Annotated in this window: 52 protein-coding genes and 1 riboswitch (2 of these 53 cut by a window edge); of the genes, 18 read left to right on the top strand and 34 right to left on the bottom strand. The window is 69.2% G+C overall.

Annotated elements, in window-relative coordinates; all coding sequences use genetic code 11:
• The 4 genes in view from CIK81_RS10870 to CIK81_RS10855 are tightly spaced (at most 44 nt apart) and all read right to left on the bottom strand, a layout consistent with a single transcriptional unit that may run on beyond the window.
• Positions 1-324, bottom strand: partial view of a glycerophosphodiester phosphodiesterase family protein gene (locus CIK81_RS10870; protein ID WP_096166047.1) — the 5' portion only. It extends 615 nt beyond the left edge of the window; 324 of the gene's 939 nt are visible here — the first part of the coding sequence; the start codon lies at positions 322-324; the stop codon falls past the left edge of the window.
• Positions 321-2057, bottom strand: a complete 1737-nt coding sequence (locus CIK81_RS10865; protein WP_338022877.1) for an iron ABC transporter permease — start codon at positions 2055-2057, stop codon at positions 321-323. Before CIK81_RS10865 ends, CIK81_RS10870 begins: the two co-directional genes overlap by 4 nt.
• Positions 2058-2080: 23 nt before the next feature.
• On the bottom strand, positions 2081-3166 hold the full coding sequence (locus tag CIK81_RS10860; protein ID WP_096166045.1) for an ABC transporter ATP-binding protein: 1086 nt from the start codon (positions 3164-3166) through the stop codon (positions 2081-2083).
• 44 nt (positions 3167-3210) lie between these two features.
• Positions 3211-4263: an extracellular solute-binding protein gene (locus CIK81_RS10855; RefSeq protein WP_096166044.1), complete on the bottom strand. Its 1053-nt coding sequence runs from the start codon at positions 4261-4263 to the stop codon at positions 3211-3213.
• Between the two features lie 472 nt (positions 4264-4735).
• On the opposite strand from CIK81_RS10855, the gene CIK81_RS10850 reads away from it, so the two are divergent.
• The 5 genes from CIK81_RS10850 (at position 4736) to CIK81_RS10830 (ending at position 10004) form a co-directional block, all read left to right on the top strand.
• Entirely contained in the window at positions 4736-5770 is a 1035-nt protein-coding gene (locus CIK81_RS10850) for a LacI family DNA-binding transcriptional regulator (protein ID WP_114355689.1), read from the top strand.
• 29 nt (positions 5771-5799) lie between these two features.
• Positions 5800-7107 (top strand): extracellular solute-binding protein, encoded by a 1308-nt coding sequence (locus CIK81_RS10845; protein WP_096166042.1) that lies wholly within the window; start codon positions 5800-5802, stop codon positions 7105-7107.
• Positions 7104-8027 carry a carbohydrate ABC transporter permease gene (locus tag CIK81_RS10840; RefSeq protein WP_096166041.1) on the top strand — a complete coding sequence of 308 codons (924 nt, stop codon included), beginning with the start codon at positions 7104-7106 and terminating at the stop codon, positions 8025-8027. Before CIK81_RS10845 ends, CIK81_RS10840 begins: the two co-directional genes overlap by 4 nt.
• A 1-nt stretch (position 8028) precedes the next feature.
• Positions 8029-8865 (top strand): carbohydrate ABC transporter permease, encoded by an 837-nt coding sequence (locus tag CIK81_RS10835; protein ID WP_096166040.1) that lies wholly within the window; start codon positions 8029-8031, stop codon positions 8863-8865.
• A gap of 146 nt (positions 8866-9011) precedes the next feature.
• Positions 9012-10004, top strand: coding sequence for a glycoside hydrolase family 130 protein (locus tag CIK81_RS10830; protein ID WP_096166039.1), 993 nt, complete (start codon positions 9012-9014; stop codon positions 10002-10004).
• Positions 10005-10086: 82 nt separating this feature from the next.
• Here the strand turns inward: CIK81_RS10830 and CIK81_RS10825 are convergent, their stop codons facing one another.
• Positions 10087-11040, bottom strand: coding sequence for an endonuclease/exonuclease/phosphatase family protein (locus CIK81_RS10825; protein ID WP_096166220.1), 954 nt, complete (start codon positions 11038-11040; stop codon positions 10087-10089).
• 259 nt (positions 11041-11299) lie between these two features.
• Here CIK81_RS10825 and CIK81_RS10820 point away from each other — a divergent pair, with 259 nt between their 5' ends.
• Positions 11300-12040, top strand: coding sequence for a sulfite exporter TauE/SafE family protein (locus tag CIK81_RS10820; RefSeq protein ID WP_158541993.1), 741 nt, complete (start codon positions 11300-11302; stop codon positions 12038-12040).
• A gap of 166 nt (positions 12041-12206) precedes the next feature.
• On the opposite strand, the gene CIK81_RS10815 is transcribed toward CIK81_RS10820, so the two are convergent.
• Positions 12207-13340 carry a Gfo/Idh/MocA family protein gene (locus tag CIK81_RS10815; RefSeq protein WP_096166038.1) on the bottom strand — a complete coding sequence of 378 codons (1134 nt, stop codon included), beginning with the start codon at positions 13338-13340 and terminating at the stop codon, positions 12207-12209.
• The gene (locus CIK81_RS10810; protein WP_096166037.1) at positions 13337-14161 is read right to left on the bottom strand and encodes a sugar phosphate isomerase/epimerase; all 825 of its coding nucleotides are present in this window, start codon (positions 14159-14161) and stop codon (positions 13337-13339) included. The genes CIK81_RS10815 and CIK81_RS10810 overlap by 4 nt, the downstream gene beginning before the upstream one ends.
• A 119-nt stretch (positions 14162-14280) precedes the next feature.
• Between CIK81_RS10810 and CIK81_RS10805 the strand changes: the two genes are divergently transcribed.
• Complete coding sequence (locus CIK81_RS10805) at positions 14281-14907, top strand: TetR/AcrR family transcriptional regulator (protein WP_096197622.1); 627 nt, start codon at positions 14281-14283, stop codon at positions 14905-14907.
• Positions 14908-14913: 6 nt separating this feature from the next.
• On the opposite strand, the gene CIK81_RS10800 is transcribed toward CIK81_RS10805, so the two are convergent.
• The 5 genes from CIK81_RS10800 to CIK81_RS10780 are packed head-to-tail and all read right to left on the bottom strand — an operon-like array spanning position 14914 to position 20564.
• Positions 14914-15744, bottom strand: coding sequence for an ABC transporter ATP-binding protein (locus tag CIK81_RS10800; protein WP_096166035.1), 831 nt, complete (start codon positions 15742-15744; stop codon positions 14914-14916).
• Entirely contained in the window at positions 15741-16649 is a 909-nt protein-coding gene (locus CIK81_RS10795; protein ID WP_096166034.1) for an ABC transporter ATP-binding protein, read from the bottom strand. The genes CIK81_RS10800 and CIK81_RS10795 overlap by 4 nt, the downstream gene beginning before the upstream one ends.
• Positions 16646-17725: an ABC transporter permease gene (locus CIK81_RS10790; protein ID WP_096166033.1), complete on the bottom strand. Its 1080-nt coding sequence runs from the start codon at positions 17723-17725 to the stop codon at positions 16646-16648. Before CIK81_RS10790 ends, CIK81_RS10795 begins: the two co-directional genes overlap by 4 nt.
• Position 17726: 1 nt before the next feature.
• Positions 17727-18737, bottom strand: coding sequence for an ABC transporter permease (locus CIK81_RS10785; protein ID WP_096197621.1), 1011 nt, complete (start codon positions 18735-18737; stop codon positions 17727-17729).
• A 9-nt stretch (positions 18738-18746) separates the two neighbouring features.
• The gene (locus CIK81_RS10780; protein WP_096197620.1) at positions 18747-20564 is read right to left on the bottom strand and encodes an ABC transporter substrate-binding protein; all 1818 of its coding nucleotides are present in this window, start codon (positions 20562-20564) and stop codon (positions 18747-18749) included.
• Positions 20565-20881: 317 nt separating this feature from the next.
• Here CIK81_RS10780 and CIK81_RS10775 point away from each other — a divergent pair, with 317 nt between their 5' ends.
• Complete coding sequence (locus CIK81_RS10775; protein ID WP_096166030.1) at positions 20882-21610, top strand: MgtC/SapB family protein; 729 nt, start codon at positions 20882-20884, stop codon at positions 21608-21610.
• Between the two features lie 72 nt (positions 21611-21682).
• Here CIK81_RS10775 and CIK81_RS10770 read toward each other — a convergent pair whose 3' ends face one another.
• The 11 genes from CIK81_RS10770 to CIK81_RS10720 all read right to left on the bottom strand — a co-directional run bounded on the left by CIK81_RS10770 (position 21683) and on the right by CIK81_RS10720 (position 34220).
• Positions 21683-23605: an FAD/NAD(P)-binding domain-containing protein gene (locus CIK81_RS10770; RefSeq protein ID WP_114311907.1), complete on the bottom strand. Its 1923-nt coding sequence runs from the start codon at positions 23603-23605 to the stop codon at positions 21683-21685.
• Positions 23602-24531: an ABC transporter ATP-binding protein gene (locus CIK81_RS10765; RefSeq protein WP_096166028.1), complete on the bottom strand. Its 930-nt coding sequence runs from the start codon at positions 24529-24531 to the stop codon at positions 23602-23604. The genes CIK81_RS10770 and CIK81_RS10765 overlap by 4 nt, the downstream gene beginning before the upstream one ends.
• Positions 24528-25616 carry an iron ABC transporter permease gene (locus CIK81_RS10760; RefSeq protein ID WP_114355688.1) on the bottom strand — a complete coding sequence of 363 codons (1089 nt, stop codon included), beginning with the start codon at positions 25614-25616 and terminating at the stop codon, positions 24528-24530. Before CIK81_RS10760 ends, CIK81_RS10765 begins: the two co-directional genes overlap by 4 nt.
• A complete protein-coding gene (locus CIK81_RS10755) occupies positions 25613-26683 on the bottom strand; it encodes an ABC transporter substrate-binding protein (protein WP_096197617.1) in 1071 nt (356 codons plus the stop codon). Before CIK81_RS10755 ends, CIK81_RS10760 begins: the two co-directional genes overlap by 4 nt.
• A gap of 54 nt (positions 26684-26737) precedes the next feature.
• The gene (locus CIK81_RS10750; protein WP_096166025.1) at positions 26738-27949 is read right to left on the bottom strand and encodes a peroxidase-related enzyme; all 1212 of its coding nucleotides are present in this window, start codon (positions 27947-27949) and stop codon (positions 26738-26740) included.
• Positions 27950-28070: 121 nt separating this feature from the next.
• A complete protein-coding gene (locus CIK81_RS10745) occupies positions 28071-29057 on the bottom strand; it encodes a LacI family DNA-binding transcriptional regulator (protein ID WP_158541992.1) in 987 nt (328 codons plus the stop codon).
• A gap of 20 nt (positions 29058-29077) precedes the next feature.
• A complete protein-coding gene (locus tag CIK81_RS10740) occupies positions 29078-30259 on the bottom strand; it encodes a Gfo/Idh/MocA family protein (protein WP_096197615.1) in 1182 nt (393 codons plus the stop codon).
• Positions 30256-31062: a ThuA domain-containing protein gene (locus CIK81_RS10735; protein ID WP_096166022.1), complete on the bottom strand. Its 807-nt coding sequence runs from the start codon at positions 31060-31062 to the stop codon at positions 30256-30258. Before CIK81_RS10735 ends, CIK81_RS10740 begins: the two co-directional genes overlap by 4 nt.
• A gap of 35 nt (positions 31063-31097) precedes the next feature.
• Positions 31098-31958: a carbohydrate ABC transporter permease gene (locus CIK81_RS10730; protein ID WP_176485642.1), complete on the bottom strand. Its 861-nt coding sequence runs from the start codon at positions 31956-31958 to the stop codon at positions 31098-31100.
• 5 nt (positions 31959-31963) lie between these two features.
• Positions 31964-32881, bottom strand: coding sequence for a carbohydrate ABC transporter permease (locus CIK81_RS10725; protein WP_096166020.1), 918 nt, complete (start codon positions 32879-32881; stop codon positions 31964-31966).
• Between the two features lie 13 nt (positions 32882-32894).
• On the bottom strand, positions 32895-34220 hold the full coding sequence (locus CIK81_RS10720; RefSeq protein ID WP_114355687.1) for an extracellular solute-binding protein: 1326 nt from the start codon (positions 34218-34220) through the stop codon (positions 32895-32897).
• A gap of 453 nt (positions 34221-34673) precedes the next feature.
• Here CIK81_RS10720 and CIK81_RS10715 point away from each other — a divergent pair, with 453 nt between their 5' ends.
• A complete protein-coding gene (locus CIK81_RS10715; RefSeq protein ID WP_255411068.1) occupies positions 34674-36179 on the top strand; it encodes a DUF1846 domain-containing protein in 1506 nt (501 codons plus the stop codon).
• Between the two features lie 432 nt (positions 36180-36611).
• On the opposite strand, the gene CIK81_RS10710 is transcribed toward CIK81_RS10715, so the two are convergent.
• Positions 36612-37364, bottom strand: coding sequence for a ZIP family metal transporter (locus tag CIK81_RS10710; RefSeq protein ID WP_096197613.1), 753 nt, complete (start codon positions 37362-37364; stop codon positions 36612-36614).
• Between the two features lie 75 nt (positions 37365-37439).
• Positions 37440-38828, bottom strand: coding sequence for an alpha-galactosidase (melA, locus tag CIK81_RS10705; RefSeq protein WP_096166016.1), 1389 nt, complete (start codon positions 38826-38828; stop codon positions 37440-37442).
• Positions 38829-38919: 91 nt separating this feature from the next.
• On the opposite strand from melA, the gene CIK81_RS10700 reads away from it, so the two are divergent.
• Positions 38920-39882, top strand: coding sequence for a helix-turn-helix domain-containing protein (locus CIK81_RS10700; protein ID WP_114355694.1), 963 nt, complete (start codon positions 38920-38922; stop codon positions 39880-39882).
• Here the strand turns inward: CIK81_RS10700 and CIK81_RS10695 are convergent.
• Positions 39854-40879, bottom strand: coding sequence for a Gfo/Idh/MocA family protein (locus CIK81_RS10695; RefSeq protein ID WP_096166015.1), 1026 nt, complete (start codon positions 40877-40879; stop codon positions 39854-39856). The two genes, CIK81_RS10700 and CIK81_RS10695, sit on opposite strands and share 29 nt — an antisense overlap.
• Before the next feature lie 79 nt (positions 40880-40958).
• The gene (locus CIK81_RS10690) at positions 40959-41528 is read right to left on the bottom strand and encodes a DapH/DapD/GlmU-related protein (RefSeq protein ID WP_096166014.1); all 570 of its coding nucleotides are present in this window, start codon (positions 41526-41528) and stop codon (positions 40959-40961) included.
• A 120-nt stretch (positions 41529-41648) separates the two neighbouring features.
• Positions 41649-41759, top strand: a riboswitch (TPP riboswitch).
• Between the two features lies 1 nt (position 41760).
• On the opposite strand from CIK81_RS10690, the gene thiC reads away from it, so the two are divergent.
• Both thiC and CIK81_RS10680 read left to right on the top strand, forming a co-directional pair.
• Complete coding sequence (gene thiC, locus CIK81_RS10685; protein WP_096166013.1) at positions 41761-43539, top strand: phosphomethylpyrimidine synthase ThiC; 1779 nt, start codon at positions 41761-41763, stop codon at positions 43537-43539.
• A 73-nt stretch (positions 43540-43612) separates the two neighbouring features.
• A complete protein-coding gene (locus tag CIK81_RS10680) occupies positions 43613-44365 on the top strand; it encodes an alpha/beta hydrolase (RefSeq protein WP_096197611.1) in 753 nt (250 codons plus the stop codon).
• Between the two features lie 77 nt (positions 44366-44442).
• Here the strand turns inward: CIK81_RS10680 and CIK81_RS10675 are convergent, their stop codons facing one another.
• Complete coding sequence (locus tag CIK81_RS10675; protein WP_096197610.1) at positions 44443-45345, bottom strand: Ltp family lipoprotein; 903 nt, start codon at positions 45343-45345, stop codon at positions 44443-44445.
• Positions 45346-46346: 1001 nt separating this feature from the next.
• On the opposite strand from CIK81_RS10675, the gene CIK81_RS10670 reads away from it, so the two are divergent.
• Both CIK81_RS10670 and CIK81_RS10665 read left to right on the top strand, forming a co-directional pair.
• A complete protein-coding gene (locus CIK81_RS10670) occupies positions 46347-46733 on the top strand; it encodes a hypothetical protein (protein ID WP_096166010.1) in 387 nt (128 codons plus the stop codon).
• Positions 46734-46898: 165 nt separating this feature from the next.
• Positions 46899-47396: a hypothetical protein gene (locus CIK81_RS10665; RefSeq protein ID WP_096166009.1), complete on the top strand. Its 498-nt coding sequence runs from the start codon at positions 46899-46901 to the stop codon at positions 47394-47396.
• Between the two features lie 63 nt (positions 47397-47459).
• Here CIK81_RS10665 and CIK81_RS10660 read toward each other — a convergent pair whose 3' ends face one another.
• The 3 genes from CIK81_RS10660 to CIK81_RS10650 are packed head-to-tail and all read right to left on the bottom strand — an operon-like array spanning position 47460 to position 50040.
• On the bottom strand, positions 47460-47966 hold the full coding sequence (locus CIK81_RS10660) for a hypothetical protein (protein ID WP_141393726.1): 507 nt from the start codon (positions 47964-47966) through the stop codon (positions 47460-47462).
• A complete protein-coding gene (locus CIK81_RS10655; protein WP_114355685.1) occupies positions 47966-48712 on the bottom strand; it encodes a hypothetical protein in 747 nt (248 codons plus the stop codon). Before CIK81_RS10655 ends, CIK81_RS10660 begins: the two co-directional genes overlap by 1 nt.
• Before the next feature lie 35 nt (positions 48713-48747).
• On the bottom strand, positions 48748-50040 hold the full coding sequence (locus CIK81_RS10650) for an MFS transporter (RefSeq protein WP_096166006.1): 1293 nt from the start codon (positions 50038-50040) through the stop codon (positions 48748-48750).
• 442 nt (positions 50041-50482) lie between these two features.
• On the opposite strand from CIK81_RS10650, the gene CIK81_RS10645 reads away from it, so the two are divergent.
• Positions 50483-51880 (top strand): MFS transporter, encoded by a 1398-nt coding sequence (locus tag CIK81_RS10645; protein ID WP_096166005.1) that lies wholly within the window; start codon positions 50483-50485, stop codon positions 51878-51880.
• 66 nt (positions 51881-51946) lie between these two features.
• Here CIK81_RS10645 and CIK81_RS10640 read toward each other — a convergent pair whose 3' ends face one another.
• A complete protein-coding gene (locus CIK81_RS10640) occupies positions 51947-53113 on the bottom strand; it encodes a hypothetical protein (RefSeq protein WP_114307320.1) in 1167 nt (388 codons plus the stop codon).
• 258 nt (positions 53114-53371) lie between these two features.
• Between CIK81_RS10640 and CIK81_RS18175 the strand changes: the two genes are divergently transcribed.
• A complete protein-coding gene (locus CIK81_RS18175) occupies positions 53372-54055 on the top strand; it encodes an FAD-binding protein (protein ID WP_158541991.1) in 684 nt (227 codons plus the stop codon).
• 167 nt (positions 54056-54222) lie between these two features.
• On the opposite strand, the gene CIK81_RS10630 is transcribed toward CIK81_RS18175, so the two are convergent.
• Complete coding sequence (locus CIK81_RS10630) at positions 54223-55587, bottom strand: PepSY domain-containing protein (protein ID WP_114355684.1); 1365 nt, start codon at positions 55585-55587, stop codon at positions 54223-54225.
• Positions 55588-55632: 45 nt separating this feature from the next.
• Complete coding sequence (locus CIK81_RS10625) at positions 55633-56241, bottom strand: DUF5134 domain-containing protein (RefSeq protein ID WP_158541990.1); 609 nt, start codon at positions 56239-56241, stop codon at positions 55633-55635.
• A gap of 60 nt (positions 56242-56301) precedes the next feature.
• On the opposite strand from CIK81_RS10625, the gene CIK81_RS10620 reads away from it, so the two are divergent.
• Both CIK81_RS10620 and CIK81_RS10615 read left to right on the top strand, forming a co-directional pair.
• On the top strand, positions 56302-56757 hold the full coding sequence (locus CIK81_RS10620; RefSeq protein WP_346218057.1) for a BlaI/MecI/CopY family transcriptional regulator: 456 nt from the start codon (positions 56302-56304) through the stop codon (positions 56755-56757).
• Positions 56757-56876, top strand: the 5' end (the start) of a protein-coding gene (locus CIK81_RS10615) for a M56 family metallopeptidase (protein WP_158541989.1). 726 nt of this gene lie beyond the right edge of the window; the window shows 120 of its 846 coding nt (coding positions 1-120); its start codon is at positions 56757-56759; its stop codon lies beyond the right edge, outside the window. Before CIK81_RS10620 ends, CIK81_RS10615 begins: the two co-directional genes overlap by 1 nt.

The following is a 56876-nucleotide window of genomic DNA, read 5'->3' as shown; positions in this document are numbered from 1 at the left end:
GCCCGGGCGGTCCACGTGCACGTATCGCAGCTCGTCGATCTGCCGCGCCGTGAGCGTGGTGAGGTTCGCGCCGATCCCGAGCAGCCGCTGCTCGGTCCCGTCGTGGAAGGCGTAGAATTCTCCGTCCGCGGAGGTCGAGACGTCGATCTCGACCACATCGGCCCCGGAGACGAGAGCGGCCATCGCCGCCACGCGGGTGTTCTCGGCGATGCTGCCGACGGCCGTGCCGCGATGCGCCACCACGAGGGTCCCCAGCTCGGCGAGGCGCCGGTGCAGGAGCCGGTCGGTGCCGCCCCGCTGCGGGTGCCGGAAGGCGGCGCTCATCGCTCGGCCCCGACGCGATCGCGCTGACGGCGTGCTCGGGCGCGCCGGCCGCTGCGATCCCGGGCACCCCGCCCGTAGACCAGGTACATCGTCGCGCCGGTGATGATCATGAGCAGCACCGTATAGACGAAGGTGTTCGCGCGCGCATCGAGGTTGGCATCACCCTCGGTGCTCGCCTTGATGACCAGGCCCAGCGGTTGGAACAGCGGGTGCGCGAGAAATACGGAGGTGTCGTAGTCGTCCAGCAGGCTGTTGAAGTTCAGCGCCCCGATCGCCAGAACCGTCGGCAGCACCGCGGGCAGCAGGATCCTGCGGAAGACGTACAGTGTCCTCGCGCCCATCAGCGAGGCGGCTTCCTCGAGGTTGTCATTGATCCCCGAGAAGGCAGCCTTCAGCAGGCGCAGGGTGAAGGGGATCTTGCCGATCACGTAGGCGATCAGCAGGATCACGGTGGTCCCGGTGAGTACGCGGCCACCCACCAGAGGGCTCGGATGGTCGTAGCTGATGATCAGGCCCAGCGCGATCAAGGTGGTCGGCAGGATCCACGGGATGTGGAGCAGGTATTCGGCGGCGAGCGTGATCGCGTTGCGGTGCTTCGCGATGATGCGGGCGACGAACAGCAGCCCGAGCACGCTGATCAGGGAGGCGAGGCCCGCGTAGACGATGCTGATGACGAAGGGCCGCAGGCTCGCGGACTCCCCGAGCACGCGCACATAGTTGTCCAGGGACATGGTCGAGAAGCGGAACTGCCCGGACTCGATCGCGCGGGAGTCCTGGAAGGAGTACAGGACGATGAGGATGACGGGCAGCAGATAGGCCGCGAACAGTGCGTAGGCGACCACGTGCACCGCGACGTTCAGCACCGGATTGCGGATCTTCTGCTTGACCAACTGCGAGGAGACCTTGGCGATCGAGAAATAGGTGCCGCCCTTCTCGATCCGGGTCAGAACGATCAGGAGGAGCACCGTGGCGATGCCGAGCACCAGCGCGAGGAGCGCGGCGATGTCCCGCGAGCTGGGAGTCGCGGCGAACGTCAGGATCATCGGGGTGATGGTCTGGAAGTCGCGCCCGCCGAGCACCTGCGGGGCCGACAGCGCCCCGAGCCCGCCCAGGAACGTGAGGATCGTGACGGCGAAGAGCACCGGCTTCAGCATCGGCAGGACCACTCGGCGCAGGATCGTCCACTCCGAAGCACCCATGCTCCGTGCCGCCTCGATGGTCTGATGGTCCACCTTGGACAGGGCGCTGGAGACGAACAGCAGGTGGTTCGTCGTGGTGGCCAGGGTCATCACGACGACGACGGCGAAGAAGCCGCTGAACCAGTCGGCGTCCATCTCGGGGAACAGTCGCAGCAGGAACCCGGTGATGATCCCGTCGGCGCCATAGACGAACTTGTACCCGGCGGCCAGCACGATACCGCCGTAGATCAGGGTGGTGGCGTATCCCAGCCACAGGATCCTGCCGCCCCTGATGTCGTAGTACCGCGTGACCAGCACGACGAAGATGCCGACGACGTTCACGGTGACCGAGAGGACGAACGCCAGCAGGAACGAGTTGCTGAGGGACGTCATGGCCCGTTCCGACGAGGCGAGCTTCTCGACCGCCCGCAGGGTGGGCTCGCCGTCCGGGACGAAGGTCTGCACCAGCAGATTCGCATTGGGCCAGATCAGGAACGCGACGATGAACCAGCCCACGATCACGCCGGTGACGATCACGAACGGCGAGCGGATCATCCTCGAGATGCTGCTCGCGCCGTTCATCGCGCGGCCACGGACGTCACGGCGGTCGCGGGCGCCCCGTCCTCGTCGGCGCCAGAGGCGGCCCTGCCCTCGTACTGGAGGATCGTGGCGGGGTCGATGTGCACGGTGACCGCGTCGCCGGCCTGGGGGCGGGCGGAGCCGTCCTCGGGCTGCATGACCTTGACGATCGCGCCGTGCGTGCTGATCTCGTAGCTCGAGCGCACTCCGTGGTACCGACGGCGCACCACGGTGCCGGGAAGCGCGACCGATCCGCCGCTGGCCGTCCCGGGGCCGAGCCGCACCTTCTCCTCGCGCACGTACGAGGCGCGCGTGGGGTCGAGGGCCGTGCCCGACCGGGCCGCGACCTCGGTGACGAGAGCGGGCGACAGGCGACTCGCATCGCCGATGAAGTGGCACACGAACTCGGTGGCGGAGGCGTCGTAGATCTCTTCGGGGGTGCCGATCTGCTCCACCCGGCCGTCGTGGAAGACGGCGATGCGATCGCTCATGCTCAGCGCCTCGTCCTGATCGTGGGTGACGTAGACGGTGGTGATGCCGAACTGCTCCTGGAGGTCCTTGAGCTGCACTCGCAGCTGGGCGCGGAGCTTCGCGTCGAGGTTCGACAACGGTTCGTCCAGCAGCAGGATCTTGGGGCGCAGCACCAGCGCGCGCGCGATCGCCACGCGCTGCTGCTGCCCCCCGGAGAGATCGGCAAGGTTCTTCTCGAGCTGGGTGGGGGACAGATCGACCTGTTCGGCGATCTCCCGGACCTTGCGCTCCACCTCGGCTCGGGACTCCTTGCGGACCTTGAGCCCGAAAGCGATGTTCTCCCGCACGTTCAACGACGGGAACAGGGCGTAGTTCTGGAACACCATGCCGATCTGGCGCTTGTCGCTGGGCAGGCGCGTGACGCGCCGGCCTGCGACGTGGACGTCCCCGGCCGAGGGGCTCACGAAGCCTGCCAGCGTGCGCAGAGCAGTGGTCTTGCCGCAGCCCGAGGGGCCCAGCAAGGTGAAGAATTCGCCTTCGCGCACGTGCAGGTCGAGGTCGTGGATCGCCGTGAAATCGCCGTAGTCCACGCGGATCCCGTCGTAGCGGATCATCTCGGTGCCTTCCGGAAGAGGGTGCGGTGGTGGTGCGAGGCCGGTCAGACGACGTATTCGAGCTCGATCTTCTCGACCCAGCCGTTGAGGTTCTCGGTGACGAACTCCCAGTCGATGTCCTGCCGCACGAGACCTTCGTGGAACTCGACGATCGACGGCTCGGCCTGGTCGATCGCGCCCTGGTTCACAGGCATGGAGTCGAACTCCGCGGACCAGGCGGCCTGCAGATTGGCGCCGCCGAACCAGTCGATGAACTCCTGGGACTCCTCGAGCTGGTCGGTGCCCTTGATGATCGCGGCCTGCTCGACCACGAATGGCACGCCCACCTCGGGCTCCACCACACCGGCTGTGATGTCGTAGCTCGCCTCACGGCCGGGCAGGCCGGAGGACGGCAGCTGCCCGTAGTCGACCTCCCCGTCCACGATCCGCTGGAAGATGTCGACGTCCTCGACGGCGGGGCTGCCGGTGCTGAAGTACTTCCCGACCTCGGCCCAGCCCTCCTCGGAGATGCCCATCTCGCCCTCAGGATCGGCATAGCGGGTGAGGATGCCGGACATGACGATCTGGATGGTGGCGTTGCCCATGCTGGTCTCGGACTGGTAGCGGCCCTCGAAGGCGGGGTCGTTCCAGAGGTCGAGCCAGTCGCTCGGGGCGTCGGCCGCATCGATCCTGTCGGCGTCGTAGGCGAGCAGGACCGCCTGCTGCACGACGGGCCAGTAGTTCCCGTCCCCGGAGGCGTCGCCCAGCTCGGCGTCGACCTCGTCGGCCCACACCGGGGTGTACGGCTCGATCGTCTCGGCGTCCACGAGCTGGTTGAAGTAGACGTTGTTGAGCCCGAACACGACGTCGGCGACGGGATTGCCCGCCTCGGCGAGGATCTTGTTGGTGGTGTCCCCGCCACCCTGGCCGACGACCTCGATGTCGAAGCCGGCCTCGGCAGCCTGCTCGGTGAGCCAGTCCCCACGGCCATCGCCGTTGGAGTTCGTGTAGACGATGAGCGTGTCGCCGGAGTCGGCGCCGCTGTCGGCGCTTCCGCAGGCGGTCAGGGCAAGGGCTGCGGTCGCGAGGACTGCGGAGGCTTTCAGGAGCTGTCGCATGGGAACGCTTTCTGTGCACGAAGGGGTGAGGCCCTCCGGAGGGCGGAGGTGCGGACGACTGCGGACGGGCGTCACGTCGAGGCCGCGCCAGGGGGAGCGCTCCCCCACCGGTAGGAACTCTCGTCATCGAAAGTGGATCCGACGCAACGCCGAAGGCATCGCCATGTGAACTCTGACCGAACAGTGGGGGAGCGCTCCCCCTGTACGTGATCAGCAACACTAAACGATGCTCGCAAGAATGCACAAGTGGCCACGAGTGGCGGCGCGATCGCGTGCCACACACGGAGACCCCTCATTCCCGAACGACTTGACACGTCACAGCAAACCGGTTTGACTGCTCACTGTTCAAACCGGTTTGCGCATCGAATCAGGCGTCAGCGCCAGCACCTCTGCTGAGGATGCCCGACCCGGCGGGACCGACCGCCGACAGGACCGATCCGACCGCTCTCACCCCGCACGGAGGAGGAAGCCCATGCACGGTGCACGACCCACCATCGGGGACGTCGCGCGGGCTGCCGGCGTCTCCAAGGGCACCGTCTCCCTCGCCTACTCCGGCAAGCGCCCGGTGGCGGAGGAGACTCGTCGCCGTGTCTTCGCAGCGGCTGAATCGCTGCGGTGGACCGCGAGCTCGAGCGCCCAGGCGCTCGCGACCTCTCGCACCAGCACGATCGGTCTCGTCATCGCACGGCGGCCGGAGATCATCGCCACCGACACCTTCTTCCCACGCTTCATCGCCGGCTGCGAGGCCGTCCTCGCCGAGGCCGGGATGGGCCTGATGCTCAACGTCGTCACTGATGAAGACGCCGAGACGGCGGCTTACGAGCGATACGCCGCGGGACGCGTCGATGGCGTGATCCTGCTCGATGTGAAGCAGGGCGACCGCCGTCCTGACCTCGTCCGCGAGCTGGGACTGACCGCTGTGATGCTCACGGCCGAAGCGCCGCACGAGGATGATCCCGTCGACACCCCCGTGGTCTACACCGAGGACGCCGCCGCCGTCGGCGAGCTCGTGGACCTGCTCGTGGGTGCCGGCCACACCTCCATCGCGCACGTCTCCGGGCCCCTGCGCTACGTCCACGCCGCGGCGCGCCGGGACGCCTTCGTGGACGCGATGACCCATCACGGCCTCCGTCCGGATCGCATCGTCGAGGGCGACTTCACCGCCGCGTCCGGTCGCGATGCGACCGCTGCCCTGGTCGACCGCGCGGATCGTCCGTCGGCCATCGTCTACGCGAACGACGTGATGGCGATCGCCGGGCTCTCCTACGCGCGCAGCTCCGGACTGCGCGTCCCGGAGGACCTCTCCGTCACGGGCTTCGACGACAGCGAGCTCTCCGCGCACCTCTCCCCCGGGCTGACCAGCGTCTCCACCGGGGCCGACGTACGCGGCGCCGTCGCGGCCCGCACGCTGCTGGCGGCGCTCGGCGGCCATGCCCGCCGCCCCGTCCTCGTCGACGGCACCGTCGTCGTGCGCCGAGGCAGCATCGCCCCGCCCTCTCGACACTGACCATCCACCCACCACCGAGGAGATCGACGATGACCCTCACCCGGCGCGCTCTCGGCGCCACAGCACTCGCAGTTCCTCTGACCCTCGCCGCAGGAGCCTGCTCACGCAGCGCGGTCGACGCTGCGCAGGCGGCGACAACTCGCGGCCCCATCCGGGTCTGGGTCTCCAACAACGAGCAGGAGCTCGCCTGGGGCGAGGCAGTCACCGCCGCCTGGAACGCCGAACATCCCGATGAGCAGGTCACACTTCAGGAGGTCCCTGCCGGGGCCAGCTCGGAGGAGGCCATCTCCGCCGCGATCGTGGCCGGCACCACCGCAGACCTCGTCTTCAACGCGTCCCCGGCGGCGCTGCCCGATTGGGTGCGCGCCGGCGGCCTGGTCGATCTGACCACGTTCGAGGGCGGCCGGGAGCACATCGAGAGCCGCACCGGACAGCGCGCCCGCGACTACGCCGAGGACGGCGGCCAGGGCGGCTATTACCAGCTGCCCTGGAAGTCCAACCCGGTGATGGTCATGTTCAACAAGGAGATCTTCGCGGCCGCCGGGATCGACCCGGAGTCCCCGGAAATGGACACCTTCGGGACCTTCCTCGAGGGCTCACGGCAGATCGTCAGCTCAGGTGCCTCGGCATCAGCCGTCTGGCCTGCGCCCACCAGCGACTTCTACCAGCCGTGGTTCGACTTCTACCCGATGTACCTCGCCCAGACCCACGGCACGCTCCTCGTGGAGGATGAGGCGACCACGTTCGACTCCCCCGACGGCCTAGCGGTCGCCGAGCTGTGGCGCGCGATGTACGAGGAAGGGCTCGCCCCACGGGAGGAGTCCACGGACGACGCGATGACGATGGGCACCACCGCGATGCAGCTGGCAGGGCCCTGGGCGATCGCCACCTACAAGGATCAGCTCGACTACGGATTCATGCCGGTTCCCAGTGCGGACGGCATCGCCCCCGAGGAGACCATTACCTTCGCGGACTCCAAGAACGTCGCGATGTTCAGCTCGAGCCGAAATCGGCTCACGGCCTGGGAGTTCCTGTCCTTCGCCACCAGCGAGGAGTGGGACGGCAAGCTGCTCGAGCTCTCCGGTCAGATGCCCCTGCGCACCGACCTGCTCGCCACCTACCCGGACTACTTCGCCGAGCATCCCGACTACACGAGCTTCGCCGATCAGGCCGATCGAGTGGCCGATGTGCCCTACCTGTCCGGTGCCATCGAGATCTGGCAGCGATTCCGCGACGAGTTCTCCGCCTCCGCGATCTTCGGGAAGAAGTCGGTCGCGGACGGCCTGCACGATGCCGCCGAGCAGATCGACCAACTGGTGCAGAAGGGAGCACGATGATCACCCCCGATACCGCCCCGCCCCTACGCCCTCCGACGAGCCCGCTGCGTCGGCTGCTCGGGAAGCAGCCCCTCGGTCTGGGACTCTCGTTGCCGTACATCGTGTTCCTCGCCGCGGTGATGGCATATCCCCTGGCCTACGCCGTGTACATCTCGTTCTTCGACTACGTCTTCACCGCCCCCGGCATGGACATGGACCATCCGTTCGTGGGGCTGGAGAACTACCGCACCGCCCTGACCGATCCCCGCGTGCTGCAGTCCTTCGGCAACATCGCGGTGTTCCTCGTGATCAATGTGCCTCTCACGGTCATCCTGTCGATGGGGTTCGCCTCGGCCCTGAACGCGGTCACCCGCTGGGCCGGTGCTTTCCGCGTGGCGTTCTACGTCCCGTACGTGACGGCGAGCGTGTCGCTGATCGGCGTGTGGATGCTGCTGTTCTCGCAGGATGGCCTGGTCAACACGATCCTCGGGCCGCTCGCCCCGGATCCTTCGTGGCTGGTCAACGACGCCCTCGCGATGCCGTCGATCGCCCTGTACGTGACGTGGAAGCAGCTGGGGTTCTACATCCTGCTGTATCTCGCCGCGCTGCAGAACGTGCCGAAAGAGCTGTACGAATCCGCCTCGACCGACGGGGCCGGGATCCTGCAGCGCTTCCGACACATCACGGTGCCGGGCCTGCGCGCCACCACGATGCTCGTGCTGATCCTCTCGATCATCACCGGCGCGAACCTGTTCACCGAGCCATATCTGCTGACCAGCGGCGGCGGACCGGATGGCGCCTCCACCTCACCGGTGCTGATGATCTACCAGAAGGGCATCCAGCAGGGGAACCCGGATGTCGCCTCTGCGATCGGCGTGCTGCTCGTGATCGGCGTCGGCCTGCTGTCCCTGGCCTCCACCCGCCTGACGAAGGAGAGCTGACATGAGGTCCCGCACCCCCACCCGGATCGCGCTGTACGTGATCCTCGCGCTCGCGGCGCTGGTGTTCATCTTCCCCTTCTACTTCATGATCGTCGGTGCCCTGCAGGAAAACCCGACCACCACCCCGGCGGGCATGTTCCCCACCGGGGGCTGGACCCTGGAGAACTTCGCCAGCATCAACGAGCGGCTCCCGCTGCTGCGTGCGCTGCTGAACTCGGTGGTGTTCACCGCCGGTGTCCTGCTGGGCACCCTGACCTTCGGCCTCAGCGCCGGCTACGCCATGTCCCGGCTGCATTGGCGTGGCCGCGGAGTACTGTTCGTGGTCATGCTCGGGGTGCAGATGGTCCCCTTCCAGCTGCTCATGATCCCCCTGTACGTGCAGGTCGCCGGCTCGTACGGGCTCGGGGACACCTACGCCGGGATGATCCTGCCGTTCTTCATCAACACCACCGCGGTGTTCATCTTCCGGCAGTTCTTCCTGGCCCTGCCCGAGGAGATGTTCGAGGCGGCGAGGATCGACGGGGCGAGCGAGCTGAGGGTGCTGTGGGCCATCGCGATCCCGCTGGTGCGCCCGGCGATCGCGACGGTCGTGCTGATCACCTTCATCGGCCCGTGGAACGAATTCCTCTGGCCGTTCCTCATCACGAAGGACGCCTCGATGCAGCCCCTCGCGGTGGCGCTGGCGAACTACATCGCCAACATCGCCCAGACCGTCGCGAACCCCAATGGCGCGATCCTCGCCGGAGCCTGCGCCCTCGCGCTGCCCGTCGTGATCCTGTTCTGCCTGTTCCAGAAGTACTTCACGGCCTCCGACATCGGCGCCGGGGTGAAGGGGTGATCGGCCGACACGACCGACGCATCTGACGCCACCGATACGACTGATACGGCCGCAGCTGAAGCGACCGCAGCAGCGGAGGCGATCGGCGCCACCGCGCCGAGCCGCCGCTGCTCTCCTCCTCGACCCCCACTGCAAAGGACCTCCCCATGACCACCACCAGCCTCTTCGGCGACGCCCGCTTCCCGCTGGGCCCCTTCACCCCCTACGAGAACAACCCGATCCTGCGGCCCAAGGGCGACTCCTGGGAGTCCTCGAACCTCTACAACCCGGCGGCGCTGGTCGTCGATGACCAGGTGGTGCTGCTGTATCGGGCCCACGCGGAGGACATCGTCTCCCACGTCGGCATCGCGTTCAGCGACGACGGCTACCACTTCGAGCGGGAGAACGCTCCGATCCTCTCGCCCGAGCACGACTACGAGCGCTTCGGCTGCGAGGACCCGCGCATCGCATACATCGAGGGCACCTACTACCTCACCTACACGGGCTGGGACCGACGCTCCGCGCAGCTGTGCCTGGCGACCTCTCCCGACCTGCGCACGTGGACCAAGCACGGCCCGCTCTTCGAGGACTTCGACACCTTCAAGACCATGGACCCGCGCGGCTTCAACTGGTCCAAGGCTGGCGTGATCGTCCCTCAGCAGATCGACGGGAAGTGGTGGATGTACTTCGGAGAGGGCGGGATCTACTGGGCGACCAGCGACGACCTCATCCACTGGACCCCCGGCACGAGCGACGAGGAGCCGATGTACTCCCCCACCCCGGGCACCTGGGACGAGGCCCTCGTGGAGATCGGCACCTCTCCGGTGCTGACGGACGACGGGCTCCTGCTGATGCTCACCAACGGCGCCACCCGGCGCTACCTGAAGGACGGCACGCGGGAGGTCGACTACCGCTGCGGCCAGATCGTCATCGACCCCGCGAACCCGACGACGGTCCTCGCCCGCCTCCAGGAGCCGTGGCTGCGCCCGCAGACCTTCGAGGACACGCACGGGCTGGTCTCGAACGTGACCTTCGTGGAGGGGCTCGTGAAGTTCCGCGGGACGTGGTTCGCCTACTACGGCCAGTCCGACACCACGCTCGCCGTCGCGGTCGCCGATCCGGGCGCGACGTACGGGACCGATCTGCGCGCCGACGGCTGAGCTCACTCGGTCGGACCCCGGCACGGCACGGCCCGCCTCCCCGGTTCCCCCGGGGCGGCGGGCCGTGCCTGCGCGAGGACTCTCAGGGCAGGGAGAGCAACGCCTGCATCGGCAGATGATCGGACGCGAAGGCACCGCTGGGATCGCGGTAGTCGTTGATCGCGGCCTGATGCGTGGTGATGTCTTCCGTGGTCAGCACCCAGTCGATCCGGTCGCCGCCCTCGACTGCCTCTGCATATCCGGGGCAGGTCTCCCAGGCCGGGGTGAGCTGCTCGGCCGCGGCATCCCAGGAATCCACGGTGGGGCCGTCCGTGACGAGGGTCGTGTAGGCGCCGGAGTCGTGGGCGGGTGAGTTGTAGTCGCCGGTGACGATGGTGGGGAGCTGGTCGAGCTCACCACCGTCGAAGAGGTCGATCATCGCCTGGCCGCTCTTGATCCGTGCCTGCTCGGACTCGTGGTCGAAATGGGTGTTGATCATCGCGAACTCGGCCCCGCTGGCGAGGTCCCGCAGCCGCGCCCACACCACGATGCGGGTGATGCGGTTCCCCCAGGTCGCGGAGCCGATGACCTCCGGGGTGTCCGAGAGCCAGAACTGGTCCCAGGCCAGGACCTCGAGGCGGGTCGTGTCGTAGAAGATCGCCGAGTGCTCGTCCTTGCTGCCGCCCTTGCGCCCGTAGCCGATCATCCGATGCCGGGGCAGGGCGGAGTCGATCGCGCTCATCTGGGTGTACTGCGCCTCCTGCACGCCCAGAAGGGTCGGCTCCTCACGGGCCAGCAGATCGATCAGCACCGGTTCACGGTCCGGCCAATGATCCGGGTCCCCTGGTTCTGTCTCGGGGGTGGTGTCCTGGCGGATGTTGAACGACATTACATGCAGGCGGTCGCGGCCTGCCCTGCCGATCAGCGGTCGAGCACTGTCGCCGTCGGCTCTCACGGGTGCAGCCGAGGCGGGAGCGGCAATCGCTGCGGCAGCTCCTCCGAGGGCGGCTGCCCCGATTCCGGTCGCGAAGGTGCGGCGGGCGATCGACATGTCCATGGTCTTCTCCTGAAGGTTGTCGTCATGGGAGATCCACACTAGGGGGAGCGCTCCCCCTAGGTGCGGAGTTCTCCGAATGGACCATCGATCGGTCTCGGAATTCGTGCGCTGGGAACCGTCCGGCCATCCGGTACGCGGCACCCGCCCGACAGCGGGCAGTCCCGCGAGCCGCCGTGCAGAGCGATGCGCGGTGTGCGAGCCTGGTCGGCGGTGCCGCCGACCAGCGACGCATCCGTGACATCGGAGAGCGAGGTGCGGAGTGGACGACCCCGGCCTGCTCCTCACTCTCGGCATGGCGCTGAGCGTATGCATCGGTGCTGTCTCCCAGCGCGCCACCGGGATGGGCTTCGCGCTGCTGTCCGCCCCGTTCCTCGTGCTCGTGCTGGGTCCGCTGCAGGGCATCCTCGCGGTCAACGCCGCCTCGGTCCTCGCCAATTCGCTGATCCTGGTGCAGGTGTGGAGGGACGTGGACTGGCCGCGCGCGAAGCTGCTGGTCCCGATGGGGGTGGTGGGCGTCCTGCCCGGCGCCGTCGCCGTCGAGCTGCTGCCGGAGGCGCCGCTGACCATCGTGGTCAGCCTCCTGGTCGTGCTCGGGCTCGGCGTCACGATCCTGCTGCGGGGCCGCACGGTGCCTCCGTCGGCCGCGCTGGGAGCGTCGGGCGGCTTCGCCTCGGGCTTCATGGGCGTCACCGCGGGTGTGGCCGGGCCCGGCGTGGTGGTCTATGCCCGCGCCACGGGTTGGGAGCATCGCCATTTCGCCGCCACCGCGCAGCTGCACGGGTTGGTGCTCGGCATCGTCTCGCTCGCCGCCAAGCGTGCTCTGCCGTCCTTCGAGCCCTCGGGCTGGATCGCACTGCTGGTCGCGCTGCTCGTCGGCCTCCTGGTGGGAGATCGTCTCTCGCGTCGCATCGACGGCGCCTCCGCGATGCGCGTCGTCGTCTTCATCGCGATGGCTGGAGCCCTCCTCGCTCTGGGGCGCGGCGTTCTCGCCGTCCTCTGAGGGCGCTCCGCCGTATCGCCGCATGGCCGTCAGCACTGTCCGCTGTGCACAGTCCGCAGTCCGCAGTCCGCAGTCCGCAGACGACGAGGCCCCTGCCTCCTCCCGCCGACGACGGGGGTGACAGGGGCCTGTCCACGGCGAGGTCGAGTGCACCTCGCCGGTCAGCTCACAGGGTGCTGGCGAAGGGGTCGAAGTCCTCGGCCACCAGGGGCACCTCGGAGACCGAGCTGTTGACGGCGACGAACTCGCCGGAGGCCGCGGACTCCTCGGCCGAGAGCATCACGTCGAGCACGTGATAGCCCACCTCGCCGCTGGCGACATGGGGACGGTCCTCGGCGATCGCGCGGACCATGTCCAGCAGGCCCGTGCCGCGACCGGCGACGACGCCCTGCTGCGGCACCTCGATCCACTCCTGCTCCGGCGGAGCCTCTCCGAAGGACTCGAACGGCTTCACGTACGCGATGCGCCCCTCGAACATGTTCGGATCGGGCACCACCAGCGAGCCCTCGGTGCCGTGGATCTCCACGATGCCCTGACGGGCGAGCGGCGAGTCGAAGCTGACCAGCGAGTTGCCCTGCTGGCCGCCCTCGAACTGCGTGAGCACGGAGATGGTGGAGGGCACCTCGACGGGGAAGGTGTCCCCCGCCTTCGGGCCCACCTGGATGGCGCGCTCGGTCTGGGCGCGCAGGCCCATCGCAGCGACCTTCTCGACCGTGCCGAACAGGCTCACGAGCGTGGTGAAGTAGTACGGGCCGATGTCCAGCAGCGGCCCCGCACCCTTGGCGAACAGGAAGCCGGGGTTCGGGTGGAACACCTCGGGGCCCTGCCACTGCATGGAGGTCTGCGCGAACAGCGGGCGGCCGATGGTGCCCTTGGCGATCTCGCGCTTGGCGGTCTGCACGCCCGGGCCGAGCACGGTGTCGGGCGCGCAGCCCACCCGCAGGCCGGCCTCGTCGGCCGCCGACAGCAGCGCCGACGTGGACTCGCGGTCCAGGCCCAGCGGCTTCTCGGTCCACACGTGCTTGCCGGCCGCGATCGCGGCGGAGGAGATCTCCGCGTGGACGGCGGGGACGGTCAGGTTCACGACGACCTGGATCTCCGGGTGGTCCAGCACGACCTGTGCGTCGCCCCAGGTGGGGACGTCGTACTTCTCGGCCTGCGTGCGGGCGCGCTCGAGGTCGAGGTCGCCGACGGCCAGCACCGTGACATCCGGGAAGGAGTTCAGGTGCTCCAGATAGGTGTCGGAGATGACGCCGACGCCGATGAGGCCGACGCCGACGGGACCGGTGGGGGCGCTCATGCTGCGAGGCCCTTCTCGATGAGGAAGCGGTAGCTGTCCGCGATGTCCTCGAAGACGTCGCCGGGAGCGTTGTCGTACTCGATGACGGCGTACTGGAGGGCGCTCGCGGCCTGGAGCGCCTCGATGGTGGGCACGTCGCCGTCGCCGGCGTGACGCTGGTCCAGGCTCGAGGAGTCGAACTTGGGGGCATCGGGCGCGAAGGGGTTCGAGGCCGGGGCGACGCCGTCCTTGACGTGGATCGCGACGAGGCGGTCGCCGAGCTTCTTCACGAGGCCCACGGCGTCCTGCTGGCCGGCCAGCGCCCAGAACAGGTCCAGCTCGATCACGACGGAGGGGTCGACGAGGTCCAGGAAGCGCTCGTAGGCGGTCTGCCCGTCGAACGAGGCCACGAATTCCTGGGCGTGGTTGTGATAGCCGACGCTCAGGCCGAACTCCGCGGCCTTCTCGGAGGCGGCGTTGAGTCGATCGGCGATGTCCTTCACGCCGTCCTCGGTGAGCCAGCGGTCTGCGGCGACCATCGGCTCGATGACGGTCTTCATGCCGATCTCGGCGGCGGCCTCGAACACGACCTCGTTGGCCGGGGTGGGGATCGAGCCGTCCGGGGTCCACAGCTCGTCGGAGAGCAGCGGGGCGTGACCGGTCGGCGAGGTCAGGCCGGCCTTGTCGAGAGCGGAGCGGATCTCCTTCGGGCGGCGCACGAAGTCGAACGCCTCGACGGTGCGCAGTCCGATGGCGGCGAGCTTGTCGAGGGATCCGTTCATGTCCGCCGAGAACTCGGCGGCCAGCGAATACAGCTGGATGGAAGCGATGGGCAGGGCCACGGCGAACCTTCTTTCTGGCGTCTATCGCCCGCCATGCCGCACGTCACGGTGGGGGCGTCGTGGGAAACGCTAGCACGCAAATCCTCCACCCGGAGGTTTTGTCCCGGTAGCATTCGGACATGTCCCCCGAGGAATCCCCCGCCCCCGCCGCACCACCCGTCATCGGCCGTGCCGGCTCCTACTCCAAGGGCGTGGCCCGCCGTCAGGAGATCCTCGAGCGCGCGATCGAGGTGTTCCGCGATCGCGGCGCCGACGGCACCTCGCTGCGGCGCATCGCCACCGCGATCGGCGTCTCCCATGCCGCTCTCCTGCACTACTTCGATTCTCGTGAGCAGCTCCTGGTCGCGGTCTACGAATACGCGGAATCCAAACGGGACACCGCCAAGACGTACGGCGATTCGATCTCCGCGCTCGAGGTGCTGGTCAAGGCCGCGATGATCAACGTCGGCGTCCCGGGGATGGTGGAGCTCTACACGACGCTGGTCGCCTCGTCGCTGGCGACGGAGGGCTCCCCCGCCAACGAGTTCTTCAGCGCGCGCTTCGCCCGCATCCGCGCGGAGCTCACCGAGCGTCTCCAGAGCGAGCAGGCCGAAGGACGGATCCGCGACGACGTGGACGCCTCCGACATGGCGGCCCTCATCATCGCGGCCTCCGACGGTCTCCAGATCCAGTGGCTGCTCGAGCCGTCGATCGAGCTCGAGCGCACCTTGGAGACCTTCGCGGTGCTGTTCGCCCCGCGGCCCTGATGGTTCTCAGGGCTTGAGGCTGCCCCGCAGGTCCGGGACGTCGGAGAGCAGGCGCCGCGTGTAATCGCCCTGCGGGGAGAAGATGACCTCCTCGGTGGTGCCCCGCTCGACGACCCTGCCGTGCTCCATCACCGCGACCCGGTCCGCGAGGTAGCAGGCCTGCCCGATGTCGTGGGTGATGAACAGGACCGTCAGCCCGAGCTCGTTGCGCAGATCGTGCAGCACGTTGAGCACGTTCACCCGCAGTGTCGCGTCCAGCATGCTGGTGGCCTCATCGGCGAGGAGCACCTTGGGCCGCATCATGAGCGCCCGGGCGACCATCACCCGCTGGCGCTGCCCGCCGGACATCTGGTGGGGGAACTTGTGCAGCACCTCCTTCGGACGCAGGTCGACATAGCCGAGGCACTCCTCGATGAGGGAATCCGCCTCGTCCTTCGAGATCTTGGCCAGGGCCAGGCTGCGACGGAGCAGCGACCCCACCGTGAAGAACTGGTTGAACGAGGCGAAGGGGTCCTGGAAGACCGCCTGCACCTCGGTCCAGTACTCCCTCAGGTCGCGCCCTTTCAGATGGGTCACGTCCTGGTCGCGGAAGGTGATCGTGCCGGAGGTGACCGGCATCAGCCGCAGCAGCATCCGGGCCAGGGTCGATTTCCCGGAGCCGGACTCCCCCACCACGGCCAGCACGCTGGCTTCGGGGAACTCGAGGCTGACGTCGTCCACCGCCGTGATCGTGCTCCCGGCGACGGAGAACTCCTTGGTGACGTTCTGGCAGGACAGCAGGATCTCTCCGGACGTCGCACTGCGGGTGATCATGTCGTCGGCGCGGGACTCGCTCATCGCTCGCCCACCTCCTCGGGAGTGACGGGTGCGGACCGGCGGGCGATGCCGCGCGCCCTGGTCTCCTGGCTGGGGTCGAGCACGGAGCCGAGCAGCTTGCGGGTATAGGGATGCTGGGCGTCCTCGACGAGCTGACGGGTGGGCCCGGATTCGACGATCCGGCCCGCGTGCATGATCGCGAGCCGGTCCGAGACCTGCGACAGCACCGGGAGGTCATGCGTCACGAAGACGACCCCGGACATGATCCGCTGCTCGACCATCTCCAGCAGCATCTCCACCAGCATGCGCTGGCTGGAGACGTCGAGCGCGGAGGTGGGTTCATCGGCGATGAGCAGGCGGGGGTTCTGCAGCGTGGAGATCACGGTGATCATGCGCTGCTTCATCCCGCCGGAGAGCTGGTGGGCGTAGGAGTCCAGCACTCGCACCGGCATCTCGAGCATCTTCAGCCGCTCGCGCGCCAGGTCCAGCGCCTCGTCCTTGGTGATCCTCGGGTCATGAGCACGCATCACGTCCTTGATCAGGCTGCTGATGCGCAGTGTCGGGCTGATGGAGTTCATCGCGCCCTGCGGGAGCATCGACACGGTCCGACCCCGATAGGGGCGGTGACGCTTGACGTCGTCGTGCGAGAGGGTCGACAGGTCGATCGTCCCGTCGTCGATCTCGAGGGTGCCGGACAGGACGTACAGCGGAGGCGCGGCGATCATCGCGAGCGCGTTGCCCAGCGTGGTCTTCCCGCAGCCGGATTCCCCGGCGAGGCCCAGGACCTCGCCCTCGCCGAGTGCGATCGAGACCCCGTCGACGGCGGTGAAGTCCTCCTCGCCACCGCCGTAGACGCAGCGGATGTTCTGGGCACGGGCAAGGACTCCCGTGGACGACGGCGCGTGCTGCGGACGCTCGGTGCTCATGACGGCTCACCTGCTCTCGATCGTTCGGAATGGTCGGGGGCAGGCCCTGCCTCGTCGCTCGCCTCGTCGGCGGCACCGGTCTCGTCGCTCGCCTCGTCGGCGGCACCGGTCTCGTCGCTCGCCTCGTCGTTCCGCTCGAGCAGCTGACGGGCTTCCGCGGCGCGGCGCGCCGCGGCCTGCTTCATCTGCTTGCGCTTGCCGCGGCGCAGGCGCGGATTGAACACCTCGTCGAGGCTGGCCTGCAGGAGCAGGAAGCCGAAAGAGACCAGGGTCAGCACGATCGTCGGCGGCAGGAACGCCCACCAGGCGCCGCTGGCCACGGCCTGGAACGCGAGCGACCAGTGCAGCTGGGAGCCCAGGGAATCGGCCCCGGAGGGACCCAGGCCCAGCATCGACAGCGCCGCTTCTGCCAGGATCGCGCCGGAGACCTGCAACACGAACGCCATGACGGTGTACGACAGGATGTACGGCAGGACGTCCTTGAGCAGGATCCCGGGCAGCCTCGCCCCGGAGAGCCGGGCCACGTCGATGTGCTCCCGGGTGGCGACCGACGAGGCCTGGGCGCGCACGGCCCTGGCCGTCCAGGGCCAGGAGGTGATGCCGATGACCAGCGCGAGCGACCAGATGGTGCTGTTGGGCAGGGACATCGAGATGAGGATCAGCACGACGATGGCGGGGATGGCCAGCACCACGTTGGTGACGCCCATCAGGAGCTCCTCGAACCAGCCTCCGACGTAGCCGGCCAGCAGTCCGACCGTCACGCCGATGGTGGTGGCGACGACCCCGGCGACCAGCCCGATGATCAGGGAGGTGCGGGTGCCGGCCATGAGCACGGCGAGCACGTCGTGACCGAAGTTGTCCGTGCCCAGCGGCAGACCGCCGCCCGGCGCGTCGTAGAGCGAGCCGACCTTCTCCCCGGGACCCGTCGGATAGACCAGCCCCGCCAGACCCAGGACGATCACGAAGACCACCAGGACCAGGGAGACCCAGAACCGGCCGGAGAAGTTGAAGGAGCGCAGCGTATTGGCCCGGGGAGCGGCGGTCTCCTCCGCCATGGGCGTGTTCACCGTGGACATGTCACTTCTCCCCGGACTTGGCCGCGCGGATGCGCGGGTCGATGATGCCGTAGGCGATCTCCACCGCGAAGTTCGCCAGCAGGACGGCCACGGTGATGATCAGGGTGACGGCCTGGATGACGGGATAGTCGTTCGCGGCGATGGCGTTGAACAGCAGCGTCCCCACCCCCGGATAGCTGAAGACGAGTTCGGTGATCAGTGCGCCCCCGACCAGCGTGCCGATGGCCAGCGCGAGCCCGGTGATCTGGGGGAGCATCGCATTGCGGAAGATGTACTGGGTGATCTTGTTGTCCCGGATGCCCATCGCTCGCGCGTAGCTGACGTAGTCGCCGCCGAGCTCGTAGATGGCCATGGAGCGCATGCCCACGGCCTGCCCTCCGATGAAGACGACCACCAGGGACAGGAAGGGCAGCCAGTAGTAGCTCAGCGCATCCCAGAGGAAGGCGACGCTGAACTCCGGGGACAGGCCCAGCGAGTACGCCCCGCCCACCGGGAAGACCCCGGCGACCACGGCCAGCACGTACAGCAGCAGGATCGACAGGCAGTAGTAGGGCATTGCGGAGAGGAACAGCGAGGTGGTGAAGACCGAGCGGTCCCAGTTGCCGCCGCGGAACGCGGCGATGGCCCCGATGACGTTGCCGAGGATCCATCCGATGAGGATCGCCGGCAGCTGTACGGCGATCGACCAGGGAAGCGCCTGGCCGACGAGATCGTTGACCGCGGCCGGGTAGTACGCGAAGGACGTGCCGAGGTCTCCGGTGAAGACCTTGCCGAGGTAGGTGAGGAACTGCTGCCCCAGGGACTGGTCCAGGCCGAATTCCTGGACATAGCTCTCGTACACCTGCTTCTGCTGCTCGCTGGTGACGCTCCCTCCGCGGGAGAGATTCGAGACGATGACGTCGACGGGGTTGCCCGGGACGAGCCGGGGCAGCAGGAAGTTCAGGCTCACTGCTGCCACCAGCGCGACCAGGTACCACACCGTCTTCTGAGCGATGTAGCGGCCGAGTTTCACGAAGGTGCCTCAGTCGCCGATCTTCTTGAGCTGGAAGATCCACTCGTTGCCGGCGCCGCGGAACATCGGCGGCGCATAGTCGTTGTCCTCGGTGGGCCAGTTGGACCAGTTCGATGCGTTGAACTCGAAGAACTCGTCGGGCCGGTACATCAACGGGAAGGCGGGCACCTCGGACCGGTACAGATCATCCAGCGCCGCGATCGCCTCCTTCTTGCTCTCGTCATCCGGTGCCGCGGCGGCGGTCTCCAGCAGATCGTTGATCTCGCCGTTCTCCCAGCGGGAGAAGTTGCGGTACGCCGTCTCGCCGAGCGGGGCCATGTCGACGTTGCTCATCACATCGCTGAAGCGCTGCCACGGCGCCGCGGGGTTGGTCCCGGCGACGTACCAGCAGGCCATGTCGAAGTCGCCGTTCTGGATGGCGGACGTCGTCTGGGCCTCCTGCGGGAAGTTCGTGGTGGCGTCGACACCGATGTCCTGGAAGTTCTTCGCCACGATCTCGAGGGCGGCGTTCCAGTCGGTCCACCCCTGCGGGGTGATCAGCTTCCACGGGCCGAGCTTCTCGCCGTCCTTGGCGTAGAAGCCGTCGGACCCCTTCTCGTAGCCGGCCTCCTCCAGGAGCTCGGCGGCCTTGTCGGCGTCGAAGGCCCAGCCGTCGGCCTCGGCCTTGTCACGATCCAGCCACTGGTCCTCGGCGCCGTCCGGGATCACCAGCGAGGCGAGCACCTGGGAGGAGTAGCCCGACATGGCGGTCTCGGCGATGGACGCATAGTCCACGGCGTAGGCCAGCGCCTTGCGCACCGCGGGATCGTCCAGACCCGGCTTGGTGGTATTCATCAGGAACATCGGCATCGAACTGGGCACGAAGTAGGGCTCCTCCCGCAGGTAGGTGCCCACCGGTTTGCCCGCTTCCCACATCTTCGAGATCTGGGGGACGAACTGCTGCATGACGTCGAGCTCGCCGTTCTGGAACTTGATGTTCCCGTCCTCGTTGGACTTGAAGATCGGGTGGATGATCTTCGACATCGCCGGCAGGCCGCCGTAGAAGTCCTTGCCCCAGTAGTCGTCATGACGGGCGAGGATGATCTGCGTCTGATCCGCGAGCTCCAGCGTGAAGGGACCGGTGCCCATGGCCTCGTCGGTCTCCCAGCTCGCGACCTTGTTGCCGGTCTCCTCGGCGGCCTTCTCGAACACGGCCTTGGGCACGATGTACTGCTGGGCGAGGGTCGCGAGCACGGCGCCGACGTTCTTGCGCTCCGCATTGATCGCGACGTTGAGGGTGTTGCCCTCGGCGGTCATCTCGTCGACCTCGGTCCAGAAGGATGCGATGCCCAGTCCGGGGTCGATCTTGCCGAGCTCGAAGGTGTAGAGCACATCGTCGACCGTGAGCTCGGACCCGTCGTGCCAGGTGATGCCGTCCTGGAGCGTGAGGGAGATGGACTCGTTCCCGTTCACCTCGTGCGAGGCCGCCAGTCCGGGCAGCAGCTCGCCGGAGACGATGTGGAAGCGCAGGAGGGTCTCGTAGATGTACTGGGCCACGTTGCCGGAGGCCGGCCACGCCGGCGATCCCGCGAAGGTGTTGAAGTTGGTGGGCGGGCTCCACTGGAACCCGGCGATGAAGAGCTGATCGGCGCCATCGCCGGAGCGACCGCTTCCCGCCTTTCCGTTGTTGCCGACGCCGACGAGTTCCTCGCCACCCCCTCCACTGCCGCCGCCGGTGGCTCCGCCGCACGCTGCGAGCGCTGCGACGGACCCGAGTGCTCCGGTGGTCGCCAGGAAGCGACGTCGTGATGTGCCTCCGAGGTGCCGGGGTGAATCCTGTGCGGTCATGAGGGGCCTGCCTCTCCGTGTGCGCCCCGCCATCGGGGCTCGGGTCACCGTTGATCCGTGAGACAGATTCAACCCGTCCCGGACCGGAAACCTCCACTGGTAGGCGTTACGTTCCGATAACGATATGCTCCACGTCACAGCGTGAATCGTTTGGGCTCGGGCGGTGTCGCCGTGGCATCCCTCAGGGCGCGGCGTCCCCCTTGCGGGACGGGACGCGGAAAGGCCTCTGCTACGTTGGCGAGGGCGCAGCCGAGGGTGCTGGATCCGCTTCCCGCGCACTATCCGGCCGCGCCGGGACGTGAGGAGGTCCTGTCCGCATGGAGCCACTGGTCGGTCTCATCACCGACACCACCGCCGTGGAGTTCGAGCTGCTCCTGGTCGCGTTCGTGCTGTGCTCGCTCATCGGTCTGGAGCGCCAGCTGCGGCAGAAGGCCGCTGGGTTCCGCACCCATGTGCTGGTGGGGATGGGCTCGTGCGCCTTCACCCTGGTGTCCGTCTTCGGATTCTCCGCGGTCCTCGGGGACGACGTCGTCCTGGACCCCTCGCGCATCGCCGCGCAGATCGTCTCCGGGATCGGGTTCCTCGGCGCCGGCGTCATCTTCAAGGGGCGCAACGTCGTGCGCGGCCTGACCACCGCGGCCACCATCTGGGTCGCCGCGGCGGTGGGCATGGCCTGCGGCGCCGGCATGCTGTCGCTCGGCGTGCTGCTGACCGGCCTGCATCTGGTGACCCTGTTCCTGGTCGCCCCGCTGGTGCGCCGGCTCCCCTCCCCCGACTCCAAGCGGCTGCTGCGGATCACCTACGCCGACGGCGCCGGGGTGCTGCGCGACGTCCTGGAGGTCGCGACGGCGATGGGCTTCACCAGCTCGATCGAGCATTCACGCCGCACCACCGAACAGGGGCGGCGGTTCGTGATCATGGACATCCGCTTCCACGGCCGGCCCCCGATGCGTGACCTGATCCCCCAGTTCATCGAGCTCGAGGGCGTCGAACGGGTCGCGCTGCGCGCCAGCGGCGAGGACTCCTACGACGACGAGCAGGATTGAGACGCGCAGGCTCGAGCCGAGCAGGATCGAGCCGGCGCCCCCGACCGTTCCGAAGCGCACGGAGACCGGGGCTCACGCGTCGAGCGTCGCCATCCTGCCCGCCATGATCTGCTTCGCGGCGATATCGGCGCCGGCCAGCAGCGGCGAGGGCACTGTCGGGCTCGCGCCGATCGCGCTGCCGGGCTGCGTGCTCGAGGCCGGGATGCCGAGCACCACGACGGAGCGATCCACCGTGCCGTCGGCCGCGACGAGATGATGGCCGCCGGGCACGCTCTCGGAGATCTCGGCACCGGTCGCCTCGAGGCTGTGGGTGGCGATGCCGTCGACGCAGTGGATGCGGGCGCGGCCGCTGTCCAGCAGGGAGCGCAGCAGGGGGTCGTCGGTGTCCGGGATCTTCCCCTTGGACATCCGCGTCTCCAGCAGCACACGGGCGGTCGCGACCTTCCCGGTGAGCGGCGACGCGGCACGGAACCGCCCCTCGTGCTCGTCCGCCTCGAGCACCATGCCCGGGCCGAGCAGCTCGATCACGCCCGCCTCGATCAGGCTCAGCACCAGGCGCACCCGGTCCGCAGGCGGGCCGGAGGCCAGGGCGAGCGAGTCGCCGTCGAACCATCCCAGGACGTCCCGCGCCAGGGAGACGCCGCTGAAGGCGCCCTTCCGGGTGAGGCGTCCGATCTGCCGGCGCAGGGCGCCCATCGCGCCGTTGACCGCGGCGCGCGGATGGCGGGCAGGATCGGACATCGACCCGAGCTCGTCCTCGATCAGGCGCGAGACCAGGGCACGCCATTCCTCGGCGTCGACCTGCTCGCCGGCGGTGGGACGGTGCAGCTCGTCGATCGTCCACGTCCAGCGGGCATCGCCGATCGCGGCCTCGAGCACCCCGTCGACCTCCTCCTGCGAGGTGGCCTCGTCCAGCGCCGACATCCACAGCCCGGTCACCGTGCCGGGCGCGTAGGCGGTGAGAGCCTCGAGATAGACGCGGGCGAACTCGCGAGCGACCGCGGGCCACACCTCGGCGGCGAGGTCGACGTCGGTGCGGGCTGCGAGCTGCTCGAACCAGTCGGCCGTGGCCCAGCGCGGGGTGAAGGGACGCACGGGCCGTCCGCCGTCCGGCTTGGAGCGATAGGGCACTCCACGGCGGGAGCCCACCACGAGACGGGGCTCGCGCCCCGAGGGCGCATAGTGCAGGCGTCCGCCCGGATCACCGGCGACGGGTTCGACCCGGCCGCCCCACTCCGCGACGAGCTCGCCGATCACGTCGAAGAAGTTCGCGCCCAGACCGCGCACCAGCACGGTCTCGCCATGGGGAAGGCCGGTGTACTCCCGCTCGGCGGGCATCCCGGGCTCCGCATAGCGCAGGCCGAAGCGCTCGGCGACGTCGACGAGGTGGTCCACCTCGACCGAGCGGCGCGCCTGGACCATGCCCTGCGCGAGCACGACGGTGGGCGCGCCGAACCGGCGGCCATCGGCGAGCACGACCCCGGTGAGCGACCGCTCACCGGGGTCGTCGACGCTCGAAGCGAGGTCGACGACGATGCCCCGGACCTCCTCGACCTCGACATGGCCGGAGCTGATCGCCGCGTCGAGCTGGTCCCGGAAGTAGACGCCCTGCAGGCGACGGCTGGGGAAGCTCGCGCCGACGAGGTCGCGGGCCTCCTCGAGCACCCACGGGGCGTGGTGATGCACGCCGCGGTCCGCGACGCTCCGCGCCCACTGCACGAGGTCCGGCCCGGGGGCTGCTGGCCCGCTCATCGGCGTGGACTCATCGGGGTGCACGGTCGTGGCGTCGGCCTGCGTGTTGTTGAGGTACTGGGCGGGCTGGCCGGTCAGCCAGGTGGCACCGGCGCCCACCTCGAGGGCGTCGATCACCACCAGTCGCGCCGCAGGGCCCCCGTCGGCGGCGACGCGTGCGGCGGTGCGCAGCACGGTGGCCACACCGCGGGGCCCGCCGCCGACGATGATCGCGTCGACGATGCTCAGGTCGGGGTCGGTCATCGAGCGGCCGCCGTGGACGTCGCCGCAGGCTGCTCCGTGCGCACGGACCGCGCGGTCTGCCCTGAGTGCACGGTCTGCCCCGCGCCCACGATCCGCCCGGCGCGCACGGTGCCGTCGGCCTCGAGCTCGTCGAGACGGGAGCCGGTGCGCGTGAAGCCCTCGGCGTCCACCCGAGGCCGCACCTCGACGCCCTCCTCGCCCACGGCGACCTCGACGTCCACCTCGTAGACGGTGCGCAGCACCGGGGCGCTGAGGGCCTCGGCGGGAGCGCCGTCCGCCGTGATCCGACCGTCGTGCAGCACGATCACCTGGTCGCAGTACCGGGCGGCGTGGTTGAGGTCGTGGATGGCGATCAGCGCGCTGATGCCCTCCTCGCGGGTGATCTGGCGGACCAGCTGCAGGGTCTCGATCTGGTAGCGCAGGTCCAGGGCGCTGGTGGGCTCGTCCAGCAGCAGCACGCGGGTGTCCTGCGCGAGTGCCCGGGCGATCAGCGCTCGCTGGGCCTGGCCGCCCGAGAGCTCGGACATGCTGCGCTCGGCCAGCTCCTCCAGCCCCATGCGGACGATCGACTCCTCGACCCTCGCGCGATCCTCCGCCCGCGGGGCGAGGCCGAAGTGCGGGGTGCGCCCCAGCATGACGGCCTCGCGCACGCTGAGGTCGAAGGGAGCGTCCCCGGCCTGCGGCACGTAGCCGACCACTTTGGCCAGCTCGCGCCGCCCCATCCCAGCGGTCTCGCGCCCCTCGACCGCCACCCGGCCGGAACGGGCTCGGTGCACGCCGGCGATGGCCTTGACCAGGGTGGACTTGCCCGACCCGTTGGGGCCCAGCAGGGCGCAGAAAGCACCGGGGGCGACCTCGAAGGAGAGGTCATCGAGGATCTTCCGCGTGCCGTAGGAGAAGGACAGGTGGTCGACGGTGAGGCTCACTTCAGGGTGTTCCTTCGCGTGAGGATGAGGTAGATGAACACGGGGCCGCCGATGAAGGCGACCACGATGCCGACGGGCACCACGGCCGGGGCGATGACCGTGCGGCCCACGGCGTCGGCGACCAGCAGGAGCAGACCGCCGGACAGCGCTGCGAAGGGCAGCAGGTGTCGGTGATCGGCCCCGATCGCGAGGCGGGCGATGTGCGGGCCGACGAGACCCACGAAGCCGATGATGCCGCAGAAGCTGACCACGATGGCGGCGAGGGCGACGGACAGGGCGATCAGGCCCACCCGCACGGGGCCGACGTTCACGCCGAAGCTGCGGGCGGCGTCGTCCCCTGCGAAGGCGATCGCGTTGAGGTCCTTGGAGAACCAGAGGGTCACGGGCAGCGCGATCGCGGTGACGATCCCGACGATGAGCACGTCGCGCCAGGCGGCGTCGTTCACCGAGCCGAAGGTCCAGCGGATGATCGCCTGCAGGGTGTTCTCGTTCGCGGTGAACTGGAGCGCCGAGGTGAGCGCCTCGAAGATCTGGGTCATCGCGATGCCGAGCAGCAGCAGCGTCGCGACGGCCATGCGGCGGGCGGTGGCGATGCCGAGCACGAGGGCGGAGACGGCCAGCGCCATCACCATGGCACCGGCGATGGTCGCCCAGGCCGGCAGCTGGTTGGTGCCGGCGACGGTGATCACGAGCGCGGCGCCGAAGGCGGCCGCTGGGGAGACGCCGAGGGTGAAGGGGCTGACCAGCGGGTTGCGCAGCAGGCCCTGCATGAGCACGCCGGAGACGGACAGCGCGGCCCCGGCCGAGAACGCGAGCAGCACCCGCGGCAGGCGCAGCTGGGTGATCACGGCATAGGAGGAGGCGAAATCAGCGCTGATGGTGCCGCCGATGATGCTCACCCGGATCGAATGGACCACGTCGCCGAGACCCACTCCGGCGGTGCCGATGGTGACCGAGACGAGGAGGGCGAGCACGGAGACGACCAGCCCGGCTACGAGGATGATCGACGTGCGCAGCTCGTGCCGGCGGACCGGGGCCGGCGCGGGGGCGGATTCGGCGCGGCGCCGCTGCAGGGTGGTGGTCATGCCTGGGGCCCCTGCACGTAGTCGGCGGGCGCGGAGAGGTCGGTGTCCTGGAACTCGGTGACCCAGCGGGTGAGGTACGCGTCGGGGTCCACCCCGTCGAGCTCGTCGGGGTGCAGCCAGCTGGCCAGGTAGAGCGCGCCGATCGACTTGCCCAGCGCACTGGTGGCCCAGCCGTTGGCGATCGCGACGTCGCCCGCGGCCAGGGCGGTCATCCCGGACCAGCCGGGACGTGCGGCGAGGTCGTCACGGATGTCCCCGAAGCGGTCGACCGGTTCTGCGGAGGGCTCGAACTCGTGGATCACGAACTGCGGATCGCGCAGCACGACCTCGCTGGGATCGACGGTGAGCTCCTCCTGGGCATCGCCTCCGGAGGCGTCGTCGAAGATGTTGGCACCGCCTCCGGCTTCGATCATGGCGTGGAACCCGGAGCCGGGCAGGGTGGTCAGATACGGCTCGACGGTCTCGAAGTAGACCGGCACGGGGTCGACGCCCTCGAGGCGTTCCTCGAGCACGTCGGAGATCTCGGCGCGGAAGTCGAGCACCTCGGTCGCGGCGGCCTCGGCTCCGAAGACCTGCCCCAGCAGGCTGATCGTGTCATCGGTGACCTCGGTGTCCCAGGCGGTCGCGACGACCAGGGGGATGCCGAAGGGCTCCAGCTGCTCCTCGGCCTCCTGCCAGACGGCGTTGCGCGGGAGGATCACCACGTCGGGCTCGAGCTTCGCGATCGCTTCGTAGTTCAGCTGGTCCAGACCCTCGGCGATCACCTGGTCGTCCTCGAGGGCGAGGTAGGGCAGGCGGTCCAGGGAGGCCCGATCCACTCCCACCACCCTGTCCCCCGCGCCGATGGCGCGCACGAACTCGTTGGTGTAGCTGTTCACCACGACGGCGCGCTGCACGGCGCCGGCCAGGACGACCTCGCGCCCCTGGTCATCGGTGATCGAGAGCTGCGCGGACGCGTCCTTCTCGCTGCCCTCCACGGTGACCTCGCCGCAGGCTGCGAGGGCCAGGACGGGCAGGCTGGCGACGGCGGCGCCGAGCACGGTGCGACGGCGTAGTGGTGTGTTCATGGTTCCTCGAGGTCGTGCGGGCGGGGCGGGGATGGCTGGTCGGGCGGCGCCGGGTCAGGCGGCGGCCTGCTCGGCGTCGGGCAGCGAGGGCTCACCGAGGCTGAGCATGAGGCGGTTCGCCCAGGCGAAGAAGGCGGCCGCGGTGAGGAGGTCGGCGATCTCGGTGTCGGTGATCTCCAGGGCGCGCAGACGCTGCACGGCCTCCGTGCTCAGCGTGGGGCGAGGGCGGGAGAGCTCGGCGGCCACGGTCACCACGGCGGCCCAGCGCTCCTCCAGCCCGGCGCTGAGCGGGGAGAGGTCCGCGGCGATCCAGTCGCCGTCGCGCTCGAGGACGACGGCGAGCAGGGCGTCGACGTCCTCGGGGCGCTTGGAGAATCCGGCGGACTTCCGCGCATGCACGGAGGCGCAATAGATGCAGTCGTTGACCTTGCTGGCCACGGCGGCGGCCAGCTCGCGCTCCGCCTTGGGTGCACCGTCCCGTGGCAGGAAGATCGCGTTGTCCAGGGCGCTGCGCGCCGTGGTGATGCCGGGGGTCAGCGACAGCATCCGGAAGTAGACGCTGTTCGTCGAGGCCTTGGAGGCGAAGGAGCTGCGCTGGATCTCCGTGAGCTCCTCCTCGGTGGGGACGGCGATCCACGGCTCCCATTGCAGGATGTCGCGGGTGAAGCGGGTGGGACGTGCCCGGCCGGTGACGGTGCGGCCCCCGTGCTCGGCCACGCGACCCCGGGTGCGCGGGGCGCGCGCAGGGGCATCGGCGGTGGATGCTGCCTGTCCAGCCAGCGCGGCGAGGCCGGCGACGAGCCGCTGGAGGTAGCTCTCGAAGGAGACCAGCTGGCTGATCAGCACGGCGACGGGGGCCTCGATGCCGGCGGCGCGGAGTCGTTCCTGCTCCTCGCCGGTGGCGAGCGCCGGGGAGGTCGACAGCAGGTCGACGTGAGCGCGCAGCGCGTTCAGCGCGTCGGCGTCCAGACCGTGGAGAGCAGAGGTGATCGGGTCCGCGGCAGTGAGCTGCGGGTCGGCCCCGTGCGAGCGATGCCATTGGGCGAGAGGTGCGCTGCCCTGCCAATCGGCCGTCACTGCGGCGAGGGCGTGCAGCACCGGCGCGGGCAGCTGCTGCTCGGTGCGATAGAGCGCGTCATAGGCCTCGCGGGTGTGGGTCAGGACCTCCGGACGCAGCACCGTGAGCAGATCGCACGCTTCAGGGGAGTCCGTGAGGACCGCGGCGAGGATCTGGTGGGCATCGGAGTCGCTGAGCTCTTCTGACATACGCACATCTTATGTGTCCCCAAAGCGCGGTTGAGGCGAGCGGTGCGTGCCTCCGGTCACCCTGCGGGGCGCCGATCGGGGTGTCGTCCCGGTCGTGCAGCGGAGGGGCTCGCACGACAGGTCAGCCCTCCACCCAGCGTGGCTCGACCAGCGTGATCCTCGGTCCCGCACCGTCGACCTGCAGCAGCCGCACCAGCTCGCGGACCGCGAGCTCGCTGATCTCGACCCGGCGCGGATCGACCTGCGGGACCGAGGCGAGCAGCGGGCTGACGTCCACGAGATCCTCCCCGCTCAGCGCGATGAACAGGCGGGTGTCGTCCACCAGTGCACCGGTCGCGGCCATCGCGAACAGCACCTGCCGCACTCCGTTGATCCCGAACAGGGCGGTGCGCTCGTTCGGCGCGGTGAGGCGCAGCGCCCGGTCGGGCACCTCGGCGAGGGGGCCCGTGTCGAGGACCACCTCGAGCTCCTCCTCGCCCGCGGCGTCCTCGATCCCGTCGAGGAACCGGGAGACGTCATTGCGCTCGCGCTTACGGCTCGGCGCCCCGAACAGCAGCAGGCGATCGCAGCGCTCCTCGATCGCGCGCTCGACGATCATCCGTCCGAGCATCTCGAAGTCGAGGTCCACGACGGAGCCCTGCGGGAACTCCTCCGGTTTGCCGAGGGTGACGAAGGGAAGGCCCGAGTCGAGCACCGGGCCCACTCGTTCATCGAACCGGCCCAGCTCCATGAGGATCAGTGCCTCGCACACGCCGGTGCGCACCACTCGGCGGATGCCTCCGGCGCCCTCCTGAGCCGTGACCAGCAGGATGTCGTAGCCGTGCCGTCGGGCCTCGCGGGCGATCTCGCCGATGAAGACCATCAGCACACCGTCGTCGGCCTCCGCCTCGGGAACCATCAGCCCGATCACTCCACTGCGCTTGGAGCGCAGGGTGCGGGCTCCGGAGTTGGGGTGATAGCCGAGCTTGTCGATGGCGTCCTCGACGCGAGCACGGGTGCCGTCGGAGATGGGGCGGGAGCCCGTGAGCACGTAGCTCACGGTGGACTGCGAGACACCCGCCAGCCGCGCCACGTCCTGGCTCGTCGGCGGCTTCTTCCTCCCCGTCACGACTCCCACCTCTCCCCTGGTCACCCGATGCTCAGACCCGCACGTCCAGTCTTCCACGCCTGCAGCGCCCGGCTGCGCCCGTCAACGGAATCGAGTGCCCGGCCCCCCTCGAGGGCTTCGTCCAGCAGATCGGCCAGCTGCACGCGCTGCCCGCTGTCCGCGGAGCGCACCGCCGCCTCGACGATCGCCTGGGTCCACACGTTGCCGTGCACCTCGGAGGCGGGAGTCGGGCCTCCCCGCAGCGCGGCGCAGAACTCGGCCAGAGAGGCGTCGAGCTCCCAGCGGGCGTCCGCCGCGGGGGCACGGCCGACGATCTGCTCGCCGTCCGCGGGACACGCCGTCGGCGGCGTCTCGCCGTCCCAGGCCACGGAGCCGCCGCCGCAGCTGAGGGTCCACTCGCCGTTCCAGCTGGTCTCAACTCCGGGAGAGCACCAGGAGCCCGAGAACGTGTGCACGGCGCCGCTGTCGTACGTGATGACGACGGTCGCCGCGGCGTCCCCGGCGTACCAGCTCCAGGACGGGTTGTAGGAGGTGGCGGTGACCGAGACCGGAGTGCCGTCGATCAGCACCCGTCCGGCGTCGAAGGCGTGGATCGCCATGTCGATGATCAGGGGGTGCGCCATCTCTTCGCGGAACCCGCCGAAGCGAGGTGCCTTGGAGAAGCGGGTGTTCACGATGCCCGCGCCGCCGAGGGAATCGGCCAGGCGTCGCGCCTCGTGGAGGTGGGGATTGTGGCGTCGGGACTGCGAGACCGTGAACAGCTTCCCCGTGGCCTCGGCGTGCCCGGCCAGCGAGACCGCCTCGGCGAGGGTCGCCGCGCAGGGCTTCTCCCCGAGCACGGGCAGTCCGGCGTGGAGGGCATCGGCGGTCACCGGATGGTGCGCGGCGGGGATCGTGACGTCGATGACCGCTTCGGCCTGCGCCCTCTGCGCGACGTCGAGCGTGTCCGTGCCGGTGGCGATGCCGGCCTGCTCCGTCGTAGGGACCACCTCGGCGACCGCTTTCGCCGCGGCGCCGTCGATCACGTCGACCACCCCGACCAGGCGGGCGGTGTCGCTCCTGAGGACGGTGGAGATCCACGCCTTCCCCATGCCTCCCGCGCCGACGACGACCACCGGGACCAGCGCGCCCTCCCCGGGGGCGGGCACGGCGGGTACTGCGGCCGCTGCGGGCACTGCCGTGGGTTCGCTGGCAGCGCTCATGCCTGCTTCCCCGCCGCCTCGGCGTCGCCCACGCCCTGGCCGCTCGCTCCGGTGAGGAACCAGTCGGTCTCGTAGCGGTCCAGGAACGGCACCTCGCGGTCGCCGGCGGCGGGCCGCGCCCAGTCCACGCCGTTGGCGATCACGCGGCGCACGTCCTGGTGCTGGTAGACGGGGTAGTCCTGGTCCCCGGGGCTGAAGTAGAAGATCTTGCCCTTGCCGCGGCGGAAGGTGCAGCCGGAGCGGAACACCTCTCCCCCGCTGAAGGAGGAGACGAACACGAGCTCATCGGGCACCGGGATGTCGAAGTGCTCGCCGTACATCTCCTGCTCGGGGATGACGATCGGATGGGGAACGCCCTCGGCGATCGGGTGGCTGGGGTTCACGGTCCACACCAGCTCTCGATCGGCCTCGTTGCGCCAGCGCAGGGTGCAGGTGGTGCCCATCAGGCGGGTGAACGGCTTGGACCAGTGCCCGGAGTGGAGCACCACCAGGCCCATGCCCGCGAGGACGTGCTTCTGGACCCGTTCGGCGACCTCGTCGGAGACCTCGTCATGCGCCATGTGGCCCCACCAGGTCAGCACGTCCGTCCGGGCGAGGACCTCCTCGCTGAGGCCGTGCTCGGGATCATCCAGCAGGGCGAAGCGGGTGGCGACGCCGTCGCCGAGGTTCTCGACGATGCCGTCGCGGATCGCGGCGTGCATGCCCTCGGGGTAGAGGTCTCGCACGCGCTGGTCGCGCTGTTCGTGGCGGTTCTCGCCCCATACGGTGACGCGCAGGGGCGCAGGGGTCGTGCTGGAGGTCATGGGATCAGGCCTTTCGTCGTGTGAGAGGGAGGAGGTCACTTGACGGCTCCGCCGGTGGCTCCGGCGGCGACGTACTTCTGGGCGACGATCATGAGGATCACCGCGGGCAGGGAGGAGAGCACGGCCGTGGACATCACGGCGCTCCAGTCGGTGTCGTTGGTGCCGATGTAGGTGTACAGGCCCAGCGTCACCGGTCGGATGGTCTCGCCGGTGGTGAGGGTCAGCGCCATGAGGAAGTCGCTCCACGCGAAGAGGAACGAGAAGATCCCGGCGGTGATCAGCGAGTTCTTCGAGACCGGGAGCACGATCGACCAGAAGGCCCGCACATGCCCGCAGCCGTCGACCCGGGCCGCCTCGACGATCGAGGTCGGGAAGGTCTCGAGATAGGCGCGCATGATGAGTATCGCGAAGGGGATCCCCTGCGAGGCATCGGCCAGGATCAGCCCCGGGATCGAGTTGATCAGGCCCAGCGGGGTGTACACCGTGTACAGCGCGTTGGCGATCACGATGCCCGGGATCATCTGGCTGATCAGGACCAGGAAGAGGAGCGCGGCGGTCCCCTTGATCCTGAACTGGGCGAGCGCGTAGGCGCAGGGTGCCGCGATCACGATCGACAGCAGGCAGGCGCCGACGGCGACGATCACCGAGGTGACCAGGTTCTGGCCCTGATCGGCGATCGCGCGGGAGTAGCCGGAGAAGTCGGGGTCCAGCGGCAGCCACTGCGTGTTCAGACTGTTGCCCGCCGGGGCCAGAGAGGCGTTGAGCATCCAGTAGACGGGGAACAGCATGATCGCGACCAGGACGATGCCGATCACGGTATGGATCCAGGAGCGGCGGGGTCGCCGGCGGCGAGGGGTCGCGGTCAGGACGGGGGCGGAGTGGGTGGCGGTGCTCATCGCGGTCATCCGTTCTTCGCGGCGCGGGCATTCGCGCGCAGGTAGACGATGCTGAAGGCCAGGGCGATCACGATCAGGACATTGCTCAGCGCCGCGCCCTGGCCGAAGTCGAACTCGACGAAGCTCATCTCGTAGCTGCGGGTGGCGAGGGTCTGGGTGGCGTTGGCAGGGCCGCCCCCGGTGAGGCCGATGATCAGGTCGAGGACCTTGATCGTGTAGATCACGCCGAGCAGCAGCACCACCGAGACCACCGGGCGCAGCATCGGCAGGGTGATGTGGAGGAAGGACTTCCAGCCGGTGGCGCCGTCGAGCTGACCTGCCTCGTAGAGCTCGTCCGGGATGGACTGCAGCCCGCTGTACAGCAGCACCACGTTGAAGGGGATGCCCAGCCAGATGTTCACGATGATCACGGCGATCAGAGCGGTGTCGGAGCTGTTCAGCCACGGGATCGGGTCCGAGATCAGTCCGATCCCGGAGAGGAACTGGTTCAGGGCGCCGTTGTCCTGCTCGAGGATCCAGCGCCACACCGCGGCCGAGACGATCATCGGCAGCAGCCACGGCAGCAGGAGCAGGGAGCGCAGGAAGCCCGACAGCGGGAACCTCTTGCGGAAGTACAGCGCCAGCCCCATGCCGAGCACGAACTGCCCGATGATCGAGCCGACGGTGAACAGCCCGGTGTTGGACAGCGCTCGGAGGAAGATCGGGTCGCTGAAGGTGGCTGCGTAGTTGTCGACGCCGACGAAGGGGGCGTGACCGTTGAAGAAGGTCGCGAAGTCGTAGGCCTGGAAGCTCATCACGACGTTCTTGAGGATCGGGTACCCGAAGAACGCGATCATGTAGAGGGCCGCGGGCAGCACGAACGCATAGCGGACCAGGAGGTCCGAACGGTTGCGTGACCGGCGGCGGGTCTGGATGGCAGTCATGTCTCTCCCTCGCTCAGCTCACGGTCCGGGCGGCCTCGTCGAACGCCTCGGCCGGGTCGGTGTCGTCCACGAGCACGCGCTGGTTGGCGGTGTAGATGGCCTTCGCGGTGCGCGGCCAGTCGGGTCCCAGCTGCGCGGTGCGGGACCGGGCGGTGGAGACCTGTTCGACGAAGGTGCTCAGGTCCGGGTTCTCGCTCGCGAACTGCTCGGCGGCCTCGACATCGCCGGGGATCGTCGACCGCTCACCGGCCATGTAGAGCTGGTTCTCCGGGGCGACGAACGCCTTCAGCAGGGCAGCGGCGTTCGCCTGCCTCTCCTCGTTCCCGGTCGCGGGCACGGTCCACACCTCGCCGCCCAGCGGCGCCACCGAGTCCTCTCCGAGGGCCGGAACGGGGATCGTGGTCACGTCCCATTCGAGATCGGGGGTGTCCGCCTCCAGACCGGCGATGTTCCAGGGCCCGTTGACGACCATCGCGGCGTTGCCGGCCTTGAACTGGTCCATCGCGTCGCCCTGACCCCAGTTCACGACGGAACGGGACACGCTGCCTTCGCGGATGAGGTCAGCCCAGAGCCCGCTCGCGCCGAGGACTCCCTCTCCGTCGAGGTCGGTCTCCTCGCCTCCGTTGGACCACATGAACGGCATGAGCTGGAAGGTTCCCTCGTAGCTGGCGATCGCCGAGAAGGCGAGGCCGTAGCGGTCCTCGGTGGTGAGCGCCGCCGCGGCCTCCCGCAGCTCGTCCCAGGTGGTCGGAGGCTCCACGCCGGCCTCCTCGAGAGCCGTCACGTCGTAGAACAGGGCGATCGTGTTGACGGTGGGGGCGATCCCGTAGAGCTCTCCCTGGTACATGCCCAGGTCGGCGACGGCCGGCGTGAGCCCCTCAGCGCTGATCCCGTACTGCCCCAGGGGCGCCAGGGCTCCGGAGTCCGCGACCTGCTGCACGTTGGGATTGTCGAGCATCAGGAGGTCCGGCATGGTGCGTGAGGATCCCATCTGCAGCACCTTCGCCACGAGCTGGTCGCCGGGAACCCTCTCGCGGGAGAAGGTCAGGCCCAGGTCGGCGGCGCACTTCTCGAAGGTCCCGTTGATCGCGACGTCGTCGGCCGGGGTGTTGTAGTAGTCCACGATCCTGATCGCTGTGGGGTCCGACCCCCCTCCGTCGGAGGCGCATCCGGCCAGTGCCAGGAGGCCGGGCACCGACAGCGCGCCGAGCGCGAGGGCCCGCCGCGTCGGCTCGACACCAGCGCCACGGTCACGGGGATGGCCGGCCGGACCGGGAGGGCACGGCGCGGTGTTCCGGGTCGGGGTCGGGGTCGGGGTCGGGGTCGGGGTCGAAGGCATCGTCGTCCTGCTTCCTCTGGACTCCCGACTAGGCATCGATTCGTATCGACACTCGGGAGATTCGTCGGCGGTGGCGAAGGGTGGGATCAGCCGCGGCAGCTGCCTCGCGCTCCACCGTGGAGTCGGGCCGCTCGCAGCGATGCCGCACATCCTGCCCCACACAGAAGCACGACGCAAGGGTTCAGCATCCGGCGAGCCGTCGCGACCCCCGGCCACCCAGCTGTCACGCCTGCTCATCGGCACACCTGGTCAACCGCTATCGATACCAATCAACAGTTACTGAGACAGCGGCGGATCGGGGCGTCCAGCACCCCCCGCACCCCGGATCCTCCGCTGCGGGCGTCACCTCTCACAGGCCAGCCGCGCCGCCGCTCGACAGAGGGTCTTCGGTGCTAGCGTGCCGGGGTGACTGCTTCGGATCCCCGTTCCCCCGCATCGTCCACCACCTCCTCCGTGGAGGCCCGCGGGAGCGGCGTCGTCGGCTTCGATCGTGAGCGCTACATCGAGATGCAGTCCCGTCACATCCAGGAGCGCCGCGACCAGATCGGCGGAAAGCTCTACCTCGAGATGGGCGGCAAGCTGTTCGACGACCACCACGCCGCGCGGGTGCTGCCGGGCTTCACGCCGGACAACAAGATCGCCATGCTGGAGCGGCTCAAGGACGAGCTGGAGATCATGGTGTGCCTGAGCGCGAAGGACCTCCAGCGACAGAAGGTGCGTGCGGACCTCGGCATCTCGTACGAAGACGACGTTCTGCGCCTGATCGATGTGTTCCGCGAGCACGGTTTCCTGGTCGAGAACGTGGTGCTCACCCAGCTCGAGCCGTCCAACCATGTGGCGCTCGCTTTCGTCGAGCGCCTGGAGCGACTGGGCCTGAAGGTCGCCCGCCACGGCGTGATCCCCGGCTATCCGCAGGACACCGACCGGATCGTCTCGGAGCGCGGGTTCGGTGCCAACGAGTACTCGACCACCCAGCGCGACCTGATCGTCGTCACCGCGCCGGGCCCGGGCTCCGGCAAGCTCGCCACGTGTCTCTCGCAGGTCTACCACGAGCACGCGCGAGGCATCCCCGCGGGCTACGCGAAGTTCGAGACCTTCCCGATCTGGAACCTGCCGCTCGAGCACCCGGTGAACCTCGCCTACGAGTCCGCGACCGCCGACCTGGACGACATCAACCTCATCGACCCGTACCACCTGGCCGCCTACGGCACGCAGGCCACCAGCTACAACCGCGACGTCGAGGTCTTCCCGCTGCTGCGCACCCTGCTGGAGAAGCTCACCGGTGCGTCGCCCTACGCGTCCCCCACCGACATGGGCGTGAACATGGCCGGGCACTGCATCGTGGACGACGCGGTATGCCGCGAGGCCGCCCGCCAGGAGATCATCCGCCGCTACTACAAGGCCGCGGTGGACGAGCGGATCAACGATCTCGACGACGTCGTCTCCCAGCGCGTGGCGATGGTGATGAGCAAGGCGGGCTGCCGGGTCGAGGACCGCGCCGTGGTGCGGCCCGCTCTCGCGGTCGAGGAGGCCACCGGCGAGCCGGGCTCGGCGATGCAGCTGGCCGACGGCACCATCATCACCGGCAAGACCTCACCGCTGCTGGGGTGCTCCGCGGCGATGGTGCTGAACGCGCTCAAGCATCTGGCCGGCATCGAGGACACCGCGCACCTGCTCTCCCCCAGCTCGATCGAACCGATCCAGACGCTGAAGACCGATCACCTGGGCTCGCGCAACCCCCGCCTGCACACCGACGAGGTGCTCATCGCCCTGTCGGTCTCCGCCTCGACGGACGATCACGCCCGGCGCGCGCTGGATGAGCTGCGCAGTCTCGCCGGCTGCGACGTGCACACCACCACGATCCTGGGGACCGTGGACGAGGACATCTTCCGCAACCTCGGCATCTCGGTCACGTCCGAACCGCGTTTCCAGCGGAAATCGCTATATCACAAGCGCTGAGGCGGTCCTCCTTCCGGCGGCACTGCACTGCCGGCTGACCATCCGGTCGCTCTCCGCGACGACCTGCGGCGACACCCGAACACGAGGTCGTCCGAGCGCCTCTCGATCGTTTCTCCGCCCATCTCTGCCTAGGCTTCAGAACCTCTCGGGACACCCCGAGGGGTCCTCTCCGTGAAGGAGTCCTCATGCGCAAGGCAGTTCTGCCCGTCAGCATCACCACGATCCTGCTGGTCATCATCATCCTGATCCTGGTCTTCTGATCAGGATCAGGAACGGCGACCTCGCGTCGCCATGATGGGATCCTGACCGATCGTCGGCCTCCGCCCGGGCTCCGGGTCGGAGGCCGACGACTGTCACCCCGGGTCAGGGCGACGAGATCGGCGCCTGCCCGGGAGGCCGTCGCCTCGAGCGGTCCGTGCGTCGCGCACCCGATCACCCCATCGCATGCAGCGTCAGCGCCGCGAGGAAGCCCAGGGTCGCGAGCAGTCCCGAGTAGAGGGAGTCCTCGGCGAAGGCCTCCGGGATCATGGTGTCGGTGATCATCGCGAGGATCGCTCCTGCCGCCAGCGCGTTCACGACCGCGAGCGTGGCCGGCGCCGCTCCGTCCAGCAGTGCGTAGCCGGCCAAGGACGCGATGCCCGAGGCCAGGGCGATCGCGCCCCAGATCCCGAACACATAGAGTCGGCTGCGACCCGCGGCCTTCCAACCGGCGCTGCTGGAGAGCCCTTCGGGAACGTTGGAGATGAACACGGCGGCGAACATGGGCACGCTGAGTCCCGGTCCGGCGAGCACGCTCAGCCCGAGCACCATGGATTCGGGCACCCCGTCCAGCAGGGCGCCGATCGCGATCGCTCCCCCGCTGCCGCTCCGGTCCGCCTCGGAGGGCTGCTGATCACCGGAGCGCTTGCGATGACGGGCGCCATAGCGGGCGAGCAGGAGGTTCAGCCCCACGTAGATGACCGCTCCGGCGAGGAACCCGCCGCTGGTGGCGGCGAGGCCGCCCTGCTCCATCGCGTCCGAGACGAGCTCGAAGGTGAGGGCGGAGATCAGCACCCCGGCACCGAACGCCATGATCCCGGCGACGACGGCCCCCGGGACCTTCAGGAACCAGGCGACCGCGCTGCCCAGCAGCAGGGCACCGCCGGCCACGAGTCCGGCGAGCAGGGCGAGCAACCACGGAGCCATCCGGTCCCCTTCGTCCACGACGAGATGTGTACGGCACCGACCATAGCCCCGCGGCTCCGCGGAGCGCCCGTGAGGTCAGCCCTTCAGCCGCGTCGGCAGCAGGTCCGCGTGGGCCTCGAACAGCTCGTCGGTCATGGCACGGGCGTCCTCGAGGGTCACCTGGGCCGCGGTCAGCGGGTCCAGCGCGACCGCGTGATGGACGTTCTCCCGGCAGCCGGTCAGCGCGGCCTGCACGGCGAGCGTCTGCACATTGACGTTGGTGCGGTTCAGCGCGGCGAGCTGGAGCGGCAGCTCTCCGATCGCGGTGGGCTGGACCCCGTTCGCATCGACCAGGCAGGGCACCTCGACGCACGCGTCGGCCGGGAGGTTCGTGATGATCGACCCGTTGTTGGGCACATTGCCGTGCACCACGCTCGGGGTACCGGTGACGATCGAGTTGACGATGGTGGCTCCGTATTCGACCGACGGGGCGAGCTCCGCCTTGAGCTGTTCGAGCTGCGTGTCGATATCGCCCTGGTCGTCATGCGCCGAGCAGATCTCGAAGTAGTCCCAGCGCTCAGGGATGTACTCCTGCGTGAGCTCGGGCGTCTTGCGGAAGTAGGGCAGGTATTCCGAGGCGTGGTGGCTGGACTCGGTCTCGAAGTAGCCGAAAGCGTTCATGAGGGTGGTGCGCACCTGCTCGTTGCCGCCCTCGTAGACGGTGAAGTCCTCGGCGGCCTCGCTGTGGTCGCCGTCGTCCCCGGCCAGCCCGGAGCCGCCGCGGCCGCGCTGATGGCGCTCGTTCATCGCCTCCCGCAGCTGCGGATAGAGGTCCTCCTGACCGCGGGAGAACTCGAGCACCCAGGCCTGGTGGTTGATACCGGCGCAGCGGTAGCGCACCTCCTCGTAGGGCACATCGAGGGTGCGGGCGAGCATTCGGGTGGTCCCCTGCACGCTGTGGCACAGGCCCACGCAGCGCAGGCCGCGCGCGTTGAGGTAGCTGGTGGCCATCGCCATGGGGTTGGCGTAGTTGATGAAGGCGGCATCCGGGCACACCTCCAGGGCGTCGTCGATGATCGCGTCGTAGGCGCTCACCGAGCGCAGGAAGCGGAACACGCCGCCGGGACCCACGGTGTCGCCCACGGTCTGGTCGATGCCGTACTTGCGCGGGATCATCACGTCGTGCTCGTAGGACTCCACACCGCCCACCTGGAAGGTGATGATGACGATGTCGGCGCTGTCCAGCGCCGCGCGGCGGTCGGTGGTCTCCTCGACGGCGGCTCCGAAGCCGTGATGGGCGATCAGCTCGCGGGTGGCGTCGGCGACCGGACCGAGCTTCTCGGGGCGCACGTCCATGAGGGTCAGGGTCGCCTCGCGCAGGGCCGGGAAGCTGAGGAGGTCGCCGATGAGGCGGAACGGGAAGACGAAGCCGCCCGCTCCGATGATGGCGATCTTGGGATGGGTGAGGAAGGCGTTCGACGTCATGCCATCACGCTAGGTGCCGACGTGGAGGGACGTCTCGCCTGATTCTGCGGTGTTCTTCCAGGATCCTTCGATGGACGCTTATCGTGGCGCCATGCGCCCTCGCTCCCTCTCGCTGCCCGATGTGGAGACGATGGCGCCCGGGCTCTGGTGCCGCCGCGGAAATCCGCCGCACATGCAGTCGATGCACCGGCACGACGACGTCGAGATCAACATGGTGCTGCGCGGCGAGCTGCGGTACGTGTTCGCAGGGAGACCGTTCGTGGTGCGGGAGGGGCAGATCGCGGTGTTCTGGGCCGCGCAGCCGCACGGGCTGGTCGACTCCCGTGCCGGGGACGTGCGCTGGGTGCACGTGCCCGTCTCCACGGTCATGGGCTGGAACCTGCCCGACCGCGAGCTGAGCGCGCTCCTCCGCCCGCGTCCGCTGGTCGCTGACTCGGAGCTGGTGCGGGATCGGATGGCGACGATGATCCCCTCCTGGCTCGAGGAGTACGAGGACACGGAGGGAGCCGCCGTGGCGCTGCTGGAGATCCAGGCGCTGCTGCGACGGATCCTGCGCAGCGCCCCGGCCGACGACAGCTCCTGGCCGCCCTTCGTCGAACTCGACCCGTCGGAGGCCGCCTTCCGCGCCGGAGGGTCCCGCCGAGTGCCGACCGCGCGCATCAGCCACACGATGGCCATGGCGCAGTGCGTGGTCGAGCGCTTCCGCTCCCCGGTGAGGGTGGAGGACGTCGCGCGCGCCGCGCACCTGACGCCCTCCCACGCGATGACCGTCTTCCGAGACACCGTCGGTGCGACGATCGGTGACTACCTCACGATGTGCCGCGTCGCCGAGGCGCAGCGCTTGCTGATCACCACTTCACTGCCCACCACCGAGATCGCCGAGCGCAGCGGATTCGGCTCGCTCAGCAGCTTCTACGCCCACGTCAGCGCAGCCTGCGGGATGGCGCCGCGCGACTACCGCCGACAGACGCGTGAGGCCCTGGCCGTGCACGCACCTGAGGTCCGTGCACGCCGCCCGGGTGCCCTCAGCGGATCTGCTGCGGGCTCCCCGTGAGGGCGCTGCGCCGGGCGGCGTCCAGCACGGCAAGCACCGCCACGCCCTCCTGCCCCGGCGAGGGCGGCATCCCCCGGCCGCCGCACGCGGCGGCGAACTGCTCGTAGAACTCGAAGTAGGCACCCTGGGCCGAGGGGACCTTCTCGTCACCCTCCGCGGTATGGAGCGTTCCCCAGTGCTCTGGCTGCTCGTATCCCCACGACGCCCGATCCGCCGCCGGGCTCTCGCCCGCGAGGACAGCGTCGGCCTGGACGTCGGTGCCGTGGGCCTCGTAGGCGCCGAGGCTGCCGTACGCGCGCAGAGTACGAGCCTGCACGTGGTTCAGCTTGCTGGACGAAGCATAGGAGGTCACGCCCGAACGGTGGCGCAGCGTCACCACGAACGACGCGTCCGTGCGCCCTTCGGGCCGGTCCACATGATCGATCTGGGCCGAGACCTCCTCGACCGGTCCCAGCAGCCACATCAGCTGGTCGACCAGATGGGTGCCGAGGTCGCGCAGCAGCCCGCCCTCAGGGCCGGCCTCGAGCCCCTCGGCCTGGTCGAGGTCGAAGCGCGAGTGGACCCGCCACAGGTCGCCGAGACGCCCCGTATCGAGCACTCCCTTCAGCGTGCGCAGATCCGCGTCGAAGCGCCGGTTGTGGAACACGGACAGCACCACTCCAGCATCGCGCGCGGCATCGGTGAGCTCCTGACCGACCTCGGCCGACGGCGCGAAGGGCTTGTCGGCGACCACGTGGACCCCGGCAGAGATCGCCTCGAGCACCAGGTCGCGGCGCGTGCTGGGCGGGGTGGTGATCGTGACGGCGTCGACGCCCGCCGCGAGCATCTCCGTGAGGCTCGCGTAGATGGGGACATCCGGGTAGATCTCCCGCACGCGCCGCGTGGTCCGCTCGGAACGCGCCACGATGCCGCTGAGCTCGACGCCGCGGGCGGCATCGATGAACGGGGCGTGGAAGAAGCGCCCGCCGACGCCGAACCCTACGAGACCGAGCTTCACATGTCCTCCATTGGATTGCGCTATGTCCGAACATGGAAGACTACGTCATGGACAGCGAGGGCGGCCAGGACGTCTCGTCTCAGTCCTCCACCGTCCTGATCACCCGGGCCGGGGACCCCACGACGAGTGCCCGCGCGGGCACGTCCTTCGTGACCACGGAGGCCGCCGCGATCACCGCGTCCTCACCGATCGTGACGCCGGGCAGGATGGTCACGTTCGCACCGATCCACACGTTGCGGCCGATCACCACCGGGGAGGGGTGCAGGTCACCGCGGCGACGGGGCGAGAGGTCATGGTTCAAGGTGGCGATCACGGTGTTGTGGCCGATGAGGCAGTCGTCGCCGATCTCGAGCCCTCCCTGGTCCTGGAAACGGCAGCCGGCGTTGAGGAACACCCGTTCGCCCAGCCGGATATTCTTGCCGAAGTCGGAGGTGAACGGAGGGAACACCGTCACGCTCTCGGCGATCTCGCGACCCGTCAGCGCGGAGAGCAGCTCGCGCACACGGGCCGGCTCGTGATAGCCGCCGTTGAGCTCTCCGGTGATCCGCAGCGCCTCTTGGCTGGTCTCGTGCATCACGGCATGCAGCGGGGAGCCCGCCGGGATCGTCTCGCCGCTGTCGAGAGCGTCGAGGAGATCGGTGAGGGTCATGAAGGCCGCCTTCCGCGAGGTCCTGGTCCGGCGCCGTCTCCGCGGCGCACGTGCGCTCAGCGTAGCCAGGCGAGCTGAGCGGAGTGTCCGCCGTCTCCTGCGCAGGTGCTATTGTCACCGTCGATCCCTCGGGTGCCCGCTGCAGCGGGCTGAGATCGGACTGTCGCCGTCCGAGTACCGAATGAACCTGCTCCGGATAGTGCCGGCGAAGGAAGAAGGAGAGCGAAGCGCTATGTCCGCACGCCCTGAGAACTACTCCACCCACCGCCTCGACCTGCTCGAGGATCCTGATCATGGCATCCGTGTGCCCATCACACAGGTCCTCCAGGACGACGCCCCCGACGGCACCCGCACCCCGCCCTTCCCGGTGTACCGCACCGCCGGCCCCGGCTGCGACCCCGAGGTCGGGCTGCCGTCGCTGCGCGGCGGCTGGATCATCGAGCGCGGCGACGTCGAGCAGTACGTCGGGCGCGACCGCGCCCTCGCCGATGATGGACGCGGCGCCGTGCGCCGCGGTGAGGCCAGCGCCGAGTGGCGCGGTGCCCGGCGTGCTCCGCTGCGGTCCTCCGCCGGCACACGGGTCACGCAGATGCACTACGCCCGACGGGGAGAGATCACTGCGGAGATGCGCTACGTCGCGCTGCGGGAGGGCTGCGACGTGGAGCTCGTGCGCAGCGAGCTCGCTGCGGGCCGCGCGATCATCCCGGCGAACGTGAACCATCCCGAGGCCGAGCCGATGATCATCGGGCGCGCGTTCCTGGTGAAGATCAATGCCAACATCGGCAACTCGGCGGTGACGTCGTCCATCGCCGAGGAGGTCTCCAAGCTCGAGTGGGCGACCCGCTGGGGCGCGGACACGGTGATGGATCTGTCCACCGGGGACGACATCCACACCACGCGGGAGTGGCTGCTGCGCAACGCGCCCGTGCCCATCGGAACGGTGCCGATCTACCAGGCACTCGAGAAGGTCGACGGCGAGGCGAACGCGCTGACCTGGGAGATCTTCCGTGACACGGTGATCGAGCAGTGCGAGCAGGGCGTGGACTACATGACGATCCACGCCGGGGTGCTGCTGCGCTACGTGCCGCTGACCGCGAACCGGGTGACGGGGATCGTCTCCCGGGGCGGTTCGATCCTCGCGGGCTGGTGCCTGGCTCACCATCGGGAGAACTTCCTGTACGAGCACTTCGACGAGCTGTGCGAGATCTTCGCCCGCTACGACGTGTCCTTCTCCCTCGGCGACGGACTGCGCCCGGGGTCGCTGGCGGACGCGAACGATGCCGCGCAGTTCGCCGAGCTCGACACGCTCGCCGAGCTCACGGCCCGCGCGTGGGAGTACGACGTGCAGGTCATGGTCGAGGGCCCCGGACACATCCCGCTGCATCTGGTGAGGGAGAACGTGGAGCGACAGCAGGAGCTGTGCCACGGCGCGCCGTTCTACACGCTCGGTCCGCTGGTCACCGACATCGCGCCGGGCTACGACCACATCACGTCCGCCATCGGGGCGACGGAGATCGCTCGCTACGGCACCGCGATGCTCTGCTACGTCACTCCGAAGGAGCACCTCGGGCTGCCGAACCGCGACGATGTGAAGACCGGCGTGATCACCTACAAGATCGCCGCTCATGCGGCCGACGTCGCCAAGGGGCACCCGGGCGCCCTGGCCCGCGACAACGCTCTGTCCAAGGCCCGCTTCGAGTTCCGGTGGCGGGACCAGTTCGGACTGTCCCTGGACCCGCAGCTCGCCGAGGAGTACCACGACGAGACGCTCCCGGCAGAGCCTGCGAAGACGGCGCACTTCTGCTCGATGTGCGGCCCGAAGTTCTGCTCGATGCGCCTGTCGCAGGACATCCGCGACACCTACGGCGACGCCGCTGCACAGAGCGAGATCGCGCAGGCGGAACTCATCCGGGCGGGTATGGACGCGAAGTCCCGCGAGTTCCGCGAGTCCGGCGGCACGGTCTACCTGCCGGACCCGTCGCTGCCCGTGGGCTCCGGGGACGAGGGCTGAGAGGGCGGACGGGACTCGTCGGGCGGGGCGGCAGCGCGGCGTCGGCAGCTCACCGGTGCCCTACCGTGGGTCCATGATCACCGCCCGTCAGGCCCGCCGCTGGGCGTCCCGCCTGCTCATCGTGCTACTCGCGCTCGTGGTGCTCGTCGCCGCCGCACTCGTGGTCTGGAGCCGCACCGGGATCATGGAGGCCGAACCCGAGCCCCTCGAGGAGGTCTTCGGGGATCCCGGTGTCGAGGTGACCGAGTCGAGCTCCTCGTTGATCCTTGAGCCCGCGGCGGGCGGGCCCTCCGCGACCGGCCTCGTGTTCTACCCGGGCGCGAAGGTCGAGCCCGACGCCTATGCCGCACGGCTCGCGGAGCTGGTGACCGAGCAGAGCATGACCGTGGTGATCGTCAAGCCGTGGCTGCACCTGGCGCTGCTGGATCGGCGCGGCCTCGACACCTTCACCGGGGATCTTCCCGAGGTCGGCACCTGGATCGTGGGCGGTCACTCCCTGGGCGGTGTGCGTGCCTGCCAGGTCGCCGCGGAGGCCGATGCCCTCCTGCTGCTGGGCTCCTACTGCGCGACCGATCTCTCGGCTCACGGCCTGCCGGTGCTGAGCCTCGCCGGCAGCGAGGACGGCCTGTCGACCCCGACGAAGGTCTCCGAGGCCCGCAGCCTCCTGCCCGACGACGCGGCGATGGTCGAGATCCAGGGGGCGAGCCACGCGAGCTTCGGCGATTACGGCCCGCAGGACGGCGACGGCACCGCGACCATCTCCGATGAGGACATGGACGCGGAGGTCAGCACGGAGGTCGAGGAGTTCGTCGGCTCCTTCGCCTGACACCCGACCGAGAACGCGGGGCCCGTGCCTGGGCACGGACCCCGCGTTCTCGGTGCGCCGCTCACGGGCGCGGCTGATCAGTCGTCGAGATGCTCGATCGCATAGTCGGCCTGCTCCTGCGTGAACTGCTCTCCGTAGTCGGAGGTCAGCTGGTCGCGGATCGCTTCCGGTGACATGTCCATCGAGTCCCGGTAGTTGCGCGCGCTCTGCAGAGCATTCTCGTTCCAGTCCGCCTCGATCGTGTCGATCGCGTACTGCGCCTCCTCGGGCAGGAACTGCTCGCCGTACTCCGATGTGAGCTGGTCGTAGACGCCCTGCTTGGACATGTACAGGGTCTCCGAGTAGCTCTCGGCCGATGCCAGGGCATTCGCGTTCCAGTCCGCGTCGACGTTGTCCACGGCGTACTGCGCGGCCTCATCGGAGAACTTGTCGGCGTACTCCGAGGTGAGCTGGTCGAACAGGCCCGCCTTCGACATGTGCATCAGGTCGGAGTAGCTCTGGGCGCTGTTCAGCGCGGAGGTGTGCTCCGCAGGCACGTCGCCCTCCGCGGGAGCCTCCTCCTCGGCCTGCTCGTCCTTCGCGGGGGCGTCGTCGGCCGGCTGCTCCTCTGCAGCGGCGTCCTCTGCCGCGGCGTCCTCTGCGGGGTCATCCTCCTCGACGACCTCCTCGGAGGTTTCCTCCACCTGCTCGACGGCGGGTTCCGCCTCGACCGAGACGGTCGGGGCCGGCTCGTCGTCATCGGAGCCACCGCTGGCGGAGAGGACCACTGCACTGCAGCTGGCCAGGCCGATCGCGAGCAAGGCGAGGCAGCCGCAGCCGGCCGCGATGAACTTCTTCTTCCCGCGCTTACCGGCGGGCGGGACCGGCGGAACCCCCGGGATGCCCTGATCCGGCTGGCCATAGGGCGCACCACCGAAGCTCGGCGCGAAATTCTGGTCCGGAGAACCCGGATCCTGGGGTGACGGCGCATTGCTGTTCACAGCTGCACTCCATTCTGGAGAGGGGACGAAGACCCGTGGACACAGGCGTGCCTGGGCTATTGCGGGAAAGAGAGGCCTTGTGCAGCTGCGTGTGCTCTGGAACCGCCGAAGTTCGGCAATGAGCGTCGGCGTCCGCTCCGTGATCGGAACGGGGAACAACTACCGCGTGGGGCCTGTAGAAGAAAGATACGAGCACGGTCCGACAGACGACCGGAGGGATGACTGCACGAGTGGTGCACGCCTCAGTCCTTCGTGCCGCGCAGCCACCTTCCTGCGACGCTGCGGAAGCGAGCCGGAGGACACTTCCATGGTGACAGCGACCTACGCGGGCAGTTGAGCACGCAGAGCCGCTCCCCGCCACCGATGCTCGCGAGGCACCCCACCCGGATCGCGGGTCGTGGACCAGGTGTCTGTACACCCCTCTCTGAGCGCACACCCCTTTCTGAGCGCACCCTTTCTGCACACACACCTATGTACACCCTTTTTAGTGCGTTACGCCCTGCACTCGGTCGTGACGTTGTTCGCCCCCGGGCGGGCCGCTGCGGCGTCCGTCCGTCGGCCCGTGCCGCAACGCCCTTTCGCGCTTGCCGCGCTTGCCGCGCTTGCCGCGCTTGCCGCCGGGGCGATCATCACATCGCCGGAGGTAGAGGCCTTCTGCCCCGGGCGTTCACCACTGCGCTGCTCGGAAGGGCCCGGCCGTGGATCAGGCCTCTCCTCGGTGCAGCGCTCGTCACCCTGACCCTGGGAACAGCCCGGTGACGCCGACGGTCTCCGTGGCGGGACTCGCCTCCGGCCTGCTGTTCCGTCGCTGCGGGTCACGGTGGCCGAGCGTCGTCCCCGCGGGGTCCTCCACGTCACGACCCTGCTCGTGACGCTCCTCGCCGCCCAGCTCGCCGCAACGGTCTGACCAGGCAATTCTGGGCGGCACGCCGATCGCGTTCCGTCAATTCGTCGGTCTCAGGTCGACGGGCCGGGGTTTACACGCGTGCTCTACTGGAGGCATGAACACTCTCTCCTCGACCCGTCGCCGGATGACCCGTGACGAGGCGCTCGCCTGGAACTCCGACTGGTCCGCCGCCGACGTCAGCATCCTCGGGGAGAGCTTCGACCGCGTCGGTGCCCACACCTTCTACCGCACGCAGTCCAACGGCAGCCTCACCGTGCAGGACAAGGGCGGTCGGCCGCTGATGTACATCCATCCCGGCTACGTGACCTTCCGTGAGGGCCTGGCTCCGGAGGATCGTGAGGATCCGAAGGTCCAGGGCTTCAACCTCTCCACGGTGCAGACCACCGAGCGTGTCCCCGCCAAGGGCGAGGAGCAGCTCACGATCTGCCCGGACTGCTTCTACGCGCTGCCCTACACCGGCGTGTGCGACACCTGCAACTGACGCTCTGAGGACCTGCGGGCCAGAGGTCAGGACGTCCGGGGTTCCGCTCCGAGCCGGCGCCCCGTGCACCCCTCCTCCAGGAACCGCACGGGCGCGGGATACCGTGGGGCGCACAGCACCCGGGGCGATCGGCCATGGGGCAGGACCCACCCTCCAGGAGGACCCGTGCTCCGTCGCGCCGGCCGCCGACTCTCCCCCGCCATGGCCCTCCTCGGGGTGCTGCTGCCGTTGACCGCATGCGGCGGCTCCGTCCCGCTTCCGGCCGAGGGCGCCGCCTCGCACTACGACGACCTGGCCACCGAGCTCGCGAGCATCCTGGCAGTGGATGGCACGTCCTGGGAGCTGGTGGAGGAGACGCGCACGGTGGCCTCCTCGGAGGATGCCTGCCTCTTCGCTCCGGGCACCTGGGCGCCGGAGACCGCGCTGCCGGTCCCGTCGGATGACGCCGGCTGGGACTCCCGGATCGCGACCGTGAACTCGACGATCCTCGGCTACGGCTTCGAGCAGATCGACGGCGTCACGGAGCACGACTCGAGCACCGTCCTGGAGACCGTGGACGAGCACGGCGCGACGCTGCGGATCACCGCCGAGGGCGATATCCACATCGAGGGCGCGACGGTCGATGCTGACCCGTGCACCGAGGCCGCACTCGGCATCGCTTGACGCCCTGCCCCCGCCCGTGACCGCGCGATCAGCCCCGGTCGCGGAGCTCCAGGTCGGTGTCCGTCAGCGCCGTGGGCCGCGCATCTCCTCGAATGTCGGCGGGCGCCGGACGTCGATGCCTCCGACCTCCGCAGCGTGATCCACCAGGTCGAACGCTCTGGACTCGGGTCGGTACGGGAGGTGGTGCGGTCCGATCTCACGGAACAGCGGGCCGGCGCTCGGGAGTGGTCGAGGGGAGCTGCGCATCGCGTCCTCGAGGCGGTGGTTCAGTCGGTTGCCGAGGTCGCGGTCCCGGAAGGGCGGAGCACTGCCCCGGGTGAGCACGACCGTGTGCCGCTGGTGCAGCTCGATCCTCTCGATGTGCTCCCAGCGCACCAGGCCCTGACCGTGCAGCAGGTCGAACCAGCCCTGCGAGGTGATCGTCGCGCAGCGCCTCTGGCCGGTGCGCAGCTCCCGCCACAGCCGCGGGGCGAGGATCACCGCACCGAGCACCGGGGCCCACACCAGCAGCAGGCCCACCCACCACGACTCGTCCCCCTGCACGATCACGGCCAGGAAGCCGACCACCATCAGCAGGCAGGCGAGCAGCGCCCAGGCCAGCGCCGCAAGGCCGCGCCGCGCCGCCGCGCGAGCGCGGGAGCGCGTCCGGGTCCGGGACCAGCTCGACTCGAGGTCCGCCACGGACCTCCCGCCGTGGGGACGAAGCCCTCCGCTGCCCACCGCGCGCGACGGCCGCTGCGCTCCGCGGGCGCGCAGCGCACCCGTGCACCGAGCCCGTCGGGCGCGTCGCGCACCCCGCAGCCGACATTCACCAGGGAGCACGCGGCAGATCGTGACGGCCTCACGGTGCCGACCCGCGACCACGGCACCGGCTCCGGGGCGTCGCCGCGAGCAGTGGCGATGGTGAGCCCCGCCGGCGAGACGGCGATGACGCCCGCGCCCTCCGCGTACCGGCGGCTCAGACCGGGCAGTGCGGTCGCCACCGGGAGAGCGACCAGCACGGTGAGCAGCAACGACGCGGCCAGCCCTCCCTGCGCCTGCGCCGAAGCGCTGATGCCGAAGGCGATCAGGGAGATCACCGTCAGCGCCATCGCGACCCACGACACGATGATCGCGAGCTGACGAGGACGGTGCGCGACGATCACCGCGTCGTCCAGCCGGCGGGGATCCCGCAGATCCCGGTGGAACCCCGCGAGGGTGCTGGCCCAGATGATCGCCCCCAGCATCAGCACCCCGAGGGCGGCGGCGAGGCGGACGCCGACTCCCCTGTCGCCGTCCGCGAACGGCACCGCGCCGAGGGCGAGGGAGAGCTGCACGTCGATACGGTACGCCCTGGCGCACCGCACGCTGACTACGCGATGGGCTTGCGCACCAGCAGCCCGTAGCAGACACCTCCGAGGGCGGCGATGACGCCGGCGACCAGGAACGACGGGGTGTATGAACCGGTCGCATCGACGACCACGCCGGTGACGATGGGAGCCAGGGCACCGCCGAAGTACCCGCCGAAGTTCATGATGCCGCCGAAGCGTGCCGCATGGGAGTCCGGCACGATGTCCGAGGAGATCGCCCAGGACTGCGCCTGAGCGGCCGCCACGATCGCGAGGGCGAGGCTCAGCACGATCAGGGCGAGGGCGAGGTTGTGGACGAAGGGCACGATGCACAGAAGCACGCCGAGCGCCACGCAGCCGCCCACCAGGATCACCTTCTTGGAGAGCATGGAGCTGAGCTTGTACTTCCGGGCCAGCACCACCGTGACGCGGCCGGCGAAGATCGCACCGAGCGCTGCGGCGAGGTAGGGCACCGCAGCGACCCAGCCCGTGCTCGCGATCGAGACCCCCAGGGTGTTCTGGAGGAACAGGGGCAGGAAGGTCAGGAAGATGTTCCAGATCCAGATCGTGCTGAAGAACCCGAGCATCAGGCCCCAGGTCTGGGGATAGGTGAAGAACGTCAGCCAGGGAATCTTCACGGGCTCGTCGGTGGCATCGTCCCGCCCGGCGAGGATGTGCCGGTACTCGTCGTCCGAGAGGTGCTTGGAATCCTCCGGCGCCCGGTAGAACGCCCAGAACGCGACCGCGAGGAGGACGCCCGCCGCGCCGATGATCAGGAACATCGCGCGCCAGCCGAACGTCAGCGTGAGCAGGGTGAGCACCGGCGGTGCGATCGCCGATCCCCACTTCGAGCCGGAGTCCCAGATGCCGGCGGCCTGGCCCCGCTCCTCGCGGGGGAACCACTGCGTGGTGATCTTGCTGGAGTTCGGCGAGTTCGGGGACTCGCCGATGCCCAGCAGCACGCGGAAGGTCAGGAAGTGGGCCATGGTGTGGCCGAACGCCATGAGCGCGGTGGCGACCGACCACATGCCCATCGCGATGAAGTACATGCGCCGCGGGCCGACCTTGTCGATCAGATATCCGGCCGGCAGCTGGCAGAACGCGTAGGTCCAGGAGAACACCGCACCCATCAGACCGATGTCGGTGTTGGTGAGCCCCAGCTCCTCCATCATGAACGGCGCCGCGATGGAGATGGAGCTGCGGTCGAGGTAGTTCAGGAGACCTGCGAGGAGCAGCCATCCCAGGATCAGGTAGCGCATGTTGCGCACTGCGCGGTACTTCCGCGCGGGGCGGGTCGCGCGGGTGGTGGACGTCATCGGCCGAATACTCCTTCGTAGACAGGGTGCCGCGGTGCAGTGCTGCGCCGCGGACGCGGTCCGTTCCCGGACTGCAGTGGTCGAGGGCGCGCCGTGGAGGGTCGGAGGCCGTCTTCGGCCCCGTGATCACGCTGTGGTGTCGCTGTGCCCCACGACACGACTCATGGATCCTATAGGGACGGCGTGTGATGTCAAGCGCACCGCGCGAGCTTTCGATAGGTCGACCGCACCATCCATGCAGACGACACGTGCCTTCACGCGGCATCCGGCTCCTCCGCGAGACCGATCACCGACCGCCCGAGCAGGCAGTCGCCTATAGGATCCCTGGCTTCCGATCATCCTGCGGTCGCCCGTTGAAGACCTCTCCGGCGCACGTCAGACTGCTCAGAGCAGAGCAGCGCGATCGTCCGCTGTGCTCGACACAGGCAGCGAAGGAGCTCCCATGTCCCGCCCAGAATCGTCCCGCCCGGATTCTTCCTCCCCGTCGACCTCGTCTCCATCGCCGTCCGCCGCGCGGGACGTGCCCCCTGAGGCCGGGGTGAACCCCGGCACGCACCGTCTGGTTCCCCGGGCCCCGGCGATCTCCTGGTGGATGCTGCTCCTGACCACCACCGCGATTCTCATGACGTCGGTCGACCATCAGATCCTTCCGGCCGTGCTGCCGCAGGTCTCCGAGCAGTTCGGGCTCACCGCGCAGGAAGCCGGGCTCATCAACTCGGTCTACTTCGCCGGCCTGGTCGCCGGAGGGATCATCTTCGGATACATCTCGGACCGCATCGGCACGGGGTACCGCCGCTCCTGGACCTGGAACGTCGCGATGCTCTTCGCGATCATCGGCGGCGCACTGACCTTCGGACTGGCCGGGAGCTTCATCGCCTTCCTGCTGCTGCGCATCCCCATGGGCGTCAGCCGCGGCGGCTCCGAACCGGTGAACGTGGCCATGGTCGCCGAATGGTGGCCCAAGGAGCACCGCGGCTTCGCGGTGGGCGTCCACCACACCGGATTCCCGATCGGACAGTTCCTGGCCGGTGCCCTCATCGCCATCGTGCTCGGCTCGGCGCACTGGAGCGCCGCCTTCCTGGTGATCCCGATGCTCGGGATCCCGATCATCATCGGCCAAGCGTTCCTGGGACGGAAGAAGCACCAGGCCACCGTGTACCGCAAGATCGAGGAGATGGACCTGACGCCGCCGCTGGAGGAGCTGTCCACGCGCAGCGACGGCAGCTTCTGGGCACCGGTGAAGGAGGCGCTGAGGCACAAGAACGTCCGCTGGGCCGTCGTGCTGTGCTTCCTCTTCCTCTGGGGCGAGGCCGGAGTCGTCACCTTCTTGACCACTCAGCTGCGGGGCCTCGGCATGGACGTCTCCGACGCGATCCTGGTCTCCGGTGCGTCGGGGCTGACCGGGTGGATCGGCCAGGTGGTGTGGGGCACCCTCTCGGACCGGCTCGGGCGGAAGTTCGCCATCGCCTTCCTCATCATCGGATGGGTCGGGAGCCTGCTGGCGATGATCTTCATCCACGACCTGACCACGGCATGGATCATCCTGCTCGTGTGGGGACTGTTCCGCAATGCGCCCTTCCCCGTCGTGTACGCCCTGCTGGTGGACTCCGTGCCGAAGGCGGCGGGGACGGCGCTGGGGATCATGATCGGGGTCGCCCTGGGCGTCTCCGGCATCTTCGCCTCAGCCGTCTCCGGGATCGTGATCACGCAGCTCGGCTTCACCTGGCACTACCTGATCCTCGCGGCGATCTGCCTGGTCGGGTTCATCCCCCTGGCACGGATCACCGAGACCGTGCGCGTGGCGCGCAAGCACACGCCGGAGCCGTCCGCGCCCGCGTGATCCGTCCAGACCCTCGCCCGTGCGGCATTCCCCGCGCGAGATGGTCGGCGAGCGCCGCGACTGCGCTCACGCGACCGGATGGCGCCGCTCGTAGTCCACGCCGTACGTGCGCGACGCACGACGGGCGCACGCGAGGGTGTCCTCGCGCGGCGGATACGTCAGCGTGCCTGTCAGCAGCCGCACGTCCAGCCCGTCCGTGGTCGCCCGGAGGCCCGTGATCTGATCGAAGGGGATGAGCCCGCGGCCGTGCAGCACGTCGAACCATCCCTTCGCGCTCAGCCCGGCGTCGTGCCGCACCCGACGCACGGCACGGACCGCCTGGACCACGAAGATCGGGACTCCCACCACCGGCATCCAGCCGAACACCACCAGCACGAACCAGTTGCCGTCCCGCAGCGTCCCCTCCTGGATCAGCGCCCCGTAGAGGATGGCGCCGAACCCGGCCACGACGGCCGCGGCCCAGACGTTGATCGCGAAACGGCTCCACCGCTGGACCCGAGTGGGTTCGTGGCTGCGCGGATCCGGCGACCACGCGGGATCCAGGTGCAGGGTGCGGGTCTCCTCGACGCTCGGCAGGAACCCGTCGACCATCCACCGCGTGACAGCCTCCCGCGCCCCGGGATGCCAGTGCACGCCCGGCCCGAGCGACGCGTCGAGGCGCTCGAGCTGCCTGGCGATCTCCTGCTCGCTGCGGCGCTCCTCGGCGCGCGCGGGCAGCGCCAGCGCTGCCGCATGGTGGTGCTCCACGAAGAGCCCGTGCACGCCCCGCGTCGAGACGCCGATCCCGCCCGCCTGCGCCGAACGGCGTCGGCTGAGGCCGGGGAACGCCGTGGCGACGCCCAGACCTGACAGGGCCACCGCGAGCAGCGGGGCGATCACGGAGGCGGGCGCGGGGCCGGCGAGGGCCGCCCCGGCCGCCGGCATGGCGAGGGCCGTGAGGACGAGGCCCGTCCACGAGAGCGCTATGGCCGCGCGACGAGGCCGCGAGGCCACGGTGATCACCCTGCCGGGCCCGACGGGCGGTCGAAGATCCCGGACGAAGCCCGACAGTGTCGTCGCCCAGACGTAGACCGCCCCGACCAGCAGCACGCACTCCACCGCCAGGACCAGCGTCAGATCGTCGATCTCGCGGGCGAGGAAGCCCGCCCCCAGCAGGAGCGCCACCGACAGGACGCCCTTGACCGGTGGCCAGCGGTAGAACCGCTCATCGGCCGTCAGCCCTCTCGGCGTCATCGGATCAGTGAGCACGACGAGGGTGGTGGCAGACGGTCATCGCGCCATCGTAGTCGCGTTCCCGAGCTCCCCCGGTGTCGGCGCGACGGCGCAGCGCATGCTGGCAGCGCGAAGTGGCAGCGCATGCTGGCAGCGCGAAGTGGCAGCGCATGCTGGCAGCGCGTCGTTGCGTGCGTGGTGCGGGAGCAGCCGGCCCGGCAGCCCCACCGGCTGCTCGGCACGGCAAGCGCATGTCCCGCAGCACCTAGTCTGATCTCCATGGACCTCCGCCGCTCCACGCCCGCAGCTCTGACCTCGCGCATCGCGACCGCTCTGGACCCCTCCCTGGTCAGACCCGACCTCCTGGACGCGCTCGCCGCGCGACTCGTCGAGCTCGATGCGTCGGCGCCTGTGGGCTGGCGCGACGCCGTCCTGCACAGCTCCCCCGGGGATCCGGCCTCGGAGCAGGCCCTGCGGGCGGTCGTCGGCGACCTCCTCTACGCCCGGGGCCTCACCGCCGACGTCGCCGGCCCCGACCTCGCCCCGTACGTCGAGGCCTGGTCCGCCCCCGATCCCGAGCGTCAGGAGCCGCTCCTGCTGGACCATGCCTCGTTCGCCGCGCCGGAGACGCTCGCCGCGCAGTACGACGCGATCGTGATCGGTTCGGGCGCCGGCGGCGGCATCGCGGCGCAGACCCTCGCCGAGTCGGGCCGCAGCGTGCTCGTGGTCGAACGGGGCGGCCTGCCCCGGCGCCGCGACCTGCTCACCGACCATCTGCGCACGCCCCGTTCCGGCAGCGGCCTGTTCCCCCACTCGGGCCCCGGCCCGGAGGCCGAGAAGCGCGAGGTGATGCTCGGCGACGGATCGTGGAGGGATGTCCTCGCGGGCGAGGGACTGTGGAGCAACAACGCGATGACGCTCGGTCTGAGCATTGTCCGTCAGGTGCAACGTGGGCGAGTCTAGGCAGTCGCAGGTTGCCACGTGTAGTGCCCCCTGCGCCTCAGGGGTCCGATTTCAGCGGATCCGGCGTCCGCATCAGATCTCACTGTTTTCACGTCGCTACTGCGATGCTGGCGGTCTCCGCTCGTAGCCGAGGGCAGTGATGCGGTGTGTTGACCTCTAGCTCATGTCTACTCGTGCCGAGCGGTTGCGCTCCGGATGATGGTTCTGGCGAGGTCGAAGGCTACGAAGGCGACGAGGGTGACTCCGAGCAGGGGGAGTGCGAGGCCGAAGACTGCGGCGATCGCGATGAGGATGCCGTAGGCCGCGGTGGTGTCGACCCGGCGCCCGGGAGCGGTAGGAAGCCCGGTACGCGGTGGCTTGGGGCGGCGTCGCCACCACATGCGGTACCCGATGACGATGAGCGTGATGACGGCTCCTGCGATGGCGATGAGCAGGAGCTGGTTGAGCCAGCCGAAGAGGATGCCCATGTGGAAGGAGATGCCGGCTTCGGCGAGCTTCCCGGCGACGGGCCAGTCGGCGAAGCGCACGGTCTCGACGACTGTTCCTGAGGCGGGGTCGATCGCCATGGAGTCCTGCTTCAAGGGCCAGGACCTCTGCACCTGGGAGACCACCCACGCCCCTCCGTCGTTGCTCGGGGTGATCGCCACCGGGTCCGTCAGGCCCTCGGCACGGGCCACGTCGAGCACGCTCTGCGCGGTGGCAGGGACCTCCGCTTCGGCGACCGGGGTGGTGGTCGCCGCCTCGGAGGAGAGGTAGGGCGTTGACCAGCTCAGGCTCTGACGCAGCGCGCTGAAGTTGCCGCCCGCGAACTGGGACCAGGTCAGTCCGGTGGCGGAAAGGAAGAACAGTCCGATCGCGGCCCAGACGCCGATGGTGGCGTGCAGGCTCATGGAGCGCTGGCGCTGCGGTCCTTTCCGCTGGGGAAGGAGGTATGCGCGGGCGGTGCGGGCGCGGACCTTGCGGGTGACCCAGATGATGAGTCCGCTGAGGGCGAGGACCCACAGCCAGCTGGCGGCGACTTCGCTGTACCAGCGACCGGCGTCGCCGAGGTGGAGGTTGCGGTGGAGGTCGTCGAACCAGGTTCGCAGCGGCAACCACTCACCGAAGGTGTTCAGCACACCGGTGACCTCCCCGGTGTAAGGGTCGACGAACGCGGTGAGCTGGCGATCCTCGCGAGCTGAGGGGGAATCGAAGGTGACACGAGTGGTGGACTCGGGATCCTTGGGCGGGCGGATCTGCGTGATCGTGCCGTCGGTGACCTCGCTCTGCGTGGCCTCGATCTGCTGCGCCAGTGGCACCATCTCTGTGCCCGCTGGGGCGCTGGCGTGGAGTTCCTTGTCGTAGACGACCTGTTCGATCTGCGGGGTCAGCGCATAGAGGATGCCGGTCGCGGCGGCGACGAGGAGGAACGGAGCGATGAACAGCCCGACGTAGAAGTGCAGGCGGAGGGTGAGCTCTCGCAGCTCGTCGCGCAGCCGGCGCGGACGGGAGGTGTTGCCTCCGGTGGGGCGGGGCGGGGCTTGGGTGGCCATCAGGTCGGGCCTTTCGCGGTGACGGGGAGGTGGCGTGAGCTGAGCTCACATGAGGGCGAGCATGAGCGCCATGCCTGCGGCCATGAGGAGGTGGCAGGCTGAGTGGGCGCGGTGCGCCGGATCGCGGAGAAGGCGCACGAGCCACCAAACGGCGATCACGGCGCTGAGGACGACGGCGCCCCAGTTCACGGCCTCGACCCAGGCCGGAGTCGGCGTCATCTCCATCGCCATCTCGTCTCCGGTACCGCCGCCGTGGTGTCCGGCGTGCGCATCGGCAGAACCTTCCATGGCGTGGCCCATCAGCAGCGGCATCGCCAGCAGCATCCAGATCATCGCGGCGTTAAGAATCACGTGGCTGACCACTGCGACACGCTCACCCACGGCGTGGACAGCGGGTAGGCCGAGCAGCATCACAACACCAAAGAGCGCGAAGAGGGCGACCTGAATCCACGTCCCGGCCGTGCCGACTGGCCGCCACACCATCAGCAGCATCGCCAGGCTCATCACGAGGTGGTTCACGTGCACTGCCGTCGCTATCGGCCCATTGTGGGAGGCGTGCACGGACCCGGTAGTCACTGCGGCGGACGTGCGATGGCTCTGCGCGAGGTGCAGTGCGCAGAGTACGGCCGTTGCGAGGAAGATGGCGGTCAGCACGAAGGACCAGGGAGACTCAATCACGATCCCGAACTCTACACGCAGTAGAGCTCGCGAGGTGTGGCGCATCGACCGGGCTGCGATACCGTGTGGCACGCTGCAGGCATACAGAGAACGGGAAGCGGTGGGGTCGTGGCGGGTGTGAGATCTCGGTCTGCCGGCGCACTGGAGGCTCTGGTGATGCGCGCCTTGTGGACCGCCGCCGCACCACTTAGTGCCAGCGCGATCCAGGCGACCTTCGATGACCCCGCACCCGCCCAGACCACGGTACTCACAGTGCTGTCCCGACTCGAGACGAAGGGGATGGTCACCCGACGAGCCCTCTCGCCCCGGCGAGTGACGTTCGAAGCAGCCGTCAGCAGTGCGCAGGCGCACGCCGCAGACATGGTCGAGGTGCTCGAGGATGCACAGGACCGCGAGGATGCGCTGATGGCCTTCACTGACAACCTCTCCGAGGCAGACCTCGATCTGGTGATGGATGCGATCACCTCACGGCGCTCTCACCGGGAACGATGATGATCGGGGCGATCGTCGGGACGTTGGTGGCAGGACTCGCCGCCGTCCCGCTCTCGGCGTGTCTTCTCACTCGTGGGGGGTGGCAGGTTCGTCGTCCACGTCGCGCGCTGATGGCGTGG

Source organism: Brachybacterium sp. JB7, assembly GCF_003335205.1.
Classification (GTDB): domain Bacteria; phylum Actinomycetota; class Actinomycetes; order Actinomycetales; family Dermabacteraceae; genus Brachybacterium; species Brachybacterium alimentarium.
Note: the sequence above shows the minus strand (reverse complement) of the source record. Positions and strands in the feature narration are given on the sequence as shown.

Coding starts and splice junctions, on each gene's coding strand:
- CIK81_RS10865 (WP_338022877.1), bottom strand. CDS start 2,057: ATGATCCGCTCGCCGTTCGTGATCGTCACCGGCGTGATCGTGGGCTGG.
- CIK81_RS10860 (WP_096166045.1), bottom strand. CDS start 3,166: ATGATCCGCTACGACGGGATCCGCGTGGACTACGGCGATTTCACGGCG.
- CIK81_RS10855 (WP_096166044.1), bottom strand. CDS start 4,263: ATGCGACAGCTCCTGAAAGCCTCCGCAGTCCTCGCGACCGCAGCCCTT.
- CIK81_RS10850 (WP_114355689.1), top strand. CDS start 4,736: ATGCACGGTGCACGACCCACCATCGGGGACGTCGCGCGGGCTGCCGGC.
- CIK81_RS10845 (WP_096166042.1), top strand. CDS start 5,800: ATGACCCTCACCCGGCGCGCTCTCGGCGCCACAGCACTCGCAGTTCCT.
- CIK81_RS10840 (WP_096166041.1), top strand. CDS start 7,104: ATGATCACCCCCGATACCGCCCCGCCCCTACGCCCTCCGACGAGCCCG.
- CIK81_RS10835 (WP_096166040.1), top strand. CDS start 8,029: ATGAGGTCCCGCACCCCCACCCGGATCGCGCTGTACGTGATCCTCGCG.
- CIK81_RS10830 (WP_096166039.1), top strand. CDS start 9,012: ATGACCACCACCAGCCTCTTCGGCGACGCCCGCTTCCCGCTGGGCCCC.
- CIK81_RS10825 (WP_096166220.1), bottom strand. CDS start 11,040: ATGGACATGTCGATCGCCCGCCGCACCTTCGCGACCGGAATCGGGGCA.
- CIK81_RS10815 (WP_096166038.1), bottom strand. CDS start 13,340: ATGAGCGCCCCCACCGGTCCCGTCGGCGTCGGCCTCATCGGCGTCGGC.
- CIK81_RS10805 (WP_096197622.1), top strand. CDS start 14,281: ATGTCCCCCGAGGAATCCCCCGCCCCCGCCGCACCACCCGTCATCGGC.
- CIK81_RS10800 (WP_096166035.1), bottom strand. CDS start 15,744: ATGAGCGAGTCCCGCGCCGACGACATGATCACCCGCAGTGCGACGTCC.
- CIK81_RS10795 (WP_096166034.1), bottom strand. CDS start 16,649: ATGAGCACCGAGCGTCCGCAGCACGCGCCGTCGTCCACGGGAGTCCTT.
- CIK81_RS10790 (WP_096166033.1), bottom strand. CDS start 17,725: ATGTCCACGGTGAACACGCCCATGGCGGAGGAGACCGCCGCTCCCCGG.
- CIK81_RS10780 (WP_096197620.1), bottom strand. CDS start 20,564: ATGACCGCACAGGATTCACCCCGGCACCTCGGAGGCACATCACGACGT.
- CIK81_RS10775 (WP_096166030.1), top strand. CDS start 20,882: ATGGAGCCACTGGTCGGTCTCATCACCGACACCACCGCCGTGGAGTTC.
- CIK81_RS10770 (WP_114311907.1), bottom strand. CDS start 23,605: ATGACCGACCCCGACCTGAGCATCGTCGACGCGATCATCGTCGGCGGC.
- CIK81_RS10760 (WP_114355688.1), bottom strand. CDS start 25,616: ATGACCACCACCCTGCAGCGGCGCCGCGCCGAATCCGCCCCCGCGCCG.
- CIK81_RS10755 (WP_096197617.1), bottom strand. CDS start 26,683: ATGAACACACCACTACGCCGTCGCACCGTGCTCGGCGCCGCCGTCGCC.
- CIK81_RS10750 (WP_096166025.1), bottom strand. CDS start 27,949: ATGTCAGAAGAGCTCAGCGACTCCGATGCCCACCAGATCCTCGCCGCG.
- CIK81_RS10740 (WP_096197615.1), bottom strand. CDS start 30,259: ATGAGCGCTGCCAGCGAACCCACGGCAGTGCCCGCAGCGGCCGCAGTA.
- CIK81_RS10735 (WP_096166022.1), bottom strand. CDS start 31,062: ATGACCTCCAGCACGACCCCTGCGCCCCTGCGCGTCACCGTATGGGGC.
- CIK81_RS10730 (WP_176485642.1), bottom strand. CDS start 31,958: ATGAGCACCGCCACCCACTCCGCCCCCGTCCTGACCGCGACCCCTCGC.
- CIK81_RS10725 (WP_096166020.1), bottom strand. CDS start 32,881: ATGACTGCCATCCAGACCCGCCGCCGGTCACGCAACCGTTCGGACCTC.
- CIK81_RS10720 (WP_114355687.1), bottom strand. CDS start 34,220: ATGCCTTCGACCCCGACCCCGACCCCGACCCCGACCCCGACCCGGAAC.
- CIK81_RS10710 (WP_096197613.1), bottom strand. CDS start 37,364: ATGGCTCCGTGGTTGCTCGCCCTGCTCGCCGGACTCGTGGCCGGCGGT.
- melA (WP_096166016.1), bottom strand. CDS start 38,828: ATGACGTCGAACGCCTTCCTCACCCATCCCAAGATCGCCATCATCGGA.
- CIK81_RS10700 (WP_114355694.1), top strand. CDS start 38,920: ATGCGCCCTCGCTCCCTCTCGCTGCCCGATGTGGAGACGATGGCGCCC.
- CIK81_RS10690 (WP_096166014.1), bottom strand. CDS start 41,528: ATGACCCTCACCGATCTCCTCGACGCTCTCGACAGCGGCGAGACGATC.
- thiC (WP_096166013.1), top strand. CDS start 41,761: ATGTCCGCACGCCCTGAGAACTACTCCACCCACCGCCTCGACCTGCTC.
- CIK81_RS10680 (WP_096197611.1), top strand. CDS start 43,613: ATGATCACCGCCCGTCAGGCCCGCCGCTGGGCGTCCCGCCTGCTCATC.
- CIK81_RS10670 (WP_096166010.1), top strand. CDS start 46,347: ATGAACACTCTCTCCTCGACCCGTCGCCGGATGACCCGTGACGAGGCG.
- CIK81_RS10660 (WP_141393726.1), bottom strand. CDS start 47,966: ATGGTGGTCGGCTTCCTGGCCGTGATCGTGCAGGGGGACGAGTCGTGG.
- CIK81_RS10650 (WP_096166006.1), bottom strand. CDS start 50,040: ATGACGTCCACCACCCGCGCGACCCGCCCCGCGCGGAAGTACCGCGCA.
- CIK81_RS10645 (WP_096166005.1), top strand. CDS start 50,483: ATGTCCCGCCCAGAATCGTCCCGCCCGGATTCTTCCTCCCCGTCGACC.
- CIK81_RS10640 (WP_114307320.1), bottom strand. CDS start 53,113: ATGACGCCGAGAGGGCTGACGGCCGATGAGCGGTTCTACCGCTGGCCA.
- CIK81_RS18175 (WP_158541991.1), top strand. CDS start 53,372: ATGGACCTCCGCCGCTCCACGCCCGCAGCTCTGACCTCGCGCATCGCG.
- CIK81_RS10630 (WP_114355684.1), bottom strand. CDS start 55,587: ATGGCCACCCAAGCCCCGCCCCGCCCCACCGGAGGCAACACCTCCCGT.